General features: G+C 63.1%; 44 protein-coding genes. 4 read left to right on the forward strand and 40 right to left on the reverse strand.

Annotated features, from left to right (window positions below; translation table 11 throughout):
• Window positions 1-33 precede the first annotated feature (33 nt).
• From ACTNAU_RS10890 to ACTNAU_RS10920, 7 genes are all read right to left on the reverse strand, one after another.
• Window positions 34-1,902: a polysaccharide biosynthesis protein gene (locus ACTNAU_RS10890; protein WP_185914738.1), complete on the reverse strand. Its 1,869-nt coding sequence runs from the start codon at window positions 1,900-1,902 to the stop codon at window positions 34-36.
• A 393-nt stretch (window positions 1,903-2,295) separates the two neighbouring features.
• Complete coding sequence (locus tag ACTNAU_RS10895; protein WP_021660003.1) at window positions 2,296-2,700, reverse strand: secondary thiamine-phosphate synthase enzyme YjbQ; 405 nt, start codon at window positions 2,698-2,700, stop codon at window positions 2,296-2,298.
• Between the two features lie 13 nt (window positions 2,701-2,713).
• Complete coding sequence (locus ACTNAU_RS10900) at window positions 2,714-3,127, reverse strand: secondary thiamine-phosphate synthase enzyme YjbQ (protein ID WP_441098434.1); 414 nt, start codon at window positions 3,125-3,127, stop codon at window positions 2,714-2,716.
• A complete protein-coding gene (locus ACTNAU_RS10905) occupies window positions 3,111-4,271 on the reverse strand; it encodes an SIS domain-containing protein (RefSeq protein ID WP_216401441.1) in 1,161 nt (386 codons plus the stop codon). The genes ACTNAU_RS10900 and ACTNAU_RS10905 overlap by 17 nt, the downstream gene beginning before the upstream one ends.
• Window positions 4,272-4,295: 24 nt before the next feature.
• A complete protein-coding gene (locus ACTNAU_RS10910) occupies window positions 4,296-4,706 on the reverse strand; it encodes a secondary thiamine-phosphate synthase enzyme YjbQ (RefSeq protein WP_256136435.1) in 411 nt (136 codons plus the stop codon).
• An 18-nt stretch (window positions 4,707-4,724) separates the two neighbouring features.
• Entirely contained in the window at window positions 4,725-5,885 is a 1,161-nt protein-coding gene (locus ACTNAU_RS10915; RefSeq protein ID WP_441098435.1) for an SIS domain-containing protein, read from the reverse strand.
• A 576-nt stretch (window positions 5,886-6,461) separates the two neighbouring features.
• A complete protein-coding gene (locus ACTNAU_RS10920; RefSeq protein WP_441098436.1) occupies window positions 6,462-7,352 on the reverse strand; it encodes a LysR family transcriptional regulator in 891 nt (296 codons plus the stop codon).
• 133 nt (window positions 7,353-7,485) lie between these two features.
• Here ACTNAU_RS10920 and ACTNAU_RS10925 point away from each other — a divergent pair, with 133 nt between their 5' ends.
• Window positions 7,486-8,670 carry an amidohydrolase family protein gene (locus ACTNAU_RS10925; RefSeq protein ID WP_441098437.1) on the forward strand — a complete coding sequence of 395 codons (1,185 nt, stop codon included), beginning with the start codon at window positions 7,486-7,488 and terminating at the stop codon, window positions 8,668-8,670.
• Window positions 8,671-8,805: 135 nt separating this feature from the next.
• Here ACTNAU_RS10925 and ACTNAU_RS10930 read toward each other — a convergent pair whose 3' ends face one another.
• From ACTNAU_RS10930 to ACTNAU_RS11010, 17 genes are all read right to left on the reverse strand, one after another.
• Window positions 8,806-11,553 (reverse strand): bacterial Ig-like domain-containing protein, encoded by a 2,748-nt coding sequence (locus ACTNAU_RS10930; RefSeq protein ID WP_441098455.1) that lies wholly within the window; start codon window positions 11,551-11,553, stop codon window positions 8,806-8,808.
• 346 nt (window positions 11,554-11,899) lie between these two features.
• Window positions 11,900-13,120 (reverse strand): DUF3592 domain-containing protein, encoded by a 1,221-nt coding sequence (locus tag ACTNAU_RS10935; protein WP_441098456.1) that lies wholly within the window; start codon window positions 13,118-13,120, stop codon window positions 11,900-11,902.
• Window positions 13,121-13,733: 613 nt separating this feature from the next.
• Complete coding sequence (gene def / locus ACTNAU_RS10940) at window positions 13,734-14,213, reverse strand: peptide deformylase (protein WP_185914730.1); 480 nt, start codon at window positions 14,211-14,213, stop codon at window positions 13,734-13,736.
• 21 nt (window positions 14,214-14,234) lie between these two features.
• Window positions 14,235-14,504 carry a helix-turn-helix transcriptional regulator gene (locus ACTNAU_RS10945; RefSeq protein WP_185914729.1) on the reverse strand — a complete coding sequence of 90 codons (270 nt, stop codon included), beginning with the start codon at window positions 14,502-14,504 and terminating at the stop codon, window positions 14,235-14,237.
• 82 nt (window positions 14,505-14,586) lie between these two features.
• Complete coding sequence (locus ACTNAU_RS10950) at window positions 14,587-15,192, reverse strand: AAA family ATPase (RefSeq protein ID WP_441098438.1); 606 nt, start codon at window positions 15,190-15,192, stop codon at window positions 14,587-14,589.
• Between the two features lie 223 nt (window positions 15,193-15,415).
• Window positions 15,416-15,946 (reverse strand): 2-oxoacid:acceptor oxidoreductase family protein, encoded by a 531-nt coding sequence (locus tag ACTNAU_RS10955; protein WP_021660018.1) that lies wholly within the window; start codon window positions 15,944-15,946, stop codon window positions 15,416-15,418.
• Window position 15,947: 1 nt separating this feature from the next.
• Complete coding sequence (locus tag ACTNAU_RS10960) at window positions 15,948-16,703, reverse strand: thiamine pyrophosphate-dependent enzyme (protein WP_021660019.1); 756 nt, start codon at window positions 16,701-16,703, stop codon at window positions 15,948-15,950.
• Entirely contained in the window at window positions 16,703-17,767 is a 1,065-nt protein-coding gene (locus ACTNAU_RS10965) for a 3-methyl-2-oxobutanoate dehydrogenase subunit VorB (RefSeq protein WP_441098439.1), read from the reverse strand. Before ACTNAU_RS10965 ends, ACTNAU_RS10960 begins: the two co-directional genes overlap by 1 nt.
• Before the next feature lie 12 nt (window positions 17,768-17,779).
• Window positions 17,780-17,986, reverse strand: a complete 207-nt coding sequence (locus ACTNAU_RS10970) for a 4Fe-4S dicluster domain-containing protein (RefSeq protein WP_044992901.1) — start codon at window positions 17,984-17,986, stop codon at window positions 17,780-17,782.
• A 52-nt stretch (window positions 17,987-18,038) separates the two neighbouring features.
• A complete protein-coding gene (locus tag ACTNAU_RS10975) occupies window positions 18,039-18,734 on the reverse strand; it encodes a nucleotide-binding protein (RefSeq protein WP_441098457.1) in 696 nt (231 codons plus the stop codon).
• Window positions 18,735-19,223: 489 nt separating this feature from the next.
• Window positions 19,224-20,003: a sporulation transcription factor Spo0A gene (gene spo0A / locus ACTNAU_RS10980; protein ID WP_185914726.1), complete on the reverse strand. Its 780-nt coding sequence runs from the start codon at window positions 20,001-20,003 to the stop codon at window positions 19,224-19,226.
• Between the two features lie 162 nt (window positions 20,004-20,165).
• Window positions 20,166-21,395 (reverse strand): SpoIVB peptidase, encoded by a 1,230-nt coding sequence (gene spoIVB / locus ACTNAU_RS10985; protein ID WP_441098440.1) that lies wholly within the window; start codon window positions 21,393-21,395, stop codon window positions 20,166-20,168.
• Between the two features lie 1,541 nt (window positions 21,396-22,936).
• Window positions 22,937-24,958 (reverse strand): bifunctional 4-hydroxy-3-methylbut-2-enyl diphosphate reductase/30S ribosomal protein S1, encoded by a 2,022-nt coding sequence (locus tag ACTNAU_RS10990; RefSeq protein WP_441098441.1) that lies wholly within the window; start codon window positions 24,956-24,958, stop codon window positions 22,937-22,939.
• Window positions 24,949-25,554 (reverse strand): lysophospholipid acyltransferase family protein, encoded by a 606-nt coding sequence (locus ACTNAU_RS10995; protein ID WP_185914723.1) that lies wholly within the window; start codon window positions 25,552-25,554, stop codon window positions 24,949-24,951. The genes ACTNAU_RS10990 and ACTNAU_RS10995 overlap by 10 nt, the downstream gene beginning before the upstream one ends.
• Entirely contained in the window at window positions 25,551-26,225 is a 675-nt protein-coding gene (cmk, locus tag ACTNAU_RS11000; RefSeq protein ID WP_185914722.1) for a (d)CMP kinase, read from the reverse strand. Before cmk ends, ACTNAU_RS10995 begins: the two co-directional genes overlap by 4 nt.
• A 91-nt stretch (window positions 26,226-26,316) precedes the next feature.
• Window positions 26,317-27,558 (reverse strand): NAD(P)/FAD-dependent oxidoreductase, encoded by a 1,242-nt coding sequence (locus ACTNAU_RS11005; RefSeq protein WP_441098442.1) that lies wholly within the window; start codon window positions 27,556-27,558, stop codon window positions 26,317-26,319.
• 9 nt (window positions 27,559-27,567) lie between these two features.
• The gene (locus ACTNAU_RS11010; protein ID WP_073261153.1) at window positions 27,568-28,431 is read right to left on the reverse strand and encodes a MurR/RpiR family transcriptional regulator; all 864 of its coding nucleotides are present in this window, start codon (window positions 28,429-28,431) and stop codon (window positions 27,568-27,570) included.
• Between the two features lie 388 nt (window positions 28,432-28,819).
• Between ACTNAU_RS11010 and murC the strand changes: the two genes are divergently transcribed.
• A complete protein-coding gene (gene murC, locus ACTNAU_RS11015; protein ID WP_021661025.1) occupies window positions 28,820-30,196 on the forward strand; it encodes a UDP-N-acetylmuramate--L-alanine ligase in 1,377 nt (458 codons plus the stop codon).
• Window positions 30,197-30,255: 59 nt separating this feature from the next.
• Window positions 30,256-30,768, forward strand: coding sequence for an AAA family ATPase (locus ACTNAU_RS11020; protein WP_441098443.1), 513 nt, complete (start codon window positions 30,256-30,258; stop codon window positions 30,766-30,768).
• Window positions 30,769-30,923: 155 nt separating this feature from the next.
• Here ACTNAU_RS11020 and ACTNAU_RS11025 read toward each other — a convergent pair whose 3' ends face one another.
• The 16 genes from ACTNAU_RS11025 to ACTNAU_RS11100 form a co-directional block, all read right to left on the reverse strand.
• Entirely contained in the window at window positions 30,924-31,577 is a 654-nt protein-coding gene (locus ACTNAU_RS11025; protein ID WP_441098444.1) for a hypothetical protein, read from the reverse strand.
• A gap of 178 nt (window positions 31,578-31,755) precedes the next feature.
• Complete coding sequence (locus ACTNAU_RS11030) at window positions 31,756-31,917, reverse strand: hypothetical protein (RefSeq protein ID WP_441098445.1); 162 nt, start codon at window positions 31,915-31,917, stop codon at window positions 31,756-31,758.
• Window positions 31,883-33,091 (reverse strand): D-alanyl-lipoteichoic acid biosynthesis protein DltD, encoded by a 1,209-nt coding sequence (dltD, locus tag ACTNAU_RS11035; protein WP_441098446.1) that lies wholly within the window; start codon window positions 33,089-33,091, stop codon window positions 31,883-31,885. The genes ACTNAU_RS11030 and dltD overlap by 35 nt, the downstream gene beginning before the upstream one ends.
• Entirely contained in the window at window positions 33,088-33,327 is a 240-nt protein-coding gene (gene dltC / locus ACTNAU_RS11040; protein WP_441098447.1) for a D-alanine--poly(phosphoribitol) ligase subunit 2, read from the reverse strand. Before dltC ends, dltD begins: the two co-directional genes overlap by 4 nt.
• 63 nt (window positions 33,328-33,390) lie before the next feature.
• Window positions 33,391-34,566, reverse strand: a complete 1,176-nt coding sequence (gene dltB / locus ACTNAU_RS11045) for a D-alanyl-lipoteichoic acid biosynthesis protein DltB (protein ID WP_441098448.1) — start codon at window positions 34,564-34,566, stop codon at window positions 33,391-33,393.
• The gene (gene dltA, locus ACTNAU_RS11050; protein ID WP_441098449.1) at window positions 34,563-36,083 is read right to left on the reverse strand and encodes a D-alanine--poly(phosphoribitol) ligase subunit DltA; all 1,521 of its coding nucleotides are present in this window, start codon (window positions 36,081-36,083) and stop codon (window positions 34,563-34,565) included. The genes dltB and dltA overlap by 4 nt, the downstream gene beginning before the upstream one ends.
• A gap of 685 nt (window positions 36,084-36,768) precedes the next feature.
• Window positions 36,769-37,437: a ribulose-phosphate 3-epimerase gene (locus ACTNAU_RS11055; RefSeq protein ID WP_441098458.1), complete on the reverse strand. Its 669-nt coding sequence runs from the start codon at window positions 37,435-37,437 to the stop codon at window positions 36,769-36,771.
• Window positions 37,438-37,455: 18 nt separating this feature from the next.
• The gene (locus ACTNAU_RS11060) at window positions 37,456-38,385 is read right to left on the reverse strand and encodes an ABC transporter permease (RefSeq protein ID WP_441098450.1); all 930 of its coding nucleotides are present in this window, start codon (window positions 38,383-38,385) and stop codon (window positions 37,456-37,458) included.
• Window positions 38,378-39,511, reverse strand: coding sequence for an ABC transporter permease (locus tag ACTNAU_RS11065; RefSeq protein ID WP_441098451.1), 1,134 nt, complete (start codon window positions 39,509-39,511; stop codon window positions 38,378-38,380). The genes ACTNAU_RS11060 and ACTNAU_RS11065 overlap by 8 nt, the downstream gene beginning before the upstream one ends.
• The gene (locus ACTNAU_RS11070) at window positions 39,492-41,039 is read right to left on the reverse strand and encodes an ABC transporter ATP-binding protein (RefSeq protein WP_216401467.1); all 1,548 of its coding nucleotides are present in this window, start codon (window positions 41,037-41,039) and stop codon (window positions 39,492-39,494) included. The genes ACTNAU_RS11065 and ACTNAU_RS11070 overlap by 20 nt, the downstream gene beginning before the upstream one ends.
• Before the next feature lie 68 nt (window positions 41,040-41,107).
• Window positions 41,108-42,172: a BMP family lipoprotein gene (locus tag ACTNAU_RS11075; RefSeq protein WP_441098452.1), complete on the reverse strand. Its 1,065-nt coding sequence runs from the start codon at window positions 42,170-42,172 to the stop codon at window positions 41,108-41,110.
• Window positions 42,173-42,248: 76 nt separating this feature from the next.
• The gene (locus tag ACTNAU_RS11080; protein WP_441098453.1) at window positions 42,249-43,238 is read right to left on the reverse strand and encodes a nucleoside hydrolase; all 990 of its coding nucleotides are present in this window, start codon (window positions 43,236-43,238) and stop codon (window positions 42,249-42,251) included.
• Between the two features lie 77 nt (window positions 43,239-43,315).
• The gene (locus ACTNAU_RS11085; RefSeq protein WP_216401470.1) at window positions 43,316-44,320 is read right to left on the reverse strand and encodes a nucleoside hydrolase; all 1,005 of its coding nucleotides are present in this window, start codon (window positions 44,318-44,320) and stop codon (window positions 43,316-43,318) included.
• A gap of 13 nt (window positions 44,321-44,333) precedes the next feature.
• The gene (locus tag ACTNAU_RS11090) at window positions 44,334-45,401 is read right to left on the reverse strand and encodes a BMP family lipoprotein (RefSeq protein ID WP_441098454.1); all 1,068 of its coding nucleotides are present in this window, start codon (window positions 45,399-45,401) and stop codon (window positions 44,334-44,336) included.
• A gap of 91 nt (window positions 45,402-45,492) precedes the next feature.
• Complete coding sequence (locus ACTNAU_RS11095) at window positions 45,493-46,932, reverse strand: lactate racemase domain-containing protein (RefSeq protein ID WP_185914707.1); 1,440 nt, start codon at window positions 46,930-46,932, stop codon at window positions 45,493-45,495.
• Window positions 46,929-47,765 carry a triose-phosphate isomerase gene (locus ACTNAU_RS11100; protein WP_185914706.1) on the reverse strand — a complete coding sequence of 279 codons (837 nt, stop codon included), beginning with the start codon at window positions 47,763-47,765 and terminating at the stop codon, window positions 46,929-46,931. Before ACTNAU_RS11100 ends, ACTNAU_RS11095 begins: the two co-directional genes overlap by 4 nt.
• 330 nt (window positions 47,766-48,095) lie before the next feature.
• Between ACTNAU_RS11100 and ACTNAU_RS11105 the strand changes: the two genes are divergently transcribed.
• Window positions 48,096-49,157, forward strand: a complete 1,062-nt coding sequence (locus ACTNAU_RS11105) for a LacI family DNA-binding transcriptional regulator (protein ID WP_216401474.1) — start codon at window positions 48,096-48,098, stop codon at window positions 49,155-49,157.
• The last annotated feature ends 121 nt before the right edge of the window (window positions 49,158-49,278 follow it).

Genomic DNA, 49,278 nt, shown 5'->3' on the forward strand with positions numbered 1-49,278 from the left:
CCCCCCCCCCCCCCCCCCCCCCCCCCTCTTCTCTCAACTGTGTTGGTTGGGGGTGGGGGTGAAGGTGGGCACGATCTTTTGCAGCTCGGCAATCACCTTGTCCGGCTGGTTGCTGTACGCCAGGGGGCGCATCTCGTCGAGGGAGCGCCAGAGGTCGTCGGGACAGATATCGATCGGCCGGCCGATGAAGATTTTTTCGTAGGGGGTCTCTTTCATCCCCTCTTCGTCCATCAGCAGTTCCTCATAGAGCTTCTCGCCCGGCCGCAAGCCGGTATACTCGATCTTGATGTCCTCATTCGGGCGGAAGCCGGAGAGGCGGATGAGGTTCTCCGCCAGGTCGCGGATGTGCACCGGCTGGCCCATATCGAGAACAAAGATCTCGCCGCCCTTGGCCAGCGAACCGGCCGTCAGCACCAGGCTCACCGCCTCGGGGATGGTCATGAAGTAGCGAATGATGTCGGGGTGGGTCACCGTCACCGGCCCGCCCTTGCGGATCTGCTCTTTAAAGAGGGGGATGACCGAGCCGTTGGAGCCCAGCACATTGCCGAAGCGGACCGCCACAAACTCGGTCTCGCTGATTTGGTCCATCGACTGCATGATCATCTCGCAGATGCGCTTGGTGGTGCCCATCACGCTGGTGGGGTTCACCGCCTTGTCGGTGGAAATCTGCACAAACCGCTTGACACCGTACTTGTCCGCCAACTGGGCCAGGTTCAGGGTGCCAAAGACGTTGTTCTTCACCGCCTCCTCGGGCACCGGCTCCATCAGCGGCACATGCTTGTGCGCCGCCGCGTGGAAGATGATCTCCGGCCGGTAGCGGGAGAAGAGGACGTCCATCTTGTCCCGGTCGCGGATGGAGGCGATCTCCACCGAGAGGTTGAGTGCCTTGCCGTAGCTGCGCAGCAGCTCCTGCTGGATCTCGTAGGCGTTGTTCTCATAGATGTCCACGATCACCAGCTGCTGGGGGGCAAATTTGGCCACCTGGCGGCAGAGCTCGGAGCCGATGGTGCCCCCGCCCCCGGTCACCATCACCCGGCGCCCGGCGACATACTTGGCCACCGGCTTCATGTCCAGCACAATGGGTTCGCGGCCCAGCAGGTCCTCCACCTCCACCTGGCGGATGGTGCCCACCGGCACCTCCTGCCCGGTCATCACCTTGTAGAGGTCGGGGATGATGTTGACCTCCTTCTTGGTGGCGGCGCAGAGGTTGATGATGCGGTTTTTCTCCTTCAGCGAGATGTTGGCAATGGCAAAGAGGATGGCGTCCACACTGTACTGGTCGCACAGCCGCGCCACGTCGTCGGTGGTGCCCATGATGGGGACACCCTGAATGGTGCGCTTGAACTTGGTGGTGTCGTCGTCCACGATGCAGACCGGTTCAAAGCTGTTTTGGGGGTTGCGCTTGAGCTCGCTGAGGATCATGGCGCAGGCCTCGCCGCCGCCGACGATGAGCAGCCGCTTCTTCTTGCGGGCGGTGGGGAAATTGTACTTGGCGTCGATGACCTTGTTCATCTTGTAGACAAAGCGGAAGAGGAAGATGAAGAAGGTGCTGAGGATGGCGGCCAACACATAGGCCCGGATCCCCACCGGCAGGTCCAAGAGAAGGGAGGAGATGACGAAGGCGGCGTTCCCCACCACGCAGGCCGTGCCGATGTAGAGGTACTCGACAATGTCGGCGTACTGCCACATCTTGTTGTAGATGCGAAAGAGCAAAAACACCGCGGTGCCACAGATGAGGTAGAGAAAGAAGGTGGCCAAAAATTCCTCTTCATAGCCCTTGAGGGAGAAGGAGCTGTGGAGAATGGCGTAGGCAAAGTAGTAGGCCGACCCCCAGAGGACCAGGTCAAAGGGGAGGAGCACATACCGCTTGGCCTTGAGCAGGGCATTGTATAGACTGTTCATAGCGAATCCATCCTTTTTTGCAGCGGATCACAACCGGGCCCCAACAGGCGAATGGGCGAGAAGAGGCCGCCAGGGGCCTTCGCCCGCCCAATTGAGAAGCCGCATCACCGCCCCTCTTTTTTGGGGGAGATCGTGCGGCCGCGCTCCGGTTTTGACAACCTCGTCGGTTGTTACCCCATTATACACCAACTGAAACCCCGCTGCAAGCTCACAGAAATGACCGCCTTTTTCGGCGCGATTGCAGCTGAAGAGATTCTCAAAGACGGGCTCTGACGTCCATCGTCCCGGTCCCTGCACCCTCGCGCCCTCCCCCCTAACACGCGGCAAAGGGCGGCCTGCGCTCCCCTCGGGGAACACGGGCCGCCCTCTTTCACGCAAAAGGGAAAATGCGCTCTATTTGCCGTAGCACTTCACCAGCACCTTGCGGGGCCGGGGGCCGTCGAACTCGTAGAAATAGACGGCCTGGTCATCCCCCAGGACCAGTTCCCCATCACAGATGGGCGGGGTGATGTCCACCCCGACGATGCTGGACTTGATGTGTCCCGCCGCGTCAAAGGGGGTCTCCACGTGGATGGTGTTGGCCCGCAGGGGGATCACCCGGTCCAGTTCCCCCTGAAAGTCCTCCCCCACCTTGCCCTCGGCGTCCTTTTTGCCAAGGGAGATGGCGGCGGTGGTGTGGGGGACAAAGAGGACGCAGATGCCGTTTTGCACCCCGCTCTCCCGCACGCAGGCGCGCACCTTTTCGGTGATGTCCAGCGCCTGCATGGGGCCGGTGGTCAGCTGTATGGTCTGATACATGGCTCTGTCCTCCCTATTCCATCACGTTGACGCAGACCCGCCGGCAGCGGCTGGGCCCGTCGAATTCGGCCAGCAAAATGCCCTGGGAGGAGCCAAAGGCCAGCGCCCCGTCCCGGACGATCAGGCTCTGCACCCCGCCCATCAAGCTGGCCTTGGTGGCAGCGGCGGCAGTGTAGGCGGAGGGGGTGCGCTGCCGGTAGTCCACCGTGGCGGGGAAGGCCCGCTGGATGTCGTCCATCATGTCGTCCCATCCCAGGGGGTCCCAGAAGGAGTGGATGCAGATGCCCGCCGTGGTCTCGGGACAGAAGACGGTGCAGATGCCGTCTTTGACCCCGCTTCTCTCGACGATCTCCTTCACCTGTGCGGTGATGTCATAGGCCTTGTGGTGCTGGGTCTGCAGCTGGATGGTCTCAAACACGGCTTTCATCCCCCTTCTCTTTAAAGTAGTCGAGGATGCCGCTCTGGTCGGCGTAGATGGCGTTTTTGCCGCCCCACACGCCCTCGAGCCCCCGCAGGGGCTTTTCTCCCAGCAGTTCCTGCATGAAGCCAAAGAGCATGGTCATGGGCATGAACTGCATCAGCGGCGTCAGCCAGAGGCGGGGCGCCTTGGGGAGGGTGATAACCTTGGCGGAAGGGGGGAATTCTCCGGCGTCCAGGTCGGTGACCACCACATAGGGCCGGCCGATGAAGTCCATCGCCCAGGCAGCCTCCAGGTAGCGGCTCTTGGCCGGGCTGTCGCCGGCGGCAAAGAGAAGGGTGCCGATCTCGGCGGGCTTTCTGGCGTAGTAGTTGACGTGGAGCCAGTCCTCGGTATTTTCCACCGCAGTGACCTTGCCCACCGCCTCGTAGATCTTCTCCCGCACAAAGGCGGCAGTGGCGTAGTCCGTCCCCGACCCCACCGTCTCAAAGTGGCGGCAGTCCTTGAGCAGTTCCGCCAGGGCCATGCACTGCTCGGTCAGGGCGGGGATGACCGGGCGAAACGCCTCGGTGTACCCCTCGATGTCGGCGCGCACGGCGGCCGCTTCGTCGGCGGTGATGTGCCCCCTGGCCACCCCGAAGTGGACGGCCAGCAGGAGCAGGGAGAGAAGGCTGGTGAAATAGGTCTTGGTGCCGGGGGCCAGCTCCGCCTCCATCGAGTCGTGTTTCAAGATGCGGTCGGCCGTCTGGGCCAGGGCGGTGGTGCGGCTCTCGGTGACCCCCAGGGTCCAGCCGCCGGCATTTTTCACCGCCTGCATGGCGGCAGCGGTGTCGGCGGCCTTGCCGGAGATGCTCACCCCCACCGCCAGGGCGGGGCCGTAGTCGCCGCTGGGCAGCGGATAGTGAAAGCAGAGCTCGGTGGTGGAGAGGGCCTTGACCCGCATCCCGCTCAACGCCTCAAAGGCCGGCTGTACCGCCAGCCCGGCCACATAGGAGTCGCCGCAGCCGGTGAGGAGCACCTCGCAGAAGTTGCGGATCTCCTCGTCGGTGTAGAGGGTCTCGATCTTTTTTTGCAGGTCGTCGCAGAGGGGTTTTGTGCAGTCGACCAGTCCCAGCGATTGCCGGACGGCCGGATTTTCCATTGCGCTGTTCATCCAATCATTCCTCCTTGCAAAAGGCTAGTCGCTGTACACGGCCAGCTGGCACCGCTGGGTGCGGGGACCGTCGAACTCGAAGAAAAACACGCCCTGGGAACCGCCCAGCACCAGTTCGCCCCCCTCGACGATGAAGGTGGTGTTGGTGCCCATGAGGGCGGACTTGTTGTGCCCCGCCGCGTCGGCCGGGTTGTCAAATTGGTGGGCGTAGTCGATGCGCATGGGGATGAGCCTGTCCAGGGCCTGCTGGATGTCCTGGTGGTCCTCGGGCTTTAGCATGTAGGGGTTAAAGGAGATGCCCGAGGTGGTGTGGGGGGCCGAGAGGACGGCGATGCCCGACTGCACCCCGCTCTCCCGCACGCACTGGCGCAGCCACTCGGTCAGCTGCACCACCCCGTCCTTGGGGCACTCGATCTTGGTCTCGTAAAAATGCACGGTGGTTCCTCCCCTCTCCTATACGATCTCGATCTGGCTGGTTTTCAAAAAGTGGGTGGGTTGGCTCTGGAAGGCCGGCTCTCCACCTCGGAAGAGGGAGACCCCCTTCAGCCGGGCCAGGTACCCCGAGAGGAGGGCCACCGGCACGTAGTCCATCAGCGGGGCCAGGAAGCCGTAGCGGGGGCTGGGCAGTTGGCAGACCGTCGCCTCTTTGGGGAAGAGGGCAGCGTCGGCATCGGTGACGATGAGGGTGGGCCGCAGCCGGGCCAGCACCTCGGCCACCTCCAGGGCGCGGACCATGGCCGGGGAGTCCTTGGAGATGCTCAGCACCGTCCCCACCCGGCGGTGATCGCGGGCAAAGTAGTTGACATGGCACCAGTTCTCCATGTCCTCGTAGGTGGCCACGTCGCCGGTCGCCTCGTAGATCTTGGCCGCGTCAAACCAGGCGGTCGCCATCTGGGCGCCGCTGCCCAAAAACTCAAAGCTGTCAAATTCCTGCCACTGCTGGGCCAGCGCAAACATGGCGTCGTCGATTTGCTCCATCACCTCGCCGCCGAAGGACTCGGCGTACTCCACCATGGCGCGGCGGTAGTCGTCGGCCTGGCTCATGGGATAGCGCATCTTCACCTCGCCCATGCGGATGGCCGAGGAGCAGAGGGCGTAGAGGGAGGCGTAGTAGCTGCGCAGCCCGGGGGAGTGCTCGTCAAAACCGCTGTCAAAGGGGGTGGGGGAGATGGGGAGCACCGCCTGGCTGGCCTTGGCCATGGGGGAGTCCGGGTGGGCGGTGACCGCCACCGTCAGGGCCCCCACCCCGCAGGCGGACGCCCGCTGGCAGACCTCGATGTTGCGGGAGACATTGCCCGAGGCGGAGATGACGTAGAGCAGGGGGTTGCAGGGCTCGTTCCCGATCCTCCCCTTCGGCCAGTGGCGGGACGCCTCCATGGCCGAGAGGGCCTCGGTGCGGATGCCGCCCAACTGCTCGAACAGCGGTTTGGCCGCCACCCCGGCGCAGTAGGAGTCGCCGCAGCCCACCAGCAGGCAGCTGCGGGGCGAGAAGAGTTGGGGGGTGGTGAGGGCCATTCGCAAGGGCTTGTCGTTTGCCTCGGCGAAGGGGCGGGCCATGACCGGCAGGTCAAAGGTCTCCATCCGCAGGGCATTGTTGCAGTCCAGTTTTTTCATGGTTTTACCTCCCGACAAAAATAGGACATGTTTTTTGGGCAATTTGTATATTCTCAAAATTGCTTTCCATAAAATATTGTATAGGGCGTCCAGGTCAAAGTCAATTGTTCCCCAACAAAATCTCTATTTTCTCCGCTTTTCTCCCACCCGGCCAAAATCCGCAGGACACCCAAAGGGCAAAGCCGTATAAACTGTACGCTTGCTCCACCAAAAGGGGGCCACCAGCGGCGCCCTGGGGGCGACAGGCCCCCCAGCTCCTGCCGGAGGGCCTGTGAGACCTGACGGGCTGCACCCAGAGGCAGGGGCGGCAAACAGCTGGCCACTGGGGCGGCGGGCCGAGGGGACCCATACGGGGCCTCGGTCTCTTGAGGGGGCTGGGCACCTCCCCCCTTCCGCCCTCCAGACCCGCTCCCCGACGGCCCGCGCGATCTCCCCGCGCGGCGGCGTCCTCCCTTCCGGGCCAATCTGCCCAGACCTCCCCTCTGGCTTTTCAGAGAGATCCCTCCACACTGCCCCGGGCCATCTGGTCGCGCCCTCCGTTCACCTGCCGGCGAGATGGGGCTTTCCGGCAGGGCGTCACTTGATGTTGGCGTCGACCCAGAGTGTCAAAAAGTCCCAAAACCGCTTGGTCTCTTCGCCGATCTCCCCGCTGTTTTTGGTCACAAAGTAAAACGGCTTGCAGCAGTCATAGCGACCGGAGGGGATGATGACCGCGTTGTCCGGGCGATACCGCTGGGCCATGTACTTCGGTATGAATGCAACTGCGATATTCTCGGCGGCCATCTGCAGGGACAGGTGGTAGCTTGTCGTCTCCAGCACGACGTTCGGGTGCACGTCCACATCTAAAAAGCCCGCCATCTGGTTGATGTACAGCTGAAATTCTCCGCCCTTTGTCACAATGTCAACCGCGTCCAAATCCCGTATTCCAATTGACTTTGCCCCGCTCAACGGGTGCTGTTTGCCGACGACAAAGCAGTACTCGGACGTGTATATATGGCGGGAGGTAAAGAGGTTCCCGTTGCTGGGGTCCGACAGGATCGCCGCCGCCCCCTCGTTTTTTTGCAGGAGTTCCAGCGCGCGGCCGTCTGGGATCTCCGCCAGATAGAGCAATATGTGCTTGTGCACCCGGTTAAAATCCCTGACAAACTGCGCGCCCAAAAGCTCTGTCACCCCGTAGGTGCAAAAGATCTTCAGCAGTTGCCTCGGCGGGGGCTGGCCCAGGGAGTGCCCTCTGATCAAACTGTACTCAGACAGGATTTTCTCCGCGTGCTTTTTCAGCTCGATCGCATAGTCGGTGGGGACAAGGTGTTTTTGTTCCCGCACAAAAAGCGTTTCCCGCACCTCTGCTTCGAGGTCGAGAATGGTTTTGCTCACACTCTGGGGGCTGACATATAGGTTCAGCGCGGCCGCCCGCATGCTCCTCTCCCGATACACTTCCAGAAAGACCACCAGACTTCGCTCATTCACAAACATCCCTCCCGTCTGTCTAAGGACAGTATATATCAACGCATTTGTTGATGAAAACAATTTTTTTCGTGCTTTTCTTTCCGCGGCGTCTGCGCTACACTTCTCTCAACACACACCGTTAGGAGGGGATTTTGTGAAACGGGCTTTTACCCATGTGAACGCAGTGGACGTCTTGGCGCACAAGGTGCTGGCCGACTGCACTGTCCTGGTCGAGGACGGCAAAATCGTCGAGATCGGGCAGGGCGTTGACACGGCCGGCAGCGAGGTGATCGACCTCGCCGAGAAGTACATGACACCGGGGCTGTTTAACTGCCACGTGCACCTGTGGTCAAACAGCACGCCGGTGCAGACAGACCTGTTAAAGATGACAGAGTTTGACAAGGCGCTGTTCTCCATTCTCAACTGTGAGAAACTGATCAAAACCGGCGTCACCTTTGTGAGGGATGTGGGGACCTCCAACAGGGCCGCCTGCGATCTGAAGAAGAACATCCTTGGCGGGACCATCCGAATGGCCCCAGACCTGCAGGTCGTGGCCTCCGCCATCTGCATGACCGGCGGGGCGACCTGGAATGTCGGCGCCTGTCAGGCGGACGGCGTGGACGAGTGCATGAAGGCGACCAGGTTGCAGCTGCGCGAGGGGGCGGATTTCATCAAACTCTACTCCAGCGGCAGCGTGCTGACCGCGGGCATGGACCCCAACAGTCCGCAGCTCACCGTCGAGGAGCTGACGGCCTGTGTAAAGGTGGCGCACGACGCCGCCAAAAAGACCTGCTGCCATGCCCAGAACGCCCGGAGCATCAAGAACGCGGTGATTGCCGGCGTGGACCACATCGAGCACGGCATCGGCCTCGACGACGAGTCCGTTGAGATGATGCTGGCCCAGGGTACCTGGCTCGACCCCACGGTGTCGGCGCTGTACAACATCGCAAGACATGCCGACCGGTTGATCCCCGAGGTGCGCGAAAAGGCGCTGCGGCTGGAGCATGCCGCGTACGCCTCCTTCAAAAAGGCGTACCGGGCGGGCATCCCCTGTGCCTGCGGCAACGACGCCGGTTCCAGTTTCTGCGAATTCGACGACACCGCCAGCGAGATGGTCACAATGGTGGAAAAATGCGACCTGACGCCGGCAGAGGCCCTGGCGATCGGGACGATCAACAGCGCCAAGATGTTGGATGTGGAGGATGAGCTGGGTTCCATCACCGTGGGCAAAAAGGCCCATCTGGCGGTGTTTGACGAGAATCCGCTGAACGACATCCACGCACTGGAAAGCTGCTTCATGACGGTCAAAAACGGCGAGATCCTGTACACAAGGGCGTAATACAGAGGGGGGGGGACACCGCGACTGTGTCCCCGCCCTCTTTTCCCCTGCCTGCGGCGGACCGCCGCGGGCAGGCGTTTTTTGTCAATCGACGCTGCGTGCCCTTGGAGCGCCCATCTTTTCAAGGGCCGCGCTCTAGCGCTTGTCCGGATCGTCGAGCCCGCCTCTTCGCCGGGTCAGGGAGAGGGCGAGCCCCGCAGGCAGGAGCAGGGCCAGCGGCAGGACGGAGTTGCCTCCCTCCCCTGTCTTGGCGCTGCCGCCCGAAGAGCTGCCAGGGGAGCCCGCTCCCTCTCCCCCAGGGGCGGTGGAGGGGTCCGCCTCTCCCTGCTCCCCGTCACTCGGCTCTTCTTCCTCCTCTCGCTCCCCCACCAGGGCGTAGCTGCCTGGGGCGGGGGCGGCAAAGGTACCCCACTCCCCCTCGATTTGCAGTGGGCACTGGGAGAGGGTGCCGTCCTCCGCCACCAAAAAGACCGCAGCGGTGGCGGGGTCTGCCAGGTCGTCCAGGCTGATGCGCACCTCCAGCGGGGCGGCAAAGCCGCCGGAGGCGCGGGCGGCGCTCTCCACCTCCAGCTGGTAGTAGCGCCAGACTTTGGCCCTCTCCCCGCGCAGGCGCTGTACCGCCTGGGTGAGGGGGCCATCGACCGCCTTCTCCCGCACCGACAGCTCGCACAGCCAGGAGAGGGCCCCCTGTGGGGCGCGGACGGTGAGGCGATTTTGGTCAAAGTGCTCCACCCGCTCGGGGGCGGCGAGGGCGGCGGCCCGGTCGATGGCCTGCTTGAGCCGGGTCAGCCCCGGGGCAGAGAGCTCCTCTCTCTCCAGCGGGGACAGCGCCTCTACCTGTTCGAAGAGTGCCCGCAGCGCCCCTTCCTCCTCGGGGAGGACATCCTCCAGCGAAATCCCTTCCATCTGGGCGTTGAGGGCGTCCACCCGCGCCCGGGAGAGCACGGTGACCGGCCAATCGACCCGCCCACCCTCATAGGCAACGCTCACCATCTGCACGCCCAACAGCTGGGGGCGGTAGCGGGAGCACATCTCGACCGTAAGGGGAATGCGGCGCTGCTCCTCCCCGCGCGAAAGGAGGAGAACGCCCCCAGAGGGGTCCAGGGGCTGGCCCTGCAGGTAGTTTGACTTGTTGGGGAGAATGGCGAAGGAGAGGCCCCACAGCTGCTCTTCGGGGAGCACCTGCACCGAAAAGGCGGCGGTCTGGCCCTCGACGGACACCGTCAGTGTCTGCTCGCCCAGTGTGGCGCTGTCAAAGCCACTGACCAGTTCGGGAGCGAGGGGGATCACCTCCTCGCTGCCATCGCTGTAGGTGAGGGTGACTCTGCCGCCGGCGGGGTCAAAGGATTCCCCCACCCGGTAGACAGTCTTGACCGGCAGGGTGGCGAGGGCGATGCCTGTCAGCCGCCGCGGTGCCACCTGCACGGTGAAGGCGGCGCTCTGTCCCAGGTAGGAGACAGTGACCGTCTGACTGCCCGGCTGGGTAAAGCGGGTGGGACTGCAGAGGGCGAGGGTCAACTCCATCTCGCTGCTGTCGCCGTTTTGGTAGCAGACCTGCAACCGCCCGCCGGCCACCTCCAGCTCCTCCCCCAGCTGGTATGCTAGGCGCTGCGGCGGCGAGAGGAGAACCAGCCCGGCGACCGGGTTGTCCGCCACCGCCACCACAAAGGTGGTGGTCTTCCCCCCGAGGGAGACCAAAATGCTCTTTTCGCCGGGGCTGTCAAGGGCAGCTGCCTGGCAGAGGTCTGCCGTCAAAGGCCGCTCCGCCCAGCCGCCACCGGCGTATTCCAGCCGCAAGACGCCGCCGGCGGGGTCGAACGCCTCCCCCACCTGGTAGACCGTTTTGTCGGGCAGGGCGGCAAGGGCGATGGACCGAAGGTCGCCCCCGTCCACCGTCACGGAAAAGGAGACATCAAAACCCTTCCACCGAAGGGCGACCTCCTGCTCTCCCACCCGGGTGGCATCATAGCCGCTGGGGGTGGCCACCGCCATCTGAACCGGGCGGGAGATCCCGTCGCCGTAGTCGACCGAGAGCAGGCCGCCGGTGAGGTCCAGCCCTTCCCCCACCGCGTAGCGGGTCTTGTCGGGCAGCGCCTGCACTGTCAGGCCCTGGGGTTGGCGCACCCCGACGGAGAGGGAGACCGACTGCCCCTGGTAGGTGAGGGCGATCTGCTGCTGCGGCCCCTCCCCCACCGCGCCGACATCGCAGTCGGCCTCGGCCATCGGCAGCTGGGCACTGGTGCCGTCCCCATAGTCTACCCGCAGGAGACCGCCTGCCAAGTCCAGCTGTTCTCCCGGCAGATAGAGGGTCTTGTCGGGCATTTTTTCCACTGAAAGGCCGGTGACTGCCGGCGGCGCAGGGGCGAAGACGGAGACATCGGGCAGGGCGAGGGGGCGGTCCTCCTCCCCCAAAGGGGCAAAGTTCTCATCCAAAAGGGTATAGTGCAGGTCGGCCGCAAGGGGAGCGCCCGCCGGCGCTCCCTCCCCCGCCAGTGCCTCCAAAACGCCCAGCTCAGCTGTCGACCCAAAATAGGCCGACCCGTCGGCTGGGGTGATAAAGCACTCGTGGCTCCCGGCATTTGGCTGCTCGTCGACGGCGGCCGCGGCGGAGGGGGAAACCCACCTGTCCGCCCCGTCTGCCGCCCAGGACCAACCTGTCTGGGGGACATTTAGTACCAGTTGGACAATTGCCACCTGGCACCCCTCAGTCGAGAGGGAGAGGTGGATGGGGACACCCTCCCCCGGGGCGACCTCGCTCTTGTCGGCAGTGGCCGACAGCGAGGGAGCGGGTGCAGCCAGCGCAGTAGCAGCGGGCAGGAACACCCCGCCCACCAGCAGGGTGGCGAGCAGGGCTGCCACCCCTCTCTTCCCGCAGATACACATCTTTTCCACGTCCCCTTTCCCCATTTGCAAATTGTCGAAAAAACAGTTAATTTGTCGAAACTGTTAGGAAAATTATACCAATAGCTGCAAAGGAGAACCAGTGACATTTCAGCCAAAGAAAAAGGGGCTCTTTTGGCATTCCGGACAGGGAAACAAAAAAGCCGCCTTTTGAGGCGGCCAAAAAGGCGGAAACAGGATCGCATTTTTTGCTGAGGAGAAAAGGGGGAAACGGCATTCCGGCCAACTCACTGCGGAGTTGGCGGGCCGGCAGGCGCACGAGAGCGTTTGCCCTTCGCCCTTTTCTTCCGCCTTGGCGGCAATGGCGCAGCAGCAAGCCACAACGCGCCTACTGCCCTCTCTCCCCCTTTTTGTTGCGGGCGGGGAGCAGGCATTTGACCGTCTGAAAGACGCCTGCCGCGATCATCAGCAGCGGGACCAAAATCCAGAGCCCAAACGATTGGAAGCAGGAGAGCCACGAGCCCGTCTCCCCCATTCGCAAGAGGATACTGCCAGCTCCCACAAAAGTGAACACGATTCCAATGTAGACGCCCAATACACTGACTTTGCACCTGTCAAAGCACCCCTTCCCGGTGAGCCAAGCCAGGATGAACACAGTGGAGCCGAGAACAAAGAAAAGACCCATAAAAACCATCCAATTTGCGCTGTTGCTCCCCGCCAGAACTGATTTTTGGGGGTTAGCAGGATCATATTTTACCGTTCGGGTGCTATTTCGCGCGGGGATCGCATTGGTCCCGTAGTCCGTGGAGACACGGTACGGGGCGCCGTTTACCTCATACTCATAAATTAGGCGATAGGTCGTTCCCTCCCTGTCGCTCCGGTAGACCTCATAGTCGACAAAATGCCCCTCGGTGGCAGTGTAACCCCCTGCTCTCTGGTTCAACTGGATGGTGTCCTTCACCCCTAAAAACAGAATGACGATGCCGGACAGCAGGCACACCCCCACCAAAAAGCAGGTCACGACCACCCTGAAGTTGACGTTCAGGTGGATAGACCGCCTCTTGGAATCGGCCTTGACCGGCTGATCCTTTTTTCTAAAAAATACCCTGTATACCAGATAGGCTCCAACAAGCCAAAACGGCAGCGAGAACAGCAGCGGCAGATACGCTTGATTGGCGATGTTCACATAGCACCAAACGCCCAAGAAGCCAAACACGTAGAGCAAAAAGCTGACGGCGTACACCTTGTTGAGCAGCTTTGCCGCCTTCTCCCAGCCCGCCGCCAAAAACATCGTTCGCAAAAGCTCTGTAACACTGCAAATCAAAAAGGGAAGGATCATGAGCCTGCTTGAAACATTCTGCGCCTTGATTATCGCCCTCGCCAAAAACAGTGCGGTAAACAAAATGGGAATGGCCCTCACCAGCAAGTAGCCTCTCTTCCTCACACATCTGCCTCCTTTTTCCTCATTTGCCCATTGGCCTGTCAGTGGTTTTTCTGCCGGTGGCCATCGGCCATCGGTGCGCTTGTGGCAGAAAGTTTTTTGCAAATGCGCAGCCACCACTTGCCGCGCCGTTTTGCGCTGCACTGCGCACAGCTGTGATATGGGCACAAATTTCAACTCCGCGAAGGGGGGGAAGAGTAACATGTGCACTCGCGCGGGGTGCGACACACCTGCGTCGGGAAGCGGCAGAAGCGAATCTGCATTTCAATCCACGCACCCGCGAGGGGTGCGACTGAAAGAGTTGGCGAACGCGCAAAACCTTGTCCCATTTCAATCCACGCACCCGCGCGGGGTGCGACTGCAAACTTACACAAAAGTGCACTGTTGTTTGTGCTTTCAATATACCTTCTCGACAAACGCTTGTCAATTTTTTGGCTGTTGTCCGCTCTTCTTTTTCCCCGTCCATTTATCCTGCCATTTCTCAGTGCGAACCTAGCGGGGAATTCCCGTCCACTTGGGGTTCGCACCGCCCCCAAAAGCGGTAAAAGCTGCGATATTTTAAGGGCGGCCTCTCCCTCCCTTCTTTCCTCCATTTCCGATAAGCTTTTTCACAAAAAAGCCAATCAGAATAGGGTATGTCAATTAAAAAGAGAGAGGCCGGCGCGGAAGAGACCCGTTTCTGCGAGTCTTCCGCAGCCCATTCCAAAAAGCAGAAAGGGTGTTTTTAAGCCGTTTCTACCTCTTTCACAACCCGTCCCCATACCGGCGGCAAGTCGCCCCTTTATTTTTGCTCCTGGGGAAAGACCTGGCAGATGGCCTTTTCCCAAAAGACTACCCCGTCCAGGTGGTCTAGCTCATGGCAGAGGCATTTAGCAAGCGCCCCCTCCCCCTCGATAGAGATGGGGGTTCCCTCCCGGTCGAGCGCCTCTACCCGCACCCGCTGGGGGCGAATGGTCTTTCCCCACCAGCCGGGGTTGCTCAGACAGCCCTCTACACACTCCTGCTCTCCCTCTGCCAAAGTCAGGCGGGGGTTTACCAAAAACAGCGGCTGTTCAAGGTCCGACTCCTCCCAGGGGAGGATCACCACCAGCCGCCGCAACACCCCCACCTGAGGGGCGGCTATCCCTGCGCCGCCCACCTGCCGCAGCGTCTCCTCCATGTCCTCCAGCAGTTGCCGGGTCCGCCCGTCGATCTCCCCCACCTCCCGGCAGGGCTTTTTGAGCAGCGGGTCCCCCTTCTTCCTGATCTCGCGCAAAGCCATATTGGCGCCTCCCTCTCTCTTTTACAGCAGCGATCCTCTTTCCCTCCGCTGTCTCTGCGCCCCCGTGCGGCTGCTCTCGGCACGGCTCTTGCGGGGGCTCTCCGCAAACAAAAAGACCTCTTCAATGGGCAGGCCAAACACCCGCGCAATGTCGTGCGCCAGCCAGATGGAGGGCTCATACCGCCCCGCCTCCAGGGCGCTGATGGTCTGGCGGGAAACCCCCACCCGCTCTCCCAGCGCCTGCTGGGAAAGTCCCTTCTCCCGCCGCAGCAGGCGGATGCGATTCTTCAACGCGCCCCCTCCTCTGTCAAGTCAACTTTCCCATTCGCACAGCAAAAGGCCCCCGGACCCTCTCGGGTCCGGGGGCCTCTTCTCACTCTTTTTCCGCCAGGCCGACGATCAGGTCCACACAGGTGTCCAGTCCCAGGGCGCCGCTGTCCAGACAGAGGTGGTAGTTCTGCGACATCCCCCACTCCTGGCCGGTGTAATACTTGTAGTAGGTGCGGCGCTTCTTGTCCTTTTCCTCCAAGCGCTTGGCGGGCTTCTTCTCGCTCTCGCCATAGAGGCGGACGATCCGGTCCGCCCGCACCTCCGGGTCGGCGTGGACAAAGACGTGCAGGCAGTCCTGCCGCTCCCGCAAGATGTAGTCGGCACAGCGGCCCACAAAGACACAGGGCCCTTTCTCGGCCAGCTCCCGGATCACCCGGTGCTGCACCGCCCAGAGAAAGTCGTCCACCGACAGGCCGCTTGGCCCTACCTGGCCGCCCCGGGCTGAGAAGGCACAGGCCAGCCAACTGGAGCCGGGGGCGTCCTCCCCCTTCTGCTCCACATACCCCTCGTCCAGGCCGGTCTCGGTCGCCACCTGTTTGACCAGCTCCTTGTCGTAACAGGGAACACCCAGGCACTGGGCCACCTCTTTGCCGATGGTCCTGCCGCCGCTGCCGAACTCTCTGCTGATGGTGATGATCTGTCTGCGCATGTTGCCACGCTCCTTTCGGGCCGGACAGCCGGCCTCTATCCTCATTATACCAAAACGCCGCCGCCCTGGGTAAGAGAAATCCTCCGCAAAACAGAAAAACTGCCCTCTTACGAGAGGGAGACAGGCGCAAAAAAGCCGCCCCTCTGACCGCGACCGGCGCGGCCAACAGAGGCGACTTTGGAGCGGACAGCCCCTGCCAAGGGCAGGAGACGGTCGGGATGTTTTACAGGCTCATCCCCAACTCAATGGCGCGGAAGTTGGGTTCGACCAGGTGCTGCTTGCGGGCGGGGACGCTCTTTTCGATCCCCTTCTTCACCGCCTCGAGGGAGGCAAAGCCGCACTCTTTGAGCACCTTGCCCAGGAGGATGATGTTGGCCAGCCCCTGCAGGTCGTTCTCCTCGGCCAGGCGGGTGGCCTCGACATAGCAGGTCTTGACCCCTTCGATCTCCTCCCGGTCGCTGATGAGGGTGGCGTCGATGACCGCCACCCCGCCGGGCTGGACCTTGTGGATGAACTTGTCGTAGGAGGGCTTGTTCATCACCAGCAGGGCGTCGGGGTTGAGGATCAGGGGGGAGCAGATGGGGTCGTCGCTGATGCAGACCGAGCAGTTGGCGGTGCCGCCCCGCATCTCGGGGCCGTAGGAGGGCAGCCAGGAGACCTCCTTGCCGTCCATCAGGCCGGAATAGGCCGCCACCTTGCCCGCAAAGAGGATGCCCTGGCCGCCGAAGCCGGCCAGCAGGATGTTTTGGGTCATACTACTTCTCCTCCTTCTGCGCGTCTTTGTCCTTGTAGACCCCCAGCGGGTAGTAGGGGATCATGTTGTCCCGCAGCCACTGCATGGCCTCGATCGGGGTGAGGCCCCAGTTGGTGGGGCAGGTGGAGAGGACTTCGACGATCGAGAAGCCCTTGTGGTCCAGCTGGTTCTGGAAGGCCTTCTGAATGGCCTTTTTGGCCTCTTTCACGTGGGGGACGCTGTCCACCGTGACCCGCTGGGCCAGGGCGACCCCGTCGAGGGTGGAGAGCATCTCGCACATGCGGATGGGGAAACCGGCGGTGGCGGTGTCCCGCCCATAGGGGGTGGTCTGGGTGATCTGCCCCGGCAGGGTGGTGGGGGCCATCTGCCCGCCGGTCATGCCGTAGATGCAGTTGTTGACGAAGATGACAGTGATGTTCTCGCCCCGGGTGGCGGCGTGCACCGTCTCGGCGGTGCCGATGGCGGCCAGGTCGCCGTCGCCCTGGTAGGTGAAGACCACGCTGTCGGGGAGGGCCCGGCGCAGCCCGGTGGCCACTGCGGGGGCGCGGCCGTGGGCGGCCTCGACCATGTCGCAGGCAAAGTAGTTGTACGCCATGACCGCGCAGCCCACCGGCGCGACGCCGATGGTCCTGCCCTCGATGCCCAGCTCGTCGATGGCCTCCGCCACCAGCCGGTGGATGATGCCGTGGGTACAGCCGGGGCAGTAGTGGAGCACTGCGTCGGTCAGGGCCTTGGGTTTTTCAAAGACGATTGCCATTACCGGTCACCTCCTGCCATTTTTTCAATTTCGTCCAGCACCTCTGCCGGGGTGGGGATGACGCCGCCGGTGCGCCCGAAGAAGGAGACCGGCACCTTCCCATTGACGGCCAGGCGGACGTCGTCGACCATCTGCCCCATGCTCATCTCCACGCAGAGGAAGCCCTTGCAGCCCTCGGCTGCGGCGGCGATCTCATCGGTGGGGAAGGGCCAGACGGTGATGGGGCGGATGCAGCCGATCTTCAGCCCCTTCTCGCGGGCGGCCTTGACGGCGGCCTTGGCGATGCGGGCGGTGGCGCCGTAGGCGACCACGATGTAGTCGGCGTCCTCGGTGTTCTCGCACTCCACCAGCACCTCGTTTTGCTTGACCTGCTCGTAGCGGGCAAACCGGTCGACCACCAGCTGCTCCAGCTCGTCGGCCTGCAGGTAGAGGGAGTTGACGATGTTGTGGGGGCGCTTGTTCTGGTGGCCGTTTGTGGCCCAGGACTTGTCGGCCTGGATGGGGGTGTAGTCCTCGGGGAAACTCACCGGCTCCATCATCTGGCCCAGCATCCCGTCGGCCAGCATCATGGCGGGCATCCGGTACTTGTCGGCCAGGTCAAAGGCCTGGAAGGTCAGGTCCACCATCTCCTGCACGGTGGAGGGGGCAAAGACGATGTTCTGAAAGTCGCCGTGGCCGGAGGCGCGGGTGGCCTGCCAGTAGTCCGCCTGAGAGGGCTGGATGCCCCCCAGGCCGGGGCCGCCGCGCATGACGTTGATGATGAGGCAGGGCAGGTCGCTGCCGGCTATGTAGGAGATCCCCTCGCTCTTGAGGCTGATGCCGGGGGAGGAGGAGGAGGTCATGGCCCGCACCCCGGCGGAGGCAGCGCCCAGCACCATGTTGATGGCCGCGATCTCGCTCTCGGCCTGCAGGTAGGTGCCGCCGATCTTCGGCATCCTCTTGGCCATGTAGGCCGACACCTCGGTCTGGGGGGTGATGGGGTAGCCGAAGAAGTGGCGGCAGCCGGCGCGGATGGCCGCCTCCGCCAGGGCTTCGTTGCCCTTCATTAACACTCTGTCTGTCATATTGCCGTATCCCTACCTTTCTACCGTGATGGCGCAGTCGGGGCACATGGTGGCGCACATGGCGCAGCCGATGCAGGCCTCGGGTTCAAAGCACTCCGCCGGGTGATACCCTTTTTTGTTGAGCCGGTCTTTGGCCAGCCGGACGATCTTTTTGGGGCAATTGGCGGTGCAGAGACCGCAGCCCTTGCAGATGTCCTCGTTCACTGTGATTTTGGGCATGATTTCCCTCCTCATATCTCGTTGCAATTGGGTTTGCGTGTACGCGCCGCCGCTACTCCTGCCCCTGGCGGGGCAGCTCTTTTTGCCAGGGCTGGCGAACCAAGATCTTCACCGGGAAGGGCTCGGGCAGCCGCCCCTTCAGCGCGGGGTAGAGCTCCTCGCGCACCAGGGTGCAGCGCACCGGCAGACCGGTCTGGGCGGCCAGCTCCCCGGCGTAGGGGAGGCTGTCGAGAATGGTCTCCTCCCCCGTCTCAAAGCCCAGGTTGGAGGCGTTGACCAGGCCGGTGACCGGCAGCCGGGAGGCCGTCTCGATCTCGCGGATGATCTCCAGCGACTCCTCCGGCGAGCGGGTCAGGTAGCGGTAGCAGTTGAAAACGCTCAGGTGCTCGTACCCCCCCTCTTTGAAGAGGGCCGAGTAGCGGCCCATGGCCGCCGCCCCCGCGTCGTCCCCCCCCACGTCGAAGAGGGCGTAGCCCTCGTTGTCGCAGAAGACCGACTGCACCTGGGCCCCCAGGGCGGGGATGTCCAGGTTGGAGTTGGCGTAGGTGGGGGAGATGATGTCGATGCCCGCCTGCGCGAACTCGTCCTTGAAGTCGGTGGTGCGGAAATAGGGGTTGACCACATCCAGGTCCACCACCGTCACCTTTTTGCCCTCTCTGGCCATGGCGAAGGCCAGGTTGGCCACAAAGTTTGTCTTGCCGCTGCCGTAATGGCCGGTGACCGCGATCCTCTTGTGCTGAAATTCGATACCAGCTCACCGCCTTTCTTCGCTTTAAAGCGATGACGTATTCCAAAATAAATCCAGCCCGTGCACTTGCAGCAGGTGGATGTAAGAATCATTATATCATTTTTGCCGGCGCACCACAAATGCGAAACCGTGGTAATTTCGGGCATAAAGGGCAAAAGGAAAAGGAATTATTTGGGCAAACTACCAAATTGCCAGGGGTTATAGGGCCTGTTCTCCCTCTTTGGGACGGCAGGAATGGGGAAAAGGCAGGAGGAGAAGCTGGGGCAGAACTCCCCTCTGTTGGGTCGTCACCCGCTCCTTGGAGACACGCCTCTCCCTCCCATCGGGAGGGAGGCGGCAACCGCCCCCAGGTCCCCGACCCCAAAAGAGCGCGCCCGATTTTGGCCGGGCGCGCTCTCTTTTCACACTTTTGGGGATGCGCCGCCAGTGGGAAGGCTGCCGGCGCAAATGGGGAAATCAAACAGTACCAGGGGACGCGAGAAGGGGATGTTAGGCGTGTACGCCGCCGCTCTTTTTCATGGAGAGGGACATCCGGTCGGCAATCATAGCAATGAATTCGGAATTGGTGGGCTTGCCGCGCAGGGCGTTGACGGTGTAGCCGAAATAGCTGTTGAGCACCTCGATATCGCCCCGGTCCCAGGCCACCTCGATGGCGTGGCGGATGGCCCGCTCCACCCGGGAGGCGGTGGTGCCGTGCATCCTGGCCACCGTGGGGTAGAGCATCTTGGTGACCGAGCCCAGCATCTCGCTGTTTTGGATGCACAGGGAGATGGCGTCGCGGATGTAGTGGTAGCCCTTGATGTGGGCGGGCACGCCGATCAGGTGCAGCGTCTCGGTAATGGCGATCTCCAAGTCGGTCTGGCTCATGGGGACCACCGTCTCGCCGGCGGGTTCTTCCACCTTGCCCAGCAGGGTGGCCACCCGCTTGGCCAGCACCTCGAAGTCAAAGGGCTGAATGGCGTAATAGCTGGCGCCGGCCTGCATGAGGGCGGACTCGATATTGTAGTTGTCAAAACCCAACATGGCCACGTAGACGGGGGTGATCCCCTTTTCGCGGGTCTGGGTCATCACCTCAATGGCGTCCAGGTTGGCCATGAAGGCGTTCAAAATCACCACCGCCGGCTTTTGTTTGCAGATGGCCTCCACGCACAGATTGCCGTCGCTGGCGATGGTGGTGACTGCATAGCCGTGCTTTTTCAGCACCTCGGCGCAGGGCTCCCCAAACTCCGCGCTGTTGTCAGCCACCAATACCTTGACCTTTGTATTCATTGTCAATCTCCTCCTGATACAATAAAATTTGCTTTTCCCTTATCTAAAGTCATCACACACCTATATTTTACCAGTTTCTGTAAGATTGTCAATGGGTTTGTCTGGGAAAATTTGTAATAAATATCAAAAGAATCAAAAATAGCGGAAATTGGGGCAACATCCTCAGGAAACGGAGACGGTTTTGGTGGATTCCCACATATTTTCCGCGAAAATGCCGTAACCGCGGGTGGGGTCGTTGACCAGCACGTGGGTGACCGCCCCCACCAGCTGGTTGTTCTGGATGATGGGGCTGCCGCTCATCCCCTGGACGATCCCCCCTGCCTTTTCCAGCAGTTCGCTGTCGGTGACGCGGATGAGCAGGTTTTTGCTGCGCTCCCTGTCGTTGAGGTTGACCCTCTCGATGTCGATATTGTAGAGCTTGGGGGTGTCCCCCTCCAGAGTACAGAGGATCTGGGCCGCCCCTTCCTTGACCTCCTGCTTATAGGCCACCGGCATGGTGGTGCCCTGCGGGGCCTGGTGAAAGAGGCCGTAGACCCCGGTCTCGCCGTTTTGGCGCAGGGTGCCCAGCGCCTTTTCGCTGGTGAAAAGGCCCTTGAGTTCGCCCGGGGTACCGCTCTCCCCCCTCTGTACCCCGCTGATCCTGGCCGAGACGATCTCGCCGGTGGCCAGGGGCATGATGTCCTTGGTGTCCACATCGCTGATGCCGTGGCCCAGCCCGGCAAAAATCAGGTTGTCCCCACTGCCGGCCACAAAGGTCATGGTGCCGATGCCCGCCGAGGAGTCCCGCACCCAGACCCCCAACTTGTATCCCCCCTCGCTGGAGAGGGCCGGGGTGACGGTGGTGGAGCAGCGGGAACCGCCCCGCATGTACTCACAGACCAGGGGCTGCCCGGCCTTGGCCTGGGCGGTGATGTCGGTGTAGCTCTTGATCGGCTGGCCGCCCAGGGTGACGATGACGTCCCCCACCTGCAGCCCCGCCTCTTCGCCCGGGGTCTTGGCGCCGTCTTTGGTCTTGACCGGGGAGATGCCCACCACCACCGCCCCGTCGGTGTACATCTTCACCCCGAAGGGGCGGCCGGAGACGGTGACCACCGGCTTGTCCGCCACCGAGACGTGGACGTCCTTGACCGGGATGAGGCCAAAGAGGTTGAGGTCGGTAAAGAAGTTCTGACTTCCCCCCACAGAGGCCGCCGCCTCCCGCGCCCGCTCGTCGGTGCCAGTGGCAAAGGAGAAGGGGGTGGCCCCGGAGAAGGAGACCACATCGGCCGAGGAGACGTAGAACTGGTCGGGAAGGGTCTTTTGATAGTAGGCCACCGCTCCCAGCGAGGAGAGGGAGAAGGCCGCCCAGAGGGCCGCCGCCAGCCCGCATATTTTTTGAATCTGTTTTTTCAACGCAAATCGCCTGCCTTTACCTCCTTACTGTTTGCCCGCTCACCCACAATTATAAAAGGAAAAAATTCGCGGCAGCGGGGGCAGAAGCGGTCAAACTGCCTCTCACCAGTCTAGCGGCGCGCAGTCGATTTTTTTGTAAAAAACTGGTCAAAAAGAAGGGGAAGGCGGAGGAGCTGTCGCCTGCCCGGCGAAGGGCGGCGGAGTGGCGAAGACGGGGCAGGCGCGATTTTGCATCCCATTTGGCAGGGGATGGCGAGCGGGAAGGGCGGTAACACAATCGCCCCCTCCCACAGTGCGGACAAAGGGGCGAACGGTGGGCGGCAATCGCGCCTCTGCCTCCAATAGACAGGGAATGGCAGGCGGAAAGGGGCAGATGACACACCCGCTCTCCTCTTCCCCAGCGCGGATAAAGGAACAGATGACGGGACGACAACCGTGTTCTGCGCCCCAATGGCAGGGGCTGCGGCCAGATGGCACGGACAACACGGCTGTTTCCTCTTTCCCGGCGCAGCCAGAGGAGTGGATAGAGGAGCGACGATCGCGCTTTGGCGCCCCAATGGGCAGGGGAAAAGGTGGAAAGGAATAAGTACAGCGCTCCCCCTTCCCCTGCGTGGACAAAGGAGTGGGCAGCAGGGCGGTAGTCGCACCTTTTTGCCCCAATGGGCAGGGGGGCAAGTGGAAAGGGGCGCAGTACGGCGCACCCCTTCCCCAGCGCGGACAAAAGAATAGACAGCAGGGCGGTAGTTGCACCTTTTCACTTCAATGGGCAGGGGGATAAGTAGGCGGAAAGGACGGCAGCACAGCTGCTCTCCTTTCTCCGGTGCGGGCAAAGGGGTGGGCTGTGGGGCGGCAATCGCGTCTCTGCTTCCAATAGACAGGGAACAGCAGGCGGGAAGGGAGAAACAATGCGCTCGCTCCCTCTTTCCCTGCGCGGACAAAAGAGCGGGCAGCAGGGCGGCAATCGCGCCTTTGCCCCAAATAAGAAGGGGAGCGGCGCGCAGGAAGGGACAAACGACACACCCGCTCCCCTTCCACCAGTGTGGGCAGAGGAATGGACAGAGGGCAGCAATCGCGCCTTTGCAACCAAATAGGCAGTAGACGGCAGGCAGAAAGGAGAAGGTTACACCTTCCTCCCCTCTGCGGTGCAGACAAAAGGCGGGGCGACAGGACAGCAATCGCGTTCTTGCACCCCAATGGACAGGAAGCGGCGGAAAAGGGGCAGATGACACAGTCACTCCCCCCATTTTTTCTGCGATGCGGCAAAAGGGGCGGGCAACGGGGCGACAGCCGTATTTTGCACTCCGATGAACAGGGGGGACGGCGGGGAAGGAGGGGTGGCAGTACAGCCGCCTCCTTCTCCCCTTCCCCAGCGCGGACAAAAGAATAGACAGCGGGGCGGCAATCGCGCCTTTGCACCCCAATAGACAGAGGGCGGCGGGCAAAAATGGGCGGGCGACGCGGCGGCCCCCCTCCCGGTAGAGAAAAACGCCCCGGAGGGAGCCGTTTGGCTCGCTCCAGGGCGCTCTTTCAAAAGGGGTGAATTACTCCCCCTCGCTCTCTTTCAGGGCATCGGCCTCTTCGGTGGAGTAGACCACGTTGTTCTCGCTGGAGGAGAAGCCGTAGTCGTCCCGCTCTTCCCGCTTGGGGCTGTCCAGCAGGGCGCGGATGGACAGGCTGACCCGCTTGCGGTCGATGTCGGCCTCGGTGATCTTCACCTCGACCTCCTGTCCGACCTGCAGGGCGTCGGCCACCTTCTCGACCCGCTCGTTGGAGATCTGGCTGATGTGGATCAAGCCGTCCACCCCGTCGATGATGCGGGCAAAGGCGCCAAAGGAAGTGATGGAGACGATCTGCACCTTGATGACGTCGCCGACATGGTAGTCTCTCTGGAAGATGACCCAGGGGTTGTCCTCGGTCTTCTTGTAGCCCAGGGAGATCTTCTTGTTCTCAAAGTCCACGTCCTTGACGTAGACCTCGACGGTGTCGCCGACCTTGACCACCTCGCTGGGGTGCTTGATGCGCTTCCAGCTCAGCTCGCTGATGTGGACCATGCCGTCCACACCGCCCAGGTCGATGAAGGCGCCGTAGGAAGTCAGGCTCTTGACGGTGCCGGTGTAGTGCTTGCCGATTTCAACGGACTGCCAGAAGGCCTCGGCAACGGCCTTGTTGCGCTCGGCCAGAACAGCTTTGATGGAGCCGATGGCGCGGGCCCGGCGCTCGTTGATCTCAATGACCTTGAATTCGGCCTCGGTGCCCTTGAGGGCGTTGAGGTCGTCGTTGCGGCGGAGGGTCGCCAGGGAGGCGGGGACGAACACCTTGATGCCGTAGCAGCTGACCAGCACGCCGCCTTTGATGACGTCGGTGACAGTGCCGGTGAGGATGGCGTCCTCCTCCTGGGCCTTGACGATTTTGTCAAAGCCCTCGATGGCGTCGTAGCGCTTTTTGGACAGCTGGACGGTGCCTTCCTGATCGTTGACCCGCAAAACGATCACGTTGATCTCATCGCCTTTTTTGACGATGTCGTCCGCCGACGCGTTGGGATCGTTGGTGAGCTCGCTCAGGGCGACAAAACCGGTGTGCTTGGTGCCAATATCGACGGTCACCTCATTGGGGGCGATGCTGGTGACTACGCCCTTGAGGCGCTGGCCGGTATATATTGGCTTGAGGCTCTCCTCCAGTGCTTCTTCAAAGCTGAAGTCTTCGCCTTGAACGTCGTTTTGCAGTTCACTCATTGTATGTAGTACCTCCTTGATTATACACGCCGGAGTCGAAGCACCAGCGGTAACTCCTATTATTTTAGCATACAAACCGCGCTGTTGCAACAGTTCATCCGCAGTTTCTACCAGGATTGTGGGGCAATTTTTTTCGCAAACCTCCCGCAATTTGGCGGTGTTGGAGCTTTTTCGGTCCCCCACCACCACCATCAGCCCGCTCTTCTTGGAGAGGGCCTCGGCTTCCTGCTGCCGGCTGGCCGTGGCCGAGCAGATGGTGGAGAAGACCGAGAGGCCGGGAAAGAGGGCCTCGGCCTCGGCCACCGCCTCTTTCCAGAGGGCCACGTTGAAGGTGGTCTGGCTGACCATCGATACCGGGCGGTCGGAGAAGTCCCCCTCCTTTGCCAGGCGGCGCAGCTCCTCGGCGGTGGAGAAGACCCGCACCTCGCCGGGGCAGTGGCCGACGATCCCCACCACCTCGGGGTGATTGGGGTCCCCGGCGACCAAGACCAGGTCCCCCGCCTCCGAGCGCTCCCTCACGATTTGATGGATCTTTGCCACAAAGGGGCAGGTGGCGTCCACCCAGTCGATCCCCGCCTCCTCGATCTGCGCATAGACCGAGGCGGGCACCCCGTGGGAGCGGATGACCAGGGTCTCCCCCTCCCCCACCTCGGCGGGGGAAGTGACCGTGCGCACCCCGCGGCGCTCCAGGTCGGCCACCAGGTGGGTGTTGTGGATGATGGGGCCCAGGGTGCACACCCGCTTCCCCTGTTCCAGCAGGTCATAGACCTGTTTGACCGCCCGGTCCACCCCAAAGCAAAAACCCGCGGTCTTCGCCAAAATCACCGGCATGACAATTCCTCCAACAGGGTCGCCATCCGCTCGGTGAGCAGGACCTTGGCCCCCTTGAGCTGGGAGGCGGCCTTCATATCGGTCAGCCCCAGCTCCCCATTGCGGATGAGGGCGCCGTAGCGCACATAGACGGGGGCAAAGGGGTGCATCCCCTTGGGGGCGCAGATGGCCACCGGCAGGATGTCGGCCCCGGTCTGGGCCGAGACCACGATGGCCCCCGACTTGAGCTTGAGCAGCTTGCCGGTCTTGGAGCGGGTCCCCTCGGGAAAGACGCCGAGGATCTTCCCCTCCTTCACCACCTCTTTGGCCCGGTCCAGGGCGGAGGTATCCCCCTTGCCCCGGTCCACCGGGAAGGCCCCCAGGGCCCGCAGCAGTCTGCCGGTGAAGCGGCCCTTAAAGAGCTCGATCTTGGCCATGTAGCAGATCTGCTGGCGCACCGGCAGGGCCACAAAGATGGGGTCCAGGTCGCTGATGTGGTTGGAGCAGAAGACGTAGCCGCCCTGGGGGGGCAGGTTCTCCCGCCCCTCGTAGTGCACCCGGTAGAGGGCGCGAAAGATCACGTTGACCACCCCGTGGGCAAAGCGGTAAAAACTCATAGCCGGTCCCCCAGACGCTGGCGGATAAGGGCGCAGACCGCGTCCACGCTCTCCGCCAAATTCAGCTCGCTGGTGTCCACCAGCACCGCGTCCGCAGCCTGTTTGAGGGGGGCGGCCTCCCGGTGGCTGTCGTCGTAGTCGCGCTGCTGGATGTCCCGCAGCACCTCCTCATAGGGGATGGGGCTCCCCTTCTCCGCCAGCTCCTTGCAGCGGCGCTGGGCCCGGGCCTCGGGGGAGGCGGTGAGGAATATCTTCAAATCGGCGTCGGGCAGTACCACGGTGCCGATGTCCCGCCCGTCCATGATGACGCTGTTCTTGCGGGCCAGGGAGCGCTGGGTCTCCATCAGGAAATCCCGCACCTCCTGCACCGCCGAGACCTGGGAGGCGGCCTTGCTCACCTGGGGGGAGCGGATGAAGTCGCTCACGTCCTCGCCGCCGACAAAGACCCGCTGCTGGCCCCCGACAAAGCGCAGGTCCACCTGCAGCTCCGGCAGCAGGGCCTTGATGGCAGCCGTGTCGGTCAGGTCGGCCCCCACCTGCAGGCCGTGATAGCCGATGGCCCGGTACAGGGCCCCGGTGTCCACGTAGATAAAGTGCAGCGCCCCGGCCGCCGTGCGGGCGATGGTGCTCTTGCCCGCACCGGCGGGCCCGTCAATGGCAATGGATAACATATCTGTTCGTCCTCCTCGAAATCGGTGGTAATGGCGCCCCTCTCGGGGGCAAAAGCCGCCCCGGAGAGCGGCCGGTAGGGAAACGGAAGGGTCACCGGGGCTGGGCCAGGATGTCCCGGGCCGCGGCCACGGCGGTGGAAAAGGCGATCTGCAAGTTGAAGCCGCCGGTGTAGCCGTCCACGTCCAGCACCTCGCCCACAAAGTAGGCGCCCGGGCAGCGCCTGGACTGGCAGGAGCCGGGATCCACCTCCCGCACCGAGACGCCGCCGCGGGTGATGATCCCCTCGGCCGCGGGGCGGAAGCCGGAGACGGTGAGGGGCAGATCCTTCATCACCCGCACCATCTCCCCCCGCTCGGCCTGGGTGAGCTGGTTGACCTTCTTCTCGCCGGGGATGCCGGTGAGGGCCACATAGCTGCCGATGAGCTTTTGCGGCAGCAGTTTGCCCAGGGCGTTTTGCAGGTTTTTGTTCCGGTACTCCTCAAAGTCCCGCAGCAGCCGGCGGTCCAGCGCCTCGTGGGTGAGCCCGGGCTTTAGGTCGATGTGCAGCCGGTAGCGCCCGGGCGCGTCCTCCATGTGGCAGGAGGCGGAGAGGACCAGCGGCCCCGATACCCCGAAGTGGGTGAAGAGCATCTCCCCCAGCTCGCTGAAGACCGGGCGCTTCTTCCCCACCTCCTCCACCGTGAGGGTGACGTTTTTCAGGGAGAGGCCCTGGCAGTTTTTGCACCACTGCTCGCCGCAGCGCAAGGGCACCAGGGAGGGCCCCGGCGGGGTGACGGTGTGGCCCAGCTGGCGGGCGAAGCGGTAGCCGTCGCCGGTGCTGCCGGTCTGCGGGTAGGAGAGGCCGCCGGTGGCCACCACCACCCGGTGGGCGGAGATGGCGCCCCCCTCTTTGAGGGACAGCGAGAAGGGCGCGCCGGGGGTGACGGTCTCCACCTCGCCCTGGCGAAATTCCACCCCCTGGGCCCGGCACCAGTTTGTCAGGGCGTCCACCACGTCGCCGGCCCGGTCGCTCTGGGGGAAGACCCGGTTCCCCCGCTCGGTCTTGAGGGGGACCCCCAGCCCCTCAAAAAAGGCCATGGTGTCCTGCGGAGTGAAGCCGTAGAGGGCCGAGTAGAGAAAGCGGGGGTTGCGGGGGACGTTTCGCAGAAAGTCCTCCACCTCGCAGTTGTTGGTCAGGTTGCACCGGCCCTTGCCGGTGATGCGCAACTTTTTGCCGGGCTGGTCGTTTTTTTCCAACAGGAGGACCGGCAGTCCCCCCTGCCCGAGCAGTCCGGCCGCCATCAGCCCCGCGGGGCCGCCGCCGATCACCGCGGCGCTGTACACTCTCTCCATCTCCACTCCTCACACCTCGCCGATGTTCTCGTAGACCTGGTCCTCGTTCCACATGGTCTCCAGCTTGCCCAGGGTGGCAAACACCTCGGTCTGCTTGCGCTGGCCCAGGGCCACGATCAGGGCGTTGATGAGGCTGAGGGGGGCCACCAGCGAGTCCACGAAGGAGATCATCTCGCTCTTGGCGTAGAGGACGGTGTCGGCCATGGCGGCGATGGGGGACTTTTCGCTGTCGGTGATGGAGATGACCTTGGCCCCGCTCTTGGCCGCGCAGGTCAACGCCCGCACCGTCTTTTTGGAGTAGCGGGGGAAGCTGATGCCCAAGATCACGTCCCCCTCGCCGATGCGGACGATCTGCTCAAAGACGTCGGAGCCCTTGTCCTCGCTGACGAGGTGGACGTTTTCAAAGATCATATTGAAGTAGTAGGCGGTGAAGGAGGAGAGGGAGGAGGCCCCCCGCATCCCCACGATGTAGATGCGCCGGGCCTCCAGCAGGGTCTCGACGGCGCGGTTGAAGTCCTCGCTGGAGACGGCCTGCTCGGTCTTGCGGACGGTGGCGATGTCCAGCTCCAGCACCCGGGAGAGGACGTCCCGGTCGCCGATCTGCTCGGAGGTGACCCGCATCCGCTGCACGGCGCTGAGGTTTCTCTTGATGAGCTCTTTGAGGGAGCGCTGGAACTGGGGGTAGCCCTCAAAGCCCACCTCCATGGCAAAGCGGACCACGGTGGACTCACTGACCCCCACCTCCCGCCCCAGCTTGGAGGCGGTCATAAAGGCGGCCTTGTCGTAGTTTTCAAAGATGTAGCGGGCAATCTTCTTCTGCCCCTTGGAAAACTGGCCCATCTTCTCCTCGATGGTGTGTAGCAAACTGCTCAAAATCCTCTCCCTGCCTCTCTGCCCCGCGCCGGCCACAAAAAAGGCGGGCGTCCGCGCATGGGCGTCTGCCACTCGGCGTATAATGGAATGGACGCCGCTGGGAAAGCGGCTGTTTTTTACCGAACTTGTCAACACTATCAGTGTATCGTCGCGGGGCGAAAATTGCAAGGAATTTTTGCCCCTTCTCCCCCTTTTTTGCAGGAAATGATGGCAGCTTCTTGCAAAATGGCGTCCGCAGCCGGGCGAACTGTCAAAAATGGCGGCAAAACCGGCAAAGGCGTGGATTTTGCAGGGGAAATGTGGTATATTCTATGGGAACTCATCGCCCATCCTATTTCGCGGGGGCCTGCGCCCCCATCCCTGAGACTATATTCGAGGTGTGCGCAACATGGCAGTTATCTACGAGGACTTGCTCAAGGGCAAACAGCACGTTCATTTCATCGGCATCGGCGGGTCGGGGATGTTCCCCCTGGCCCAGATCCTGCACGACAAGGGCTATTTCATCACCGGCTCGGACAACAACGAGACCGACACCCTTGCCCTGGTGCGGGGGCTGGGGATCCCGGTGCACCTGGGCCACGACCCCAAAAACATCGAGGGGGCCGACTTGGTGGTCTACACCGCGGCCATCATGAAGGACAATCCCGAGCTGCTGGCGGCCAAGGCCTCCAACGCCACTGTCATCGAGCGCTCGGTGTTGCTGGGGGTCATCTCCCGCCAGTATCCAAACGCCGTCTGCATCTGCGGCACCCACGGCAAGACCACCTCCACCGCCATGCTCACCCAGCTGCTGCTGGACTGCGGGGCCGACCCCACGGCGGTCATCGGCGGCAAGCTGCGCAGCATCGGCGGCAACGGCCGGGTGGGGAAGAGCGAGACCTTTGTCTGCGAGTCCTGCGAGTACGTGGACACCTTTTTAAAGCTCAGCCCCGACGTCTCGGTGGTCCTCAACATCGACCGGGACCACCTGGAGTACTTCAAAAATCTCGAGAACATCATCCGCTCCTTCAACGCCTTCAACAAGATGGCCAGCAAGATGGTCATCGTCAACGGGGACGACGAGAACTCCATGAGATCCCTGGACGGGGTGACGGTGCCCATCCTCACCTTCGGCACCAAGGAGGGGCTCGACTACACCGCCGAGAACATCGCCGTGGAGCGGGGGGTCTTTTACCAGTACGACCTCTGCCACCGGGGCGAGACCCTCTGCCGGATCCGGCTGGGGGTGCCGGGGCGGCACAACGTCCTCAACTCCCTGGCCGTCTGCGTGGCGGCGCTGCAGTGCGGGGTCACCCCCGCCCAGCTGGAGGAGCACCTGCCCCACTTCGGCGGGGCGGGCCGCCGATTTGAATTTTTGGGGGAGGTGAACGGCTTCACCGTGGCCGACGACTATGCCCACCACCCCGCCGAGCTGGAGGCGACCCTCAAGGTGGCCACCCAGATGGGCTACAACAAGGTGTGGGCGGTCTTTCAGCCCTTCACCTTCTCCCGCACCTCGATCCTGCTGGACGACTTTGCGCGGGTCTTGCAGATCGCCGACCGGGCGGTGATCACCGCCATCATGGGCGCGAGGGAGATCAACACCTACGGCATCCACGCCAAGGACCTGGCCGACAAGGTGCCCGGCAGCGTGCAGCTGGACACCTTCCCCGAGGTGGCCGACTACCTGCTGGCACACGTGGAGCCGGGCGACCTGGTGCTCACCCTGGGCTGCGGCGACGTCTACAAAATCGACAAGTTGCTGCTGGGAGAGAAAAAGAACTGACAGAGGGGCGCCCGGCAGCAGCTGCCGGGCGCCTTTTTGGCTGGGAGGGAGGAAGTTTGATGGAGGGAAAGCCCACCGGCACCGTCTACCTGCTCTGCGGCAAGACCGGCAGCGGCAAGAGCACCTTTGCCCGGACCTGGCAGGCCGAGCGGGGGGCCGCCCTGCTCTCGGTGGACGAGCTGATGCTCGCCCTCTTCCCCGAGTACCTGGGGGAGGCCCACCGGGCGGTCTGGGAGCGGTGCCGCACCTACCTGCTGGCGAGGGCGGAGGAGATCGCCCTGGCCGGGGCGGACGTGCTGCTGGACTTTGGCTTTTGGAGCGCGGCGGAGCGGGCCGAGACCCGGGCCCGGTTCGCCAGAGCAGGGGTGCCGGTCAAGCTGCTCCTCTTCACCGCCCCCGCCGAGCTGCGCGCCCGGCGGTTGGCGCGTCGAAACGCCGCCGCCCAGGGGCGGGAATACCGCATCGACCCCGAGATGCAGGCCCTCTTCGACAGCCGTTTCGAGCCCCTCGCCGAGGGGGAGGCCGACTGGGTGATCCGCCCCGGCGACAAGCTGCCCGACTGCATCGGGTAAAGGGAGAGGAAGGCCCGGCAGAATTTTCTGCCGGGCCTTCCTCTCCGTCTGCCTCCCCCCATCGGGAGAGGCAAAAAAGCGCCCGGAAAGCAGCCTCTGCAGCGCCTTCCGGGCCTTTGTTTTTGGCATCTCGCTCTGCCGGTCAAGGGCCCCCGTCACTGGGTGGGCAGGGTGGTGACCCCCACATAGTGAAAGTCCCCGTCCCCGGTCCCCTCGATGGAGATGCGCCGCCGGCGCAGGAGGGACCCCCGCTCGCCGTCCACCGTCCGCTTGTAGACGCTCACCGAAAGGCTCATCAGCGACCCGCCCACCTGCCAGTCGTCCAGCGCAAACAGGTATTCGCGGGGAACGGGGCGGTAGATGAGGGCGTAACTCTCCCGCTCGGGCAGGTAGCGCCCGCTCTCCCGCACCCACTGGGGCGGCACCCCAAAGTAGCGCTGGCAAACCCCCTCCACCTCGTCCTGGGGAAAGAGGTAGCCGGAGAGCTCGCCCGCCGACGCGGCCCCGTAGTTGTAATAGGGGCGGTCTGGCGCCCGGTTGTCGGGGTAAAGGGGGAGGTAGTAGCCCAGCACCACCAGGGTATCGGGGGACAGCTGGTCCGCGCTGGTCCAGTCGGGCGCCTCGGCCGCCAGCCAGCGGCAGCGGTCCAGGTAGACATCGATCACCTGGCTCTCGCTGAGATCGGCGGGAAAGTAGCTCTCCCCCGCCGGGGCGGAACTGCTCTCCGCCCGGTTGGGGGCAGCGGGGGCGCAGCCCGCCAAAAGGGCGCACAGCAGCGCCACCGCCAACACCCGTCCCATCCGCTTCACAGAGGCCGCCCCCTTTCCGCCCAATTTCCCCCTCTAGTATAGTCGAAGGGCGGAAAAAGGAACAGGGGGCAACACACTTCTTGTGCTGTCTGTCGAAAAAGGGGATCAAAAAGCAGCGCTTCGCACAAGGGAAATCTGTCGAAATAGGGCGAATGCCGCGGACGGCAAAGGGCCCCTTTTAAAACTGGTTGTAGAGGAACTGGGGGGCGGTGGAGAAGTCGGTGCAGAGGAGCCCGATGTAGATGCCTATGAAGAGGAGGAAGAAAAAGGCCGTCCACCCCAGGAAGGAGAGCCAGGGGTTGCCCTTAATCCGCCTGATAAAATTGGTAAATCTGTTCATCTAGATACGCCCATCCCTTCCAGCCCAGGTGCATGATGTCTCTCAAAAAATAGGGCTCGTATTCCCGGTCGGAGTAGTCGGCCAGCTGCACCCCGTTTTGCTCGGCGATGTTGCGGATGTTTTGGTAGTACTGCTTTCTGTCCTCTTGGGGGAACCCGGTGTAGTCGTACCAGTAGCCGTTGACCGGCACGCTCACCAGCATGATTTCGATCCCCAGCTCCTTGGCCACCTGCAAAAACAGCCGCAGGTCGTCGTACTCCGGGGACACCTTGAAGCTGGAATCCCGTTCAGAGTTGCGGGCGGTGTAGCCCCGGGCGCGAATCAGGTCCTGGTAATACCCGTCTTCCATGTAAAAGGAATTGTTGGTGCAGAGGCTCTTTCCCTGCTCCTCCCCCTGCTGGCGCAGGGCTGCCCAGTCGATCTCCCCGGCGCGGACCGTCGTCTCGCTGGGCTTGACCGAGGCGATAAAGGGGGTGTAGCGGTGTTCCGCCTGCTGGTGGGGGTATGTCTGAGTGCGCCAGACATTGTAGTCCGACTGCAGCCCCGAAAAGAGATTTCCCACCCCCAGCTGCAGGTAGTCCAGGGGGTCGAGATCCCCGGTGAGGTAGATCTTCTCGTAGGTCTCCACCTGCTTTTTGCGCTCGGGGTCCTTGACGAGGAGCTCCTTGCACCGGCGCAAGATCTTTCGCTTGGTCTCGTCTGTCACCCGCTCGTTTTTCATGAAGGCGTCAAACATCTGCAGGTAAAACCGGCTGGCGAAGGTCTCGGGGTAGACCCCCTGTTTGTAAAACCACTGAGGGGAGAGGATAAAGACCGCCTTTTTGTTGGCCATCTGATCCGACAGGGCCGCCAGATTGATGGCCTGGTTGAGGCTCTGGGTCCCCGGCACCCCCAACAGCACCGTGTTGAAGTCGGAGTTGCCGCTGCCAAACACCAGCTGGGGGTGGGTGCTCTCCTCGTGTAGCGTCAGCTCCGACGAGCCCAGCACCAACAGACTGCTCTCGTCCCGAAGGGCGGAAAAGGCATTTGGCGAATAGTTTTTCTCCAGGCTGGTGTCGTAGATGAGCTGGCGCCGCAAGTCGCCCTCCAGCTGGCCGCGGAAGTAGCGCCCCGACCCCCAGATGCAGCCCAGGGCCAGCACCAGGGCCAACAGGGCGGCGGCTGCCCTCTTCACGCCTGGGCGCTCCTCTGGGCGATGAGGGCGATGATCTTGCGGGGGGTGTTCATCTCTTCCCGCTCCAACTCGGAGGGGGAGATGACGACCCCAAAGCGGTCCTCAATGTCCACCAGCAGCTCGGTAAAGCCCAGGGAGTCGATGAGCCCGGTCTCAAAGAGCTCCACGTCCGGGTCCTCCCGCACCACCTCGTCGTCACAGAGTTCCACCAACATCTCCAAAACGTTTTCTTCCATTGCAGTTGCTCCTTTCTATAATGGCCGCCCCAGCGGCGCGATGCGCGGTTTTGCCCCCGGGGGTCAGATGAGTTTTGCCAACACGGCCCTTCCCGCCTCGGCCATGGCCCCCGAGAAGATGAGGAACCCCACCATCACCAGCTGCAGGGTGACAAACCAGGAGAGGGCCTTATACCACCCCTTGTCCCGGTTTCTCTTGTAAAAGGCCGACTTCTTCTGGTAGATCTCGGTGAGGGCCAACAGCACCCCGTGGTAGAGGCCGTAGACGATGTAGCAGCCGGTGAACCCGTGCCAGAGGCCCATCACCAGCATGTTCACGATCAGCCCCGCTGCCGCCCCGTTCAGGCGGCTGGAAAACCACTTTTTGCGGATGGCGTTCATCATAAAGCGGGAGAAGAGAAAGTCCCGGAACCAGTGGGAGAGGGTGATGTGCCAGCGGTTCCAGAAGTCCTTTATGTCCACGCTCAAAAAGGGCTTGTCGAAGTTCTCCGGGGTGCGGATGCCCAGGATGTAGCTGACGCCGATGGCCATCAGGCTGTAGCCGGCAAAGTCGAAAAAGAGGTAGAAGCCGTAGCTGTACCCGTACCCCGCCAGCGGCAGGGGGCGGTAGCGGTGGGCAAAGCGGCCCATCACCTGGTAAAACAGCTGGGAGAGGGCGTACTTGTAAAAGAGCCCCAGGGCGATCTTCTGCAGCCCCGTCCCCAGCAGTTTGCGGTACTCCGCCCGGGAATAGACGGTGTGCCAGTCCGCCAGAAAGCGGCGGCTGCGGTCGATGGGGCCCGAGCTGATGGCCGGGAAGAAGAGGAGGAAGCTGGAGAGCTCCAGCCCGCCCATCTCCTTGATGACCCCGTCGTATATCTCGATGATGACCTGCAGCACCTTAAAGCTCAAGTAGCTGATGCCCAAAAAGCCGAACACGCCCTTGCCAAAGAGGCCGGAGAACTTGTAGAGCAGAAGCGGCGCCAGGGCCAGGGCCACGAAGTGGCCGTAGATCACGCTGTTGCGGCCGAACTTGCGGCGCAGCAGCAGGTAGCCCTTGACGGCGTGCAGTTCCAGCAGGTAAAAGCCCGCCAGCCAGAGCAGCTGCGCCGGCTGCCCGCCATACACCAGCCAGATGAAGAGCAGCGAGAGGGCGAAGCTGTACCCCTTGAGGGGTTTTTCTCGCAGCCCCAACACCGCCGCCGGCACCAGGGCCGCCGCCAGCACCAAAAAGAAGCGCAGGTCGCCGTAAAAACTCACCTTGCCAGCCCTCCCAGCGCCTTGCGGTCCACCTTGCCGTTGGCGGTCATGGGGAGGGCGTCCAGAAAGACGAATTTCTTGGGGATCATGTAGGCGGGGAGGAACCGGGCCAGCTCCCCCCTGGCCCGCTGAGAGGCGGCAAAGCCCCGCTCCCCCGGCCAGTCCGCCGCCACGTAGGCCGTCAGGCTGCGGATGGCGCCGTCCCGCTCCTGGGGCAGCACCACCGCCCCCCGAACGCCCGGCAGCCGGCAGATGTTCTGCTCGATGTCCTCCAGTTCAATGCGGTAGCCGTGCAGCTTGATCTGCAGGTCCAATCGGCCGCAGTAGTGCAGCTGCCCGCCCCGCAGGTAGCCCTTGTCCCCGGTGCGGTAGAGGCGGTACTCGCCCCCCACCACCCGCCGGGTGCCAAAGGCGCGCGCGGTCAGGTCGGGACGGCCGAAGTAGCCGCTGCTCACCGTGTCCCCCACGATGACGATCTCCCCCCGCTCCCCCTCGGGCAGGTCCTCCCCTTCCGGGCCGGCAATCAAGAGCCAGGTGCCCGGCTTGGGGGCCCCCACCGGCAGGGGTTCGTCGGCGGCCGCCAGGGCGGGGGTGATCTCCACCTGGGTGACGGCCACGGTGGACTCGGTGGGGCCGTAGGTGTTGATGACCTTGGCCCCGGGAAAGCGGCTGTACAGCTTTTGGGCGGTGGCGTTTTGCAGCGTCTCCCCGCAGAAGAGGAAGAGCTTCATGTCGGGCAGCAGGGCGCTGTCAAAGCGCCGGTCGGCCAGGCAGACCTCGGCAAAGGAGGGGGTGGAGACCCAGACCTGGGCCCCCGACTGCTCCAGGGAGGAAAAGAGGGCCGCCGCGTCCTGCTGCACCTCTTTGGGCAGGGTCCAGAGGGTGCCGCCGGTGTAAAAGGCGGTGTAGAGGTCCATCACCGACAGGTCAAAGGAGAAGGGGGCCTGGTTGAGAAAGACCCGGGGCGCCTCTGCCGGGAAGCCCTCCCCCAGCTGGGAGGACCAGTCCAAAAAGTGGTCGAGGCAGTCGGCGGTGATCTGCACCCCCTTGGGGGTGCCGGTGCTGCCGGAGGTGAAGAGGATGTAAAAGAGGTCCTCCCCCTCCACCGGGTGGAGAGCGACAGGGGGCTCTCCACCCTCGGCCAGGGCGGCCAGCTCAGCGGCGGCCAGCACCGGGCGGCCGCAGGGGTCGGCCAGCGGCTCGGCGGCCAGCACCAGCGGCGGGTCGGCCGCCTCGACGGTGCGGGCCACCCGCTCGGGGGGAAGGGAGGTGTCCACCGGGCAGTAGCCCCGGCCCGAGCGGGCGCAGGCCAAAAAGCACAGGGGCACCAGAGGGCCCTTGTGCCCGTAGACCACCAGGGGAGCGCGGTTTTCCCCCAGGCGGCGATCCAGCGCGGCGGCCAGTCGGCCCGCCCCCTCCCACAGCTGGCGGTAGGTCAGCTCCCCCTGGGGAGAGCGGTAGGCCAGAGCCTCCGGCCGGGCGGCGGCGTGGCTGGCAATGGCGTCCAACAAGTTCATCGGCGATTCCCCTTCCTCAGGCCCTGCAATTGGCTATCGAGCGATTGCAGAGCCCAAAAACGCAGAAAAACAGCGGGATGGCCGCTGTTTTTCACTGGTGTTGTCTCCCATTATAGGATGGCGATAATTTCCTGTCAACCGGCGAGAGAGCGGGCAAAAATGGGATACGAGCGCCATTTTTGGGGGGACAAATCCCACCGCGGTGGGGCGCGGCGGGGAGAGGGCGATTTTCCCGCCCCAAAGGAGGGGCGAGAAATTCATAAAATCTTCAGCAGTTTCCGGGGCTGCACGTCATAAAAATGGGCGAAACTGCCCTGCCTGTGTCCCCTTTTGTGCCGCGCGCAGAGCAGTTTTTTCCCTCACAACTCTGTCCAGTGCGCCGATTTGCAGTCCCCGCCCCTTTTTCAGCTGCTCTGCGGCGCAGGTGGTTTTGCCTGTCCCCCGCCCGTTTTGGCGCGCAGTGCAAAGAGGGTCAGCCCATCAATCCGTGCAGCCGCCCTTCCCGCCGCTTTGGACGGGGCGGTCAAAAAGCGCCGGCCCGAGAGGAGGCCGGGTCTCTCCCCTCCCTTTGCTCTGCACCCGCCAAAAGGGCGCCGGATGTACCGGCGCCCTTTTGAAAATGGGGAGGAGATTGTATGCCCGACAGGAAGAGGGGTGGCGTCCCCCGCCCCATCGGTATGGCTGCCTATGCGCCGGGGAAGGCTGCCGCGCGAAAGCGGCGGCAGGCGGCCTCGACGCCGTCGGGCTGGGAGAAGACTGCAAAGGCCCCAGCCACCAGGGCGTCGGCCCCGGCGTCGGCGCAGGCGCACCCGTTTTCCGGGCCGATCCCCCCGTCCACCTCGATGAGGAGGGGGTGGCCCAGGGTGCGGCGGAGAGCGGCCAAACGGGCCACCCGCTCCACCGTTCCGGGTAGAAAGCTCTGCCCCGAAAAGCCGGGTTTCACCCCCATCAGGAGCACCCAGTCGCAGAGCTCCAGGTAGGGGCTCAGGGCCCCCACCGGCTCGTCGGGGTTCAGGGCCAGGCCGGGGGCGATCCCCACCCGGCGCAGCTCCTTTAAGAGGGAGGCGGTGTCCACCGGGCAGCCCAGGTGAAAGGCCGCCCGCTCCACCCGGTTTTGGGCCAGTTGGGAGAGGTAGTCCCCCGGGTTTTCCACCATCAGGTGGCAGTCCACCGGCAGGGGCGAGGCGGCGCGGACCGCCCGGATGAGGTCAAAGTTGAGGCAGAGGTTGGGGACGTAGTGGCCGTCCATAATGTCCAGGTGATACCAGTCGCAGCCGCCCCGCTCCAGGGCGCGCAGGTCGTCGCCCAGGTGGAGCCAGTCGGCGCAGGCCAGAGTGGCGGTGAGGATACCCATTCTGTTCACCCTCCCTTTCTAGCGGGTGCCCGAGATCTTCGAGTAGGGCTGCCCCGAGGCGGCAGGGCCGGTGGCCCCTTTGATGGTGAGGGCCAAAACGATCAGGCTGGCCACATAGGGGACCATCTGCACGAACTCGTGGGGGATGGGGGAATTGGGGATGATTTGAATGTAGAGCTGCACCGCGTCGAAAAAGCCAAAGCACATGGCTGCGGCAAAGGCCCCGGTGGGGGTCCAGCGGCCCATGATGATGGCGCCCATGGCCAGGTAGCCACGGCCTGCCACCATCCCCTCTTGGAACAGGTTCATCTGCCCCACCGAGAGGAAGGCCCCGGCCAGTCCACCCAAGAAACCGGAGATCAAAACGCCCAGAAAGCGCATGGCCCCCACGTTGATGCCGGCGGTCTCGGCCGCCCGGGGGTGTTCGCCGCAGGCGCACATCCGCAGACCCAGCGGAGTTTTAAAGAGGACAAAGTTGCAGACAAACAGCAGGATGAGGGCGATGTAGACGATGGGGGAAAAGTCGGCCAGGATGTTCCCCACCAGAGGGATGGGGCGCAGAAACTCGGTGGTGGCAATGGTGTTGACGGTGGGGGACATACCCTTTTGCCCGAAGATGGCCTGCAGCCCCACCGAGCAAAAGCCGGTGGCCAGCAGCACCAGGGCCTGGGAGGAGACCCCCTGCGCCCCGCCGCAGACGATGGACACAAAGCCGTGGATGGCCGAGATGACCACGCCGACGAGGACGGCCAGGAGAACGCCAAACCAGGGGTTGCCGGTCCAGTAGGAGCCCAGCACCGCCAGGAAGGCGCCCATACTCATAATGCCCTCGAGGCCGATGTTGAGGATGCCCGTTCGCTCGGAGATGGTGGCCCCCATGGCGGTGATGGCGATGGGGGTGCCCAGACGAATGGTGGCCAAAACGATGTAAGACAGGGCGCTAAGCATGTGCCACACCTCTCTTCTGTGCTTTTTTCATGAGGTAGCGGATAAAGTTTTCGGAGCAGACAAAGATGATGATCAGCCCCTGGACGATGGAGACGAATTCGGAGGAGACGCCAGTGCTCATCTGCATCAGCGCCGCGCCGTTGCGCATGGCGCCAAAGAGGAAGGCGGTGAGCAAAACGGCGATGGGGTTGCTCTTGGCCAGCAGGGCCACGGCGATGCCGGTGGGGCCGTAGCCGGGGGAGTAGTCGGCAAACACCCGGAAGACCGAGCCGTGGATCTCCAAGCTGCCCCCGAGTCCGGCGAGGGCGCCGGAGATGAGGAGGGCCAAGAACATGTTGCGGTCGACGTTGATGCCGGCAGAGCCGGAGGCGTCTTTGTTGATGCCGGTGGCCCGCATCTCATAGCCCCACTTGGTTTTATTGATAAAGATGTAGACGACGATCACAGCGAGGACGGCGACCAGGATGCCGGAGTTGATGTTGTAGGGTCGCCCGATGAGGGCGGGCAGGCGGGCGGTGTCCTGCATCTTCTCGGTGGCCGAGAGCTGGCCCCCCGAGGTGACAAAGACGCTGATGACCAGATAGGTCAGCAGGAACTTGGCGATGTAGTTGAACATGATGGTGGTAAAGACCACGCCCACATTCTTTTTCAGCCGCAGCCAGGCGGGGATAAAGGCCCAGGCCATACCGCCCAGCATGCCACAGAGCAGACAGACCGGCAGGTGGATGATTGCCGGCAGCTTGAGGTAGATGCCCGCCAGGCAGCCCAGCAGGGCGCCGATGATGAGCTGGCCCTCAACGCCGATGTTGAAGACCGAGCCCTTTCTGCCCACGGCGATGGCCAGACCGGCCAGGATGATGGGGATCATCCGGTTGATGGTGCCCGCTATGGCGCTGGGGGTACCCAGCGCCCCCTTGAAGAGGGAGGCGTAAGCGGTGAGGGGATTGACCCCCAAAATGGCCAGAATGATGCCGCCGGTGACAATGGAGAGCGCAAAGGCGATGAGGGAGATGGAGCACTCCAACCCCATTGCGCGCAGCTTTTCCGAGCTCGGTTTCTTGAATTTTTTGGCGGGCTTCTCCTTCCCTGTCAAAGAAGGGGGCCGCTCAGCGGTTGACTGCTTCATCGATGTCCTCCTCTCCGTCTACACCCAGCATGTACTGCCCCAGGAGCTCTTTGGTGATCCCTTTGTTTTTCAGCACCTTGACGACCCGCCCTTTAAAGAGGACGGCAATGCGGTCGCTGACCTGGAGGATCTCATCGAGTTCAAGGGAGAAAAGGAGAACCCCTTTTCCGGCGTTTCGCGCCTCTACCAATTTTTCCTGCACAAAGGAGATGGCCCCCATGTCCAGGCCGCGGGTGGGCTGAATGGCCATGATCATCTCGGGGTTGGCGCTCATCTCCCGGGCAATGATGATCTTTTGCTGATTGCCGCCGGAGAGCTTGCCGGCGGGATCGTCCAGGCTGCCGCAGCGGATGTCAAAATCCTCCTGGAGCTTCTGGGCGTTCTGGTCGACCTTTTTGCGGTCTAGAAAGGCCCCGTACTTGAGGAAGCGGCGCTGGTCTTGAAACCCGAGAACCAGGTTTTCTTTGACCGAGAAATCCAGCACCAGGCCGTCCTTGTGCCGGTCCTCGAAGATGACCCCCACCCCTTTTTTCTTGATTTCCTTGACCCCCATCTGGGAGATGTCCTCCCCCTTAAAGGTGAGGCTTCCCTCGCTGGGGTGCAGCTTGCCGCAGATGATGTTCTCCAACTCCTCCTGGCCATTGCCGTCCACCCCCGCAATGCCGAGGATCTCGCCCCGGTGCAGTTGCAGGTCGATTTGATGGAGTTTTTGAACCCCCTGGCGGGTCTTGTAAGAGAGATTTTTCAGGTCCAGCAGCACCTCGCTGTTGTCCACCTGGGCGCGCTCGCCGCCACCCATGATCACCTCTCGGCCGACCATCAGCCGCGCCAGTTCCGCCTGGTTTACTTCGGCCATGGCCTTGGTGCAGACCACCTTGCCGCGGCGGATGACGGTGACCCGGTCGGATATCTTCTCCACTTCGGCCAGCTTGTGGCTGATGAAGATGATGGTCTTGCCGCTGTCCCGCAGCCGCATGAGGATGTCACAGAACTCGTCGATCTCCTGGGGGGTGAGGACGGCAGTGGGCTCGTCGAAGATGAGGATCTCTGCCTTGCGGTAGAGGATCTTCAAAATTTCCACCCGCTGCTGCATGGTGACCGACAACTCGCTGACCTTTGCGCTGGGGTCGATGCCCAGCCCGTACTGTTCGGAGAGTTGGCGCACCTCCCTCTCCGCTTTGGGGTAGTCGATTTTCAACCGGCTGCCCACTTCCATTCCCAGAATGATGTTCTGGGTGACGGTGAATTTGGGGATGAGCATAAAGTGTTGGTGCACCATGCCCAGCCCGCTGGCGATGGAGTCTTTGGGGGAGTGAAAGCGAACCTCTTTGCCCCGCAGATAGATGCTCCCCTCGTCAGGTTGGTTGAGTCCGTAGAGAATGCCCATCAGGGTGGATTTGCCCGCCCCGTTCTCCCCCGCCAGGGAGTGGATCTCCCCCTGTTCGATGTCGAGCGAAATGTGGTCGTTCGCAATCACGCCGGGGTAGATTTTGGTGATTCCCTTTAGCTCGATGATCTTCTCCCGCACCTCTGGTTCACGCCCTTTCTGTGCAGCCGGACGGCGGCCCTTTTCGAGGCCGCCGTCCGCCGTTCTATTTACGCCGGGAACTGGAAGCTGTCAAAGTCTTCCTTGGTGGCCGGAACTTTGATCTTGCCGTCGATGACATCCTTGCGCAGGGCCTCTACCTGGTCGATGGCCTCCTGGGGGATGGTCGCCTTCAGGGTCTCGTTGGTGGTGTAGAGCAGGTCCACGCCCTCCTCTTTCAGGCCCATCTCCACCGGGGTACCGCCCTTGAAGTTGCCCTCGGCAATCTCTTTGAGGAAGCGGTAACAGGTGTTGTCCACCCGTTTGACCTGGCTGGCGACGATGCGGTCGGGCATCAGATGGAACTGCCCGTCGGCAGCGCCGAAGGTCCAGCAGTTTCCGCCGCGCTCAGAAGAGGCCTGGAAGACGCCCACGTTGCAGGCCGCAGCCGCCGGGGCGATGTAGTCGACCCCCTGGTCATAGAGCATGTTGGCAATCTCCTTGCCCTTGTTGACGTCGGTGTAGCTGCCGGTCTGGGTAGAGGTGACGGTGGCTTTGGAATTGACGTACTTGACGCCAGCCTGGAACCCGTAGTCAAAGCGGTTCATGATGACGTTGGAGTTGGAGCCGATGAAAGCCAGCTTGTTGCTCTTGGTCAATTTGCCCCCCAGGGCGCCCAGCAGGAAAGCCGCTTCCTGCTCCCGGTAAAAGGCGGACGCCACATTTTCCAGGTCGGGGATGGCGCAGTCCGGGCTGACAAAGTAGACGTCCGGGTACTCCGGCGCCAGTTCCTTGATGGTGTCCTGATAGGTGTCGGCCGGGAAGATGATGACGTTGATCCCCTGGCTGATGAGGGAGCGGGCGGTGTTGGCCGCGTCGGCCGCCGACACCTTTTCGATCTTGTTGAGCTCAAAGCCAAACTCGTCGGCCGCCTTCTGACAGCCCGCCAGCGCCACGTCAGAGAAGCTCTGGGTGCCAAAGCCGCCCGAGACGACGATGGCCGCCTTGATTTGAACCTTCTTCTCCCCGTCTCCCTTGGCCTCCTCGCCGCCTCCGCAGCCAGTCAGGCCACTCAAGCAGAGAAGACCCGCCAGAGAAGCTGCGAGAATGCGCTTCCCCAATTTCCAATTTTTCATCTCAGTTTCCTCCTTATTTTGCGGACGGATCGCGCGCTGAGCGCTCTCCATCACTGAAAAGATGAACAAAATAGCCCTAGGAATAACTGCGCAGGCTGTCGAGGAAGAGCTGCACAAACCCCTCCCTGTCAATGGAGTCGACAAACCAGAGGTTGCGCTCCTCCTCGCTCTTGCCGTAGTAGTTTTCCATGTCGATGACGGTAAAGCCGGTGGTGATCTCCCCCTTGCACTCCACATCGCAATAGTACTTGGTGGCGGTGAAGAGCTGGGGGTCGGTCAGATAGGCCACGGTGGCCGGGTCGTGCAGCCGGGCCACCCCCTTGAAGCGGCGGCCGGCCTTGAGTTCCTGCTGGGCGGATTCGGACTGCCCCTCGGACTTGGCGTTTCTGCCGTACCCGCCGAGGATGGCGGTGGTCATTCTGGCCGCCGGGTTGTCGATGCGGGCGATCTCCTCCACCTCCTCGGCGAGCAGATAGGCCTCCCTCGTGGTGTCCAGCGGGCAGGCGTAGATGGGGATCCCCGAAAAGAGCAGTTCCCGGAACCCCTCCGGATCCACCAGGACGTTGAAAGTGGTGATGGGGGTGGGGTTTCCCGTGCGGTAACTGGTGCCCATAAAGACGATCTTGTCGATTTTTTCCTTGATCTCCGGGCAGCGGCGCAGCAGCAGGGCGATGTTGGTCACCGGGCCCAGGGCCAAAATGGCGGCCTTCTCCTCGCTCTGGAGCAATTTATCCCGCAGGAACTCCCAGGCGGGGGCGGCCACAAGGGCCTCGTCGTGCAGCTGATCAAAGGTCCAACCCCGCAGTCCGTCGTCCCCATGGACATAGGCGGCGTCCACCAGTTCGCGCTCCAGGGGCTTTTCCTCCCCCCGGGCCACCGGGATGTCCCCTCTGCCCAGCAGGTGCAGCACATTACAGGTGTTGGGGGTGGTGTGGCAGAGGGCCACGTTGCCCGCCACCGTGGTGACCCCCAGAATGTCGAGCTTGTCGGACGCGCAGGCGATCACGAGGGCCATGGCGTCGTCGATGCCGGTGTCCACGTCAATCAGCACAGGTATTTTCTTCATCATCTCTCCTCCTATTTCTTTCGTTTCCTCCCAAACACGCTAGGCGTTGATCCCGATTGCAGGGAGCGCCGACTTTTTCACCCCTTTGCCAAGTCGGGGGAAAAGTGGCGGACGCTCTCGAGAAACAGCTGGGCAAAACCGGCCCGGTCGATGGAGTCCACATACCAGAGGTTGCGCTCCTCCATCGACTTGCCGTAGTAGTCCTCCATGTCGATGATGGTGAAGCCGGTGGTGAGTTCCCCCTTGCACTCCACCTGGCAGAAGTATTTCTGGCGGGTGAAGTAGTCGGGCCGCAGCAGGTAGGCCACCACCGCCGGGTCGGGCAGGTGGGCCAGCCCCTCCTGGTTCCAGTCCCGCTCCCCGTCCTTCTGGGCCAGGCAGCCCCCCTTCTGGCCGATGCGGTCGCCGTAGCCGGCCAGGGTGCGGGAGACCATCTTCGCCACCGGGCCGGGAATGCCGGCGATCTGCCGGCACTCCTCGGGGGTGAGGGTGGCGTTTCTGGTGGTGTCCAGGGGGAGGGTGTGCAGCTCGACCCCGCTCTTTAAAAGGATGTCAAAGGCCTCGGGGTCCACCAGCACGTTGAAGGTGGAGACGATGGTCGGGTTGCCGCAGCGGTAGGAGGCCCCCATGAAGAGGATGCGGCGGATGCGGGATTTAAGCTCGGGGTACTGCTGGAGAAAGGCCGCCACGTTGGTTGCCGGGCCCAGGGCGACAATGGTCACCGGCTCCTCGCTCTCGGTGAGGGCCCGGGCCATCTGCTGTTGGGCGGTGAGGGGGGAGAGGGCCTCCAGGTGCTCCCCCTGGAACTGATAGCCCCGCAGGCCGTTCTCCCCGTGCACCTCGGGGGCCCGCAACAGCGGGCGCTGGAGGGGAGCCGGCAGCCCCTGGGAGACCGGGATGTCGTCCCGGCCCAGCAGGTGCAGGAGGTTGCAGGTGTTGCGGGTGGTGTGGTAGAGGGAGGCGTTGCCCGCCGCTGTGGTCACCGCCCGGATGTCCAGCGCCTCGCTGGCGCAGGCCATGATCAGGGCGTAGGCGTCGTCGATGCCGGTGTCCACGTCCAGCAGCACAGGTATCTGTCTCAACTGGCCGCCCTCCCTATTTGCTGGGGAAGGAGAAGGCCGCGAACTCGTCCTTGGTCGCAGGGATTTTGAGTTCCCCGCTGACGACCTTCTGGCGCAGCTCCTCCACCCGGTCCTTCACGTCCTGAGAGATGGTGGCCGCCAGCTCTTCGTTGGTGGTGTAGAGCAGGTCGACGCCCCCCTCTTTGAGGCCCATCTCCTGGGGCTGACCGCCCTTCCAGTTGCCCTCTACCGCATCCTTGAGGAACTGGTAGCAGACGTTGTCGATGCGCTTGACCTGGCTGGCGAGGATGCGGTCGGGCATCAGGTGAAACTGGCCGTCGGCGGCACCAAAGGTCCAGCAGTTGCCCCCGTGCTCTTTGGAGGACTGGAAGACGCCGGTGTTACAGGCCGCGGCGGCGGGAGCGATGTAGTCGACCCCCTGGCTGTAGAGCAGGTCTGCCATCTCCTTGCCCTTGTTGACGTCGGAGACACTGCCGGTGTACATCGAGATGACGCTGGCGTTGGGGTTGACGTACCTAGCGCCGGTCCGGTAGCCGTACTCAAACCGGTCCATGACCACGTTGGAGGTGTGGCCGATGAAGGCCACCTTGTTCGACTCGGTGAGCATCCCCGCCAGGGCGCCCAGCAGGAAGGCCGCCTCCTGTTCCCGGTAGTAGGCGGAGGCCACGTTTTCCAGATCGGGGACTGCCGCGTCGCCGCTGATGAAGCGGACATCGGGGTTTTCGGGGGCCAGCTCCTCGATGGCGTCGTTGAAGAAGTCGTTGGGGGAGATGATCATGTTGACCCCCTGGCCGATGAGGGAGCGGATGGTGTTGCTGGCGTCGGAGGAATTTACATTCTCGACCTTGGTCAGCTCAAACCCGAACTCGTCGGCAGCCTTCTGGCAGCCGGCGAGGGCCACGTCCTGAAAGCTCTGGGTGCCGAAGCTGCCCGAGATGATGATGGCGGCCTTGATGTCGCTCCCCTTTTTACCTGCGTCCCCCCCTTCCTTTTTGTCGCCGCAGCCGGCGAAGGCGGTGAGGCAGAGGCAGCCCGCGAGAAGGGCGGCCAGAATCCGTTTGATCGATTTACCTGTGAACATGTGAGATCCCTCCTTAAAAATTGGTCTGTGTAGGCGCGGCAAAGGAACGCGCAGCAATCCGTTCAGTTGAAATCGAACTTCCCCCGACCGCTCACTCCCCCTTCATGCACAGGTGCACCGCCGCGGTGGTGAACGCCTTGGGGAGGGCGAGGATGTTGGGGTGCTCTCCCAGATATTTCTTCTGGGCGTCGGCCAGGGCCTCCTCAAAGGTGGCCCGGGTCTTCATCCCCATCCCCCGGGCGTAGCCGGGCTGTTCGGCCCCCACGATGTAGATGGCGGCGGTGTTCATCTCGGCGATGTGGCCGCAGCTGATCATCGAGAAGCCGTGGAAGGGGTGAAAGCCGTTGCAGTAGCGGTAGCGGCGGATGTATTCCTCGTTGGTGGCGAAGTACTCGCCGTAGCGGTTGACGTCCCGCAGGGTGTTCATGTGGTCTTTTTGAAAGAGCTCGTAGATCTCGCGGTAGCCGGTGAAGAGCTCGTCGTGGAAGTAGCCGTTACAGGTGGAGGAGCAGATGACCACGCAGCGGTCGCTGAGCACCCGCTTGTGGCGGATGATCTCGGCCGAGATGGCCTGCATCATCATGATGGGGTTGGTGCCCATCCCGTCGCCGTAGTGGAAGAACTGGGGCATGCCGAAGACCAGCACGTCGTACTTCTTCTCGGCCCAGTGGACGTAGGTGCGCCGGTCGGCGGTCTCCCAGCTCTTGGGCTGCATCACCTTGGCCCAGCCGCTGTTGATTTCGATCTGGCGGGAGCGGGTGTCCAGCACCGCGTCGCAGCAGAAGAACTTCTTGCCCATCCGCTCCTCCATGTACTGGCCGATCTCGTCGAATTTCTGGCGCATGAGGGAGTGGCTGCTCACCGGGGTGAAGTCGGGCCGGTGCATCACCGCCGGCACGTGGTGGGAGGCGATGGAGCGCCAGTGGGTGATACCGGTGGCGCAGTGCTTGTAGCCCCCCGAGTAACCCCCGTAGGGGTTGCCCTGGGTGTGGCCGATGAGGACGGCCACGTCGGCGTCGTAGACGTATTTGTTCACCAGCACCGGGTCGCCCCGCGGGGTGGTGCCCAGATCCACCAGGTGCTCGTAGTCCTCGCTGTCGTGGTTGCGGATCTGCCCGGTGGGCCAGAACTGGGAGAAGAGCTCATCCCCCAACACCCGGTGGATCTCCTCTTCGGTGTTCTTGCGGTGCAGCCCGTTGGAGCACAGCAGCAGGATGTCTTTTTTCTCCACGCCGGCTTTATAGAGCTCCTCCAGGATGATGGGGATGGACACCTTGCGGTGGGCGGTGGGCTGCTCGCCCCCCTTGACCCGGTCGGGGAAGACGATGACCACCTTGGAGCCCTTGTGGGCCAGCTGGGAGAGGGGGGGCATCCCCATGGGGTGGAGGATGGATTCCCGGGTCGCCTCCACCAGCTTTTCCTCGGGGATGCAGGGCGGGTCGGGAACCGTCTCCCCGGGGATAAAGACGTCGGTGTCGTCGGGCAGCTGGGCGCTCATCATCCCCTGTCCGTACTCAAATTCCAGTTTCATGCGATCTCCTCCTTGGCGTCAAAGTACTCTGCAGCGATCTGGGCGAACTCGTCGGGATAGAAGCCGATCTCCCCGGCAAAGCGGGTGAGCCCCACCAGCCCGCCGTCCAGGTTGGGCAGGGCTCCGAAGGCGGCGGCGTTCTCGGCCTTCAGCCCCCCGCCGTAGACCACCGGCAGCCGGACGATCCCCTTGATGAGGGCGGCGATCCGCCCCACCTCCTCGGCGGTGGGCACCGGCTTGCCCGGGCCGATGGACCAGATGGGCTCATACCCCAACACGATGTTGGGCGCCCCGTCCACCCCGGGCAGCCCCTGGCGGAGCTGGCGGCGGAGGACGGCCTCTCGCAGCGGGATCTCCTCGGCGGTCTCGCCGATGCAGAAGAGCACCTTGAGCCCGGCTGCCAGGGCGCAGCGCACCTCGTCGCAGAGGAGGGCGTCCACCGCGTCGGCGTCGCCGGTGAGGGCCATCTTGTCGGCCCGCTCCTCGCTGTGGCCGATGAGGGCCCAGGTGCAGCCCAGGGCGCGGGCGGCGGCGGCGGTGCGAAAGGTGGTGAAGGCCCCGAAGTTGCCCCCGGGGGCCACGTCCTTTCGGTAGACCCCCTGGCAGCCCACGGCCACCGCTGGCCCCGGCCCGGCCGCCGCGTCCGCCGCGGGGAGGAGGTGGGCCTCCGGCAGGAAGAAGACCGTCTCCACCCCCGGGCGCTCGGCCAGGGCGGCCCGGCTCTGGCGAACCAGGGTCTCGCCCCACTGGGCCGGCGGGCACTGGGCGTTGATCCCCCCCAGCGCGCGAGGAATGTCGAATCGCTTTAGGTTGACGAATAGGTACTGGGTCAAATCCCCTCTCCCCCTCTTGTTGCTTCTCGGGCATCCCGCCCAATTTCTACCCACATCATAGCCGATTTTCAGGGTTTGTAAAGAAAAATGTTTGCAAACGTTCTCACATCGTTATCCTGCCTATAATTCCCGGTTTTCATTGTACATCTTGCTATAAAAACGGGATATATGGAAAATATTCCTCTTTTCTTCTGCTTAATCTTGCAAATGCAGTTTCATCAGTGTACAATTTAGAAAAAATCGAGAGAGGTTTGGCGGCTGTTTTTCAAAAAGATATTGCAATCGTTTTCACTCACTTGTCACAGGACGCCCCAAAACAGGTGACCGGCCATGACACTCAAAGAAATCGCCCGGGAGGCAGGGGTCTCCATCTCCACCGTCTCCCGGATCATCAACGACCCCAACCACCGCACCGCCGCACCCGAGGCCGCCGAGCGGGTGTGGGAGATCGTCCGCCGCACCGGCTACACCCCCAACGAGGCGGCCAAGGCCCTCAAGAGCCGGGACCGGGGGCCCGACCCCCGGCCAGCGGGGCGGACCATCTCCTGCGTGTTCGCCCGCACCGAGATGTTCTCCCGCCAGTTTCAGGACCAGATGATGCCCTCGGACCAGTTCTTCGCCGAGATCTTGCGGGCGGTGGAGAAGGAGGCCATGGTGCAGGGCTGCTCCCTGGGCTTTTCCTTCTCGGCGGTCAACCTAAGCGACTTCAAGACCGACCGGATGCTGGAAAATCTGGACAAGGGGGGCGTGGTGGTGCTGGGCCGCCCCCGCAAGGAGCTGCTGGGGCGGCTGCAAAAGCTGCGCAACGTCATTGTGGTGGGGCTGGCCGCCGGCGGGGCCGACTTCGACCAGGTCATCTGCGACGGGTACAAGGCCGCCATCCAGGTGCTCGAATACCTCTACCGGCAGGGGCACCGGCGCATCGGCTACCTGGGCGAGGTGAAAAACGAGGTGCGCTTTGACGCCTACATGGACTTCATGTTGGAGCGGGAGCTCCCCTTTTCAGAGGAGTACATCTACGAGTCGGCCCTGACCATGGAAAACGGCTATTTCGGCATCAAGCGGATGTTCGCCTCCCCCCGGCTGCCCACGGCGGTCTTCTGCGCCAACGACATCAGCGCCATCGGGGCGGTGAAGGCCATCCGGGAGTTCGGGCTGCACATCCCCCAGGACATCTCGGTCATCTCCATCGACAACATCGCCATGAGCCAGTTCACCACCCCCTCCCTCACCACCGTGGACGTGCCCAAAAACGAGCTGGGGAAGGTGGCGGTGAAGCTGCTGCTCGACCGCATCGAAAAGGGCCACACCCTGCCCCTGAAGGTGGAACTGCCCTGCAAGCTGATCGTGCGGGAGAGCTGCCGCCCCCTGGAAAAGGGGGAGCGGGAGTAGCCCCCCTCTTTCCGCCGCGCAGGCGGCAAACCGAAAGCGGGGGCGGCGGGGGGGGGGGGGGGGGGGGGGGGGGGGTGGGGGGGGGGGGGGGGGGGGGCGGGGGGGGGGGGGGGGGGGGGGG

This window comes from Bittarella sp. HCP28S3_D9, from assembly GCF_052065655.1.
Classification (GTDB): domain Bacteria; phylum Bacillota; class Clostridia; order Oscillospirales; family Ruminococcaceae; genus Bittarella; species Bittarella massiliensis.

Bases quoted from the DNA above. Each gene is read 5' to 3' on its own strand.
- ACTNAU_RS10890 (WP_185914738.1), bottom strand. From the start codon at position 1,902: ATGAACAGTCTATACAATGCCCTGCTCAAGGCCAAGCGGTATGTGCTC.
- ACTNAU_RS10895 (WP_021660003.1), bottom strand. From the start codon at position 2,700: ATGTATCAGACCATACAGCTGACCACCGGCCCCATGCAGGCGCTGGAC.
- ACTNAU_RS10900 (WP_441098434.1), bottom strand. From the start codon at position 3,127: ATGAAAGCCGTGTTTGAGACCATCCAGCTGCAGACCCAGCACCACAAG.
- ACTNAU_RS10905 (WP_216401441.1), bottom strand. From the start codon at position 4,271: ATGAACAGCGCAATGGAAAATCCGGCCGTCCGGCAATCGCTGGGACTG.
- ACTNAU_RS10915 (WP_441098435.1), bottom strand. From the start codon at position 5,885: ATGAAAAAACTGGACTGCAACAATGCCCTGCGGATGGAGACCTTTGAC.
- ACTNAU_RS10930 (WP_441098455.1), bottom strand. From the start codon at position 11,553: ATGTGTATCTGCGGGAAGAGAGGGGTGGCAGCCCTGCTCGCCACCCTG.
- def (WP_185914730.1), bottom strand. From the start codon at position 14,213: ATGGCTTTGCGCGAGATCAGGAAGAAGGGGGACCCGCTGCTCAAAAAG.
- ACTNAU_RS10950 (WP_441098438.1), bottom strand. From the start codon at position 15,192: ATGCGCAGACAGATCATCACCATCAGCAGAGAGTTCGGCAGCGGCGGC.
- ACTNAU_RS10955 (WP_021660018.1), bottom strand. From the start codon at position 15,946: ATGACCCAAAACATCCTGCTGGCCGGCTTCGGCGGCCAGGGCATCCTC.
- ACTNAU_RS10960 (WP_021660019.1), bottom strand. From the start codon at position 16,703: ATGGCAATCGTCTTTGAAAAACCCAAGGCCCTGACCGACGCAGTGCTC.
- ACTNAU_RS10965 (WP_441098439.1), bottom strand. From the start codon at position 17,767: ATGACAGACAGAGTGTTAATGAAGGGCAACGAAGCCCTGGCGGAGGCG.
- ACTNAU_RS10970 (WP_044992901.1), bottom strand. From the start codon at position 17,986: ATGCCCAAAATCACAGTGAACGAGGACATCTGCAAGGGCTGCGGTCTC.
- spo0A (WP_185914726.1), bottom strand. From the start codon at position 20,003: ATGAATACAAAGGTCAAGGTATTGGTGGCTGACAACAGCGCGGAGTTT.
- ACTNAU_RS10990 (WP_441098441.1), bottom strand. From the start codon at position 24,958: ATGCCGGTGATTTTGGCGAAGACCGCGGGTTTTTGCTTTGGGGTGGAC.
- ACTNAU_RS10995 (WP_185914723.1), bottom strand. From the start codon at position 25,554: ATGAGTTTTTACCGCTTTGCCCACGGGGTGGTCAACGTGATCTTTCGC.
- cmk (WP_185914722.1), bottom strand. From the start codon at position 26,225: ATGTTATCCATTGCCATTGACGGGCCCGCCGGTGCGGGCAAGAGCACC.
- ACTNAU_RS11005 (WP_441098442.1), bottom strand. From the start codon at position 27,558: ATGGAGAGAGTGTACAGCGCCGCGGTGATCGGCGGCGGCCCCGCGGGG.
- murC (WP_021661025.1), top strand. From the start codon at position 28,820: ATGGCAGTTATCTACGAGGACTTGCTCAAGGGCAAACAGCACGTTCAT.
- ACTNAU_RS11020 (WP_441098443.1), top strand. From the start codon at position 30,256: ATGGAGGGAAAGCCCACCGGCACCGTCTACCTGCTCTGCGGCAAGACC.
- ACTNAU_RS11030 (WP_441098445.1), bottom strand. From the start codon at position 31,917: ATGAACAGATTTACCAATTTTATCAGGCGGATTAAGGGCAACCCCTGG.
- dltC (WP_441098447.1), bottom strand. From the start codon at position 33,327: ATGGAAGAAAACGTTTTGGAGATGTTGGTGGAACTCTGTGACGACGAG.
- dltA (WP_441098449.1), bottom strand. From the start codon at position 36,083: ATGAACTTGTTGGACGCCATTGCCAGCCACGCCGCCGCCCGGCCGGAG.
- ACTNAU_RS11055 (WP_441098458.1), bottom strand. From the start codon at position 37,437: ATGGGTATCCTCACCGCCACTCTGGCCTGCGCCGACTGGCTCCACCTG.
- ACTNAU_RS11060 (WP_441098450.1), bottom strand. From the start codon at position 38,385: ATGCTTAGCGCCCTGTCTTACATCGTTTTGGCCACCATTCGTCTGGGC.
- ACTNAU_RS11065 (WP_441098451.1), bottom strand. From the start codon at position 39,511: ATGAAGCAGTCAACCGCTGAGCGGCCCCCTTCTTTGACAGGGAAGGAG.
- ACTNAU_RS11075 (WP_441098452.1), bottom strand. From the start codon at position 42,172: ATGAAAAATTGGAAATTGGGGAAGCGCATTCTCGCAGCTTCTCTGGCG.
- ACTNAU_RS11080 (WP_441098453.1), bottom strand. From the start codon at position 43,238: ATGAAGAAAATACCTGTGCTGATTGACGTGGACACCGGCATCGACGAC.
- ACTNAU_RS11090 (WP_441098454.1), bottom strand. From the start codon at position 45,401: ATGTTCACAGGTAAATCGATCAAACGGATTCTGGCCGCCCTTCTCGCG.
- ACTNAU_RS11095 (WP_185914707.1), bottom strand. From the start codon at position 46,932: ATGAAACTGGAATTTGAGTACGGACAGGGGATGATGAGCGCCCAGCTG.
- ACTNAU_RS11105 (WP_216401474.1), top strand. From the start codon at position 48,096: ATGACACTCAAAGAAATCGCCCGGGAGGCAGGGGTCTCCATCTCCACC.